Consider the following 54,139-nt stretch of genomic DNA (forward strand, 5'->3'; position numbering starts at 1 on the left):
CTGCGGGCGCGCGGAGCAAGAGAGGGGTTTCTTGCAAGGAGTGTAGACGGGCTTTCCCGCTAAACGTGATTTTAAGCGCAGGAGGGCTAAGACATAGCTATGTTGCCGGTGCTCATCACGATCGATACCGAATATTCAGCTGGCTTGTACGCCCGCGGAAGCGGGCGGGATCGCTTGCGCAATTTCGATGTGGCTATCGCCTGTCGAGGGAAGAATGGCGAAGAGACCGGCATTCATTACCAGATGGATGTGTTCGATCGTCATGGGATCCGGGCGGTGTTCTTTGTCGATCCCATGCCTGCCCTCGTCTGGGGCCAGGATGCTGTCGATCAAGTCGTAAAGCCAATCATGGAGCGCGGACATGAGGTTCAGTTGCACCTCCATACGGAGTGGCTCGCTTTCGCCGAAAACAACCCGTTGGGCGACCGCACGGGACGTAACATGCAGGATTTTACGCGCGAAGAGCAGCGCATATTGCTGGACTATGGCGCGGAAAAGCTGGTCGCGGCAGGGGCTCCGTTCCCGCTGGCGTTTCGCGCCGGTAATTACGGTGCCAATGACGACACTCTGCTCGCGCTTGCGGATTGCGGGATTGTATATGACTCCAGCTTTCCTGCGGGATTGGTGGGTGGCGACTGTGCCGTTGGCTTGCCACCTGGAAATTGCATGCCAGTTTCCCGAGGCCCCGTCGCAGAGCTTCCCATTGCGGCGATAGAGGCGGTTGGCGGCGGTTATCGTCATGGGCAGATAACCGCGCTTTCCGCGTGGGAAATGCAGGCGGCGGTTCGCCATGCCGCGTTGGGGGGCTGGCCAGCTTTCGTGCTGGTGTCCCATAGCTTCGAATTGTTTAATCGTGTTCGAGGCGTGGCCAATGTTGTCGTTCGTCGCCGATTTGAGCGATTCTGTACTTGGCTGGGCGCGTGCGGGATAGCGCGAGGGACGGGTTTCGCAGCGCTCGACCTTGATCCATGTAATGGACCGGAGGCTGGCAAAGCAGCCAAATTGCTACCGCACAATGCGTTGCGCACCATGCACCGTATGGCGGAACAACTCGTATCCAAGGGCCTCTACGGTTGAATTGATGCTGTAGAATTGTGACGCGGCAGGCGTCTTACCCCAGTTTCATGACCCAGCCGTATTTATCTTCGATCGTGCCACGTTGGATGCCCACCAGCCGTTCACGGAACTTCTGAGTCAACTGTCCCGGCCCGCCCGATCCGATGGTTATTTCACCGTCATGGCCAGCGAGCTTGCCAACCGGGGTAACGACGGCTGCTGTGCCGCAGGCGAATGTTTCGAGCAGACGACCAGAGGCGGCGTCTTCGCGCCATTGATCGAGGCTGTAACGTTCCTCATGAACGTCCAGTCCTTCTTCCCGCGCGAGAGTCAGCAGGCTGTTACGAGTGATTCCTGGAAGGATCGTTCCGGTTAGCGGCGGCGTAACGATTCGCCCATCGTCGAAAATGAAGAACAGGTTCATCCCGCCCAGTTCTTCAATCCACTTGTGCTCTTCCGCGTCGAGGAACACGACCTGATCGTGCCCGCGTTCGATCGCTTCGGCCTGGGGGACGAGGCTCGCGGCATAGTTCCCACCGCATTTCGCTGCGCCTGTTCCGCCCGGCGCGGCGCGGGAATAGTCGCGGCTGACCCAGATCGAGACCGCCGGGGCGCCTGATTTGAAGTAATTGCCGGCAGGGCTGGCGATTACGAGATATTTGTATTTCCTGGATGGGCGGACACCGAGGAATGCTTCCGATGCAAACATGAACGGCCGCAGATATAGCGAGCCGCCTTCGAGGCTGGGGAACCACTCGCGGTCGGTTTCGACCAGCAGGCGGACCGATTCGACAAAAACGTCTTCGGGTAATTCCGGCATGGCCAGACGCTTGGCAGATTCGTTAAACCGCGCGGCGTTGGCTTCGGGGCGAAACAGCGCAAGCCCGCCATCGGCCTGCTTGTAGGCCTTCAGCCCTTCAAAGACTTCCTGCGCGTAATGAAGCACGGCGGTCGCCGGGTCGAGGCTGAGCGGTGCGCGCGGACCAATGGCCGCATTGTGCCAGCCCTTGCCCTCTTCCCAGTCAATCGTGACCATATGATCGGAAAACACCGAACCGAAACCGGGATTGGCGAGCGCCGCCACCCGCTGCGCTTCGCCGGTAGGCGCAGGGTGGGGAAGACGTTCGAATGTAATGCCCGGATTGTCGGCCATGGGGACAGCCACCTCTCATACTTTGTAGTGCCGCGCGCGGGTAAGCCGATGTGCGGTTTCGCGCAAGAGGGAAGGCATCAATCAGATCGAGAGGGACGTGGCATTCAGGCAATGAGAAAGGCCGCCCCGGCCCGTACCAGGTGCGGCCTTTCGCATGGTCAGCGGCCAGGAAGTGCCGCCCACGAAGCCTTTATCGCTTTTGAATGCCTAGCGATAATGCTCCGCGCGGAACGTAGCCGACCTCTCTGCTGGACCATGAGACATCGGATCACCTCCTTTCGCGCTGTTTAGCCAAAGTCGCCGTTTTTTGCGGCTGGTCCGGGGTTTCTCCGAACCTGAGGACAATGTGATTCATGACGCGTTGCAACACAAGTCTTGCAATGATTTTTTTTGGCGTCAAAATCGGTATTTCGGGCCGGTTATCCACCGGCCTTTTTTCTTTTCCCTCAAGTTCGCTCCCGCAGGCCGTCAGGCGACGCTTGCGCCCGAACTTGGGCAGCGGGTTAGCGACAGTCTTCGATTACGCGCGAAACCTCGACCCAACTGGGCAGGTAAAGCGTTGGGAGGCCTTGGACTTCCACTGCAAAGCGTCCCTTGGAAAACGCCATCGCATCAAGCAGCGGGTCGCGGGGCGCAAGCGAAGCGGTCACGCGTCCGGCATCCGGTCTTGCGTCAAGCAGGCGGGTAGTCGTCTCGGTAAGGATGCGCATGGGAACTGTTCCCGCAGCGGTCCCCGTACGGGACAGGAGGATGCGGCCGGAACCGCGCTCGCAGGTCATCGTGAATACGCTGGTGCCGCTGCCATAGGTGGCGCGGCTGGCAGCGTAGGACCAATCCCCTGGTGTACGCGGCGCATCCATCCAGTTGCTTGGCGCAGGGGGAGGTAGAGCCGGCTTTGGTGCCGGTTTCGGCGCTACCGGTGCCGGGGGCGGGGCGGGGGGCTGAGGTACACAGGCTGCTAGGGTGAACAGGGAGATGCCGATGAAGGCAGATGCAAGGCGTGTGGCGGCATGTTTGGCTATCATTCCGCAATGATGGCGCGAAGCCGGTGCTGGCTCAAGAGGCATGAAAGGGCTATCGGCTGAGGGCATGGCCGGAAAACAACGCATTGACCAATTGCTCGTCGCGCGCGGGCTCGCTGAAAGCAGGGCTCGTGCACAGGCATTGGTGATGGCTGGGCTGGTCATGATTGGTGACCGCAAGGCTGAAAAACCTGGTCAGCAGGTGGCCGAAGATGTGGAAATCGTGCTCAAGGGTCGCGATCATCCATGGGTTTCTCGTGGCGGAATCAAGCTTGCTCATGCGCTGGAACATTTCCGGCTCGATCCGGCCGGTTTGGTGGCGATGGACATCGGCAGTTCGACAGGAGGCTTCACTGACGTCCTGTTGAACAAGGGTGCGGATCATGTCTTTGCGGTCGATTCCGGCACTAACCAGCTTGCCTGGAAATTGCGTCAGGACCCACGCGTAACGGTTCTGGAACAAACCAGCGCCCGTGTTCTGACACCGGAAATGATCAGTGCCGATTGCGGCTGGGTAGTTTGCGATGCTTCCTTCATTTCCTTGCGTAAGGTATTGGAAGTACCCTTGAAACTGGCTGCTCCGCACTGCCGCCTGGTCGCTTTGATCAAGCCGCAGTTCGAAGTGGGCAAGGGTGAGGTGGGCAAGGGAGGCGTGGTGCGCGATCCTGTATTACATGCTCGGGTGTGTGACGAAGTGCGGCATTGGCTCGAACAGGAGGGCTGGCGCATTGACGGGATCGTCGAAAGTCCGATCACCGGTCCGGAAGGCAACGTCGAATTCCTGATTGCGGCAGAACGTGGTTGACGGTGGAATGGATCTCGCCCGCAATTTTCAGGGCGTCCCGTCTGGGAACAAGGTTAATCAGCGAGTTGCATGCCGGGGCACTAGCCGTCAGTATCACCTGCGAATCATGAGGTTTTGCCGATGAATCTCCTCGCCTCGCGTGGGCAATTGCGGGCGAGTTTCGCTCGCTGGGCGCTATTGCTTGTCCCGGCCGTTCTTCTGGCTGGCTTTCTGTCTGGCGAATTTTCAGGCAGCGGGCCGGACAATCTTTGGTTTGCCTCGCTTGAAAAGCCCGGCATCTATCCTCCGCCGGCGACGTTCGGAATTGTCTGGACGATTCTCTATGCCTTGATGGGGCTGGCTTTTGCGATTGTTTGCTCCTCTTGGGGCGCGCGGGGGCGTGGCGCGGCAATCGGCGCCTTTCTTATCCAGCTCGGATTGAACCTTGCATGGTCCCCCGTTTTCTTCGGCGCGCACCAGATCAGTGCCGCGTTGGTGCTGTTGGTCGTCCTTGATGTGTTCGTGCTGATTACGCTGGCATTGTTCTGGCGAATTCGCTGGTATGCCGGCTTGCTGTTCGTCCCGTATCTGGCCTGGGTATTGTTTGCATCGCTGCTGACCTGGCAGTTCCTCGAACTGAACCCGGGCGCCGATGGCAGGGAAGTTTCCGGCGCAGTGCAGCGGATAGAGCTGTAGCTATCGTTTGCCGCTGCAAAGCGTGAAACGCTGGACAAGCGTGGCAGGGCGCACCAAATAGCGCGCATGCAAAGTGAAAATCCCCTGATCGCCGATTTCGTCAAGCTGATGAACAGCGCTGCCGGCACATTCGCCGGCATGACTCGGGAAGCGCGTGACGGCGCGCGGGAGCGTTTGAAAGAAACCCTGGGCGGGCTCGATTTTGTGAGCCGGGAAGAATTCGATGCCGTCAAGGACATGGCGGCGAAAGCCCGCGAGGAAAACGAGGCGCTGTCGGAACGCCTTGCCGCACTGGAAGCCAAGCTGGCGAAATAGCTTGGGCAGGTTGCGCAAACCGGGATGAGAGGCCACATCCTGGCCTGATGGAAATCCGCACGCCTGCCATAATTTGTGCAACACGCGCACATGGCGAAACGGCGGTTATCGTCCGCCTTCTGACAGAACACTATGGTCTTGTCGCAGGGTATGTCGCTGGCGGCAGGGGAAGAGGCCTGCGGCCTGTCGTCATCCCGGGAAACCTCGTCTCGGCAGAGGTCCGGGCGAAATCCGATAGTCAGTTACCCTTCGTAAAACTGGAGTTGCTGGAGAGTCGGGGGCCGTGGCTGGCCGAGCCGTTGCCTGCGGCCGCGATCACGTGGGCCAGTGCACTGACTGCCAGTACGCTGCCGGAACGCCATTCCTTTCCTGCGCTCTATTCGGCGCTCTCGGCCCTGTTGACTGCGATTTGCCATGCCCCTTCGGCCCGTGGCTGGGCTGAGGCTCTGTTGCGGTACGAGGCACTGTTGCTGCGAGAACTGGGCTACGGTGGCGATGCACCCGGAGCGGACGCGGAATGGACCGATGACCTGTCCGCCTTCGACCGGATGGGTATCTTGATAGAACGATACTGCCTTGCCGACCGGCGCGGAATGATTATGGCGGCCCGCACAATGTTGCGCGACCGGCTCGCCCGGATCGCCGGTTAGGCACAATCAGGAAGGTTTCCCATGAAGATCGCGGTTTTCGCCGGTGACGGTATCGGCCCTGAAATCATGACGCAGGCGCTGCGCGTTCTGGACGCACTCGATCTGCCTGATGTGACGCTGATGGAAGGGTATGTTGGCGGGGCAGGCTATCGCCAACTCGGGCACCCACTTCATGCCGATACAATTGCAATCGCGCATGAGGCGGACGCGATTCTGTTTGGCGCCGTGGGGGATTTCGAATGCGATAATCTCGAACGCCATTTGCGCCCGGAGCAGGCCATTCTGGGCCTGCGCCGCGAATTGACGCTGTTCGCCAACTTGCGCCCTGCGACGATGTTTCCGGGTTTGGAGGAAATGTCCGCGCTGCGCCCTGAAGTCGCCGGTGCGATCGACATGCTGATCGTGCGTGAGTTGAACGGGGATGTCTATTTCGGTGAAAAGGGCTTCCGGACCAATGCTGCAGGTGAGCGCGAAGGTTATGACGTGATGTCATATTCCGAGAGTGAAGTCCGGCGAATTGCCCACGTGGCATTTCGTGCGGCTCAAGGGCGTAAGGGACGACTGTGCTCTGTCGATAAGGCCAACGTGCTGGAAACCTTCCAGCTATGGCGGGATGTGGTGACGGAAGTCGGCGCCGGATATCCCGACGTGGAATTGAGCCATATGTACGTCGATAACGCTGCGATGCAGCTGGTGCGCGATCCGGGACAGTTCGATGTCATCGTTACCGGCAACATGTTCGGAGATATCTTGTCGGATCAGGCGAGCATGTGTGTCGGCTCGATCGGGCTGCTGGCCAGCGCAGCACTGGGTGAGACGCAGACTCAATATGGGACCAAGGGTCTGTTTGAACCGATCCATGGCAGTGCACCTGACATTGCCGGGCAAGGCAAGGCCAATCCGATGGCAATGATTCTCAGCCTCGCGATGATGCTCCGGCACAGTTTTGGCCGTGATGCGGAGGCCGCGCGTATCGAAGCCGCGGTGGCCAGGGCTCTTTCCGACGGCATACGTGGCGGGGATCTGGGGGGAAGCGCCGGAACCGTCGAAGTAGGCGACGCCGTGCTGCAGCGCCTCTAAAAACATGCGCCGGGGAACTTTCTTTCCCGATCGCCCGTTGGTCGGACAGGTGCTCGCAACGAGCGGGCCGTCCTGAAAAAGGAGCGCGATCATGGAATTTATCCTCGGAATTGTTGTCCTGGTTCTTGATATCTGGGCTATCGTCAGTGTGCTGGGCAGCGGGTCTTCCGGAATGTCCAAGCTATTGTGGACAATAGGCATCATCGTATTCCCGGTGGTTGGTTTCATCGTCTGGTATCTGGCCGGGCCGAAGGGCCGGGCTGCCATGGCCTGAGTCAGCCACTTAAAATGCGAATGCAGATCTGCCCCGGTGCAAACCGGGGCAGTTTCGTTTTGGATTGAACGAACTTGCTCCACCGGGCGCGCAGGCCTAAATGCGCGGCCATGAAGAGAGACACTGGCCAGAACCGTTCGATCACGTCCAAGTGGCGGCCCGCTACACGTGCGGTCCGTGCCGGCACCTGGCGGTCGGAGCAGGGCGAAACGAGCGAAGCGTTGTTCCTCACGTCCGGCTATTGCTACGATGATGCGGCGACCCCTGCCGCGCGCTTTGCCGGCGAAGAACCGGGAATGACGTATTCCCGCACGCAAAACCCCACGGTTCAGATGCTGGAAGAACGCATTGCGATGATGGAAGGGGCGGAGGCTTGCCGCGTCCAGGCCTCAGGCATGGCGGCGATGACGGCGGCCATGCTTTGCCAGTTGTCTGCCGGCGATCATATGGTGATTGCACAGGCTGCTTTCGGGCCAACCCGCTGGGTGACGGATAATCTTCTGCCGCGTTTCGGGATCGAGACGACGCCGGTCGATGGCCGCGATCTCGATGCGTGGAAGGCGGCAATCCGGCCCAATACGAAGATGTTCTTCTTCGAAACGCCTGCCAATCCGACCATGGATATCGTCGATATCGAGGCAGTATGCGGGCTCGCGCGCGAGCATGGCATCCGGAGCGTGGTGGATAATGCTTTCGCTACCAGCGCAATGCAGCGCCCGCTGGAATTTGGCGCCGATGTTGTCGCCTATTCGGTCACGAAGCTGATGGACGGGCAGGGCCGGGTTCTTGCCGGGGCAGTGTGCGGTTCGGCGGAATTCATCAATTCCGTGTTGCTGCCATTTCAGCGGAATACGGGGCCGACCCTGTCGCCATTCAACGCCTGGGTGGTGCTCAAGGGGTTGGAAACGCTTGAACTGCGTGCCGAGCGGCAGGCGGACAACGCTTTGGAGGTTGGGCGTTTCCTTGAGAAACGCGTGCCGCGTATCCTGCATCCGGGTTTGGAAAGCCATCCGCAATATGATCTCGTTCAGAAGCAGATGATACGCCCCGGTTCGATCTTTGCGTTTGAGATCGACGGTGGCCGCGCGGCGGCGCACGGGATTCTCGATGCTCTGGAACTGATCGATATCTCGAACAATATCGGTGATTCCAAAACCCTGATGACTCATCCGGCCACGACCACCCATTCGAGCCTGGCGCCGGACGTACGCGCCGCCATGGGGGTGAGCGACGGTATGCTGAGGATCAGTGTCGGGCTGGAAGATCCGCAGGACGTGATCGAGGATCTGGACCAGGCGTTGCGCAAGGCTGGTCTATAGGGCCAGTGGATGTTCGAATCCCGTAAGCCTGTTTCAGGGGCGTGTGGATTTCGCACTTCCGGCTCTTGCACAACGGATGAATCGAGCTAGTCTGAGGCTTGCTATGGAACAGCTATTCCAGCACGCAGCGATCACCGAGGGCGTTACCGTCCGAGTAGCGGTCAACTTTTTGCCAGAACAGTCACATGTCTCGGCGGGCAAATGGTTCTGGGTTTATCATATTCGGATCGAGAACCATTCCAGCGATACGATCCAGTTGCTCACCCGGCATTGGCGAATTACCGATGGCCGGGGCATGGTCAATCATGTCGATGGCGAAGGTGTCGTCGGTGAACAGCCGATCTTGCCGCCAGGTGGCTCGCACGACTATGTTTCGGGGTGTCCGCTCACCACGCCGCACGGGTCGATGGAAGGGCATTACACTTTCCGCAAGGAGAATGGGGGCGCCCTTCGAGTCGCCATTCCGTATTTCCCGCTTGCTGCCCCTGCCACTGCGGATTGACCGGATATATCGGTTGTCCCACGTGACCTTGCGGGGCGGGCCCTGCGCGATTAGACGCAGAAATCCATGAAGCGCACGCACCTGCCTCTCAACGCCCTGCGCGTATTCGACGCCGCGGCCCGGCATTTGTCGTTTACACGCGCGGCAGACGAACTGGCGGTGACGCCGGCGGCAGTCGGCCAACAAATTCGCGCACTTGAAGACGTTCTGGGCGTTGTTCTCTTTCGCCGCACCAGCAAGGGGCTCGAACTCACGGATGAAGCCATGGCCGGGCTCGATGCCTTGCGCGAGGGTTTCCTGCACTTCGAGGAATCGGTCCGGGCGATGCAGGCGGGCCAAGCCAGTCATCATTACACGATCGCTGTTCCGCGTGATTTCTTTGGCGCCTGGCTGGGTGAACGTCTTGCTGCCTTTCGTGCTGACAATCCCGATGTTCACTATGCGTTGGTGGATGGAGAGACGAGCGACTTTACCGAGGCGAATCTCGATCTTGCGGTGCGTTTGGCGGAAGGTCCGGGTGAGCTTGAGGGTATCGTACTCGGCAAGGCGGAGAAATTGCGGGTTGGGGCGGTCGGTCGATCTGGTGAGAAGGATTTGCCGCTGATCCACTGGCAGGGGCAGGGTGAGGGGGCGGAGGAAGATGTCGCACTGAGTGTTCCCGATGCCGGACAGGCCCTGGCTGCCGCAGCGGCAGGGCTTGGAGTGGCCGACGTGCCTGCGCTGCTGGCCGAAAAGTGGATTGCGGAGGGGCGCGTGGAGCCATTGGGAGAACCGGAGCCCTGCCGACGCGCTTATTGGCTGGTCGCGCCGATGCCGCAATGGAGACAAAAGAAGGTCAAGGCTCTGGTTGAGCGTTTGACCGCGGGATAAGCGTTTCAGGCCTTACGAGGCGTTCGCCGCAAAAATTGACTTCAGTCTGTGTTGCCTCGGAGGAGGAGCTGCTCATCCAGCGTTAAGCCTGGATGGATAGACTTCGGGTTTCTGGCAAATGAGGAGGATGATCGATGCGAAAGCTTCGTACAGCCCTTATCGCGGGTGTGCTCACAGTTGCGGCGGCAGGTGCAGCGGTGGCCGCGTCCGAGCATGTTCACGTGATGAAAGTCGACTTGCCCGATGGCGGGGTGGCGCGCATTCACTACACTGGTGATGTGGCGCCCAAGGTGGAATTCGTGCCGGCGAAGGCAGGTGTACCGGCCTTTGCCTTGCCAGTGGCCTTCAGCAGCCTCGACGATGAGGCTTTTTTTGCGCCGTTCGCCCGAATGGACCAGATCATGGCGCAAATGGAGCAGCGACACCGCGCGATGATGCAAATGGTGGCGCAGATGGATTCGCAGGCAAGCAAGGCCCGGGGCAAAGCTGCGGCCAATGGAACTGCGCCGGTTGGGTTCGTGACGACAGGGACTTTGCCTGCCGGAACGACCATGCATTACAGCTTTTATTCGTCGACCAATGGCAAGAACGGCTGCACGCAGACAGTGGAATGGCGTTCTGATGGTTCATCCAAGCAACCGCAGGTAACGCGGGCCAGCAGCGGCGATTGCGACAGTGTGAAACCTTCGACCACACCGAAACCTGCCGCAGCGGCAAAGCCGATGGGCAAGGACGATACCCGGAAATTGCCAGGTAATTCCACCTGACGTCCAATGAAACAGCCAGGCTCCGTCCACAATGTTCGCGCACGGAGCCTGGCTGTTTGGCACTCTATCCCGATGCGGGTTCCCGGATCAGGTCTGCTCGGCTGAATGCGGGATCCGGGTCAGAAACCGGACCAGTCGTAAGCCTTGCCTGGATCCTGTTGAATCACACGCATTGCCTGGGTCATGTAGCGATCCGCTCTTCGCCGGTGCCGGCCCTCTTCCCGGGCTGTCGTGGCACCAAGCGCCATGAGCACCTCCTCACGCGCGTGTTTGAGGCATAGCGGAACGTCCGTTGGTGTAAGCGGTTGCGTCTGCATGTCCGTCCTCTCAATCGAGGAGGGGGCCGGCTGCCGGTTGCGGGCCGGATTGCCGGTATTCCCGCCTCATTTCATGATGGCCACGCCGTTCTGGCAAAGTTTCGGCCATTGATGGTGTATTTGTATCACCTGCCCGCGAGTCGCCGCAAATACGGTGATCACGCCCGGACTGAAACAAAGGGCGGGCCACCGCTCTTAAGCGCGAGCTGTTCGTTGTGTCTGAGTGGAAAGGGGATCTGTCCGGCAATGGCGGATCAAATTTTCCAATGTATTCGGGTGCAACGATTGATCGAAGCGCAAGCCTGCCAAACCGTCATGAGCCCAGCGCACAGCGCCCGTTATTGGATCGAATCCGTCGATTTCCAAGGTGACGAGTTGACCGGTCTCGAATTCCACGGACTGCCCGAGATTGCTGATCCGGCAGCCCTGCAAGGACAGTTCGATCAACAGCCCGCTGATGGCATTGCAGTCGGATCGGGATAGGCTCACCATCCGGCGAACGGCGAACCGTTTGTGCGCGCGGATGTACAATACCGTCATTTGCCCTCCCATCGTGGGAAATATCTCCGAAACTGTGTCTAACCTTATTTTCTTAAGTCTTTCCTGACCGCGGCGATGCCAATTGGTTTTTGTCATTGTACCTTCCCACGCAGCTGGCGCATGGTGAGAGTGGTTGGATCCCGTCGCATGTCGGGTTTGCGCAACGATGGAGATCAATGATGAAACAACCGCTGGCGTTACTTGCTCTTGTCCTCGTCGGTTCATCCCTTGCCGGATGTGTGGCTGGTGGACCTGGACACGGTTTGGCGGGTGAACGCCACCATCCTTACGAAGGCTGGTACGACGACTATTACGGCCCGATCTATGATGGCTACTGGAGCGAGGACGGTTCCTTCTATTTCCGCGTTGATGGCCGCGATGCGCATTATCGCCGTGACGAACAGCAGCATTTCCGGCGTGGGGATCAACCGGAGGATCCTCGTTTCCATCGCCTCCAGGCAGCGAAACGGGCGGTGCCTCATGATGCAAGAATGCCCAATTCCCCGGGCGATGACCGCAAATAGCGGGGCGATTCCGCTCGGAGCATTACGAAAGAAGGCGGCCGAGGGCAGGCCGCCTTCTCCGGACTTTGCCGATATAATGAAGGGGATGGCTCAACCCTTTCCGGCGTGTCCTTCGGGGATGGCTCTGAGTGAACATCCTCTCCTCCAGAGCAGCATCCTTGAACAAAACATGCGAAAGTACGCTGGGTTCCCGGTTGTTCTTGAACCTGCGAGGACCAAACCGTACAAGTGCGTTCGTTTTCTGGGGAGAGGGACGGGACAGCTCCATGTCTATCGATTTTGTTGTCGTCGGCTCAGGTGCGGGTGGGCTGGCCGGAGCGATCGCTGCAAAGCTCAACGGCCTCAACCCGATTATAATTGAAAAGTCGGCCGTATGGGGCGGCACCAGTGCGCTTTCCGGCGGCGGAGTTTGGATTCCCAACAACCCGTTGATGCAGCGTGAAGGCATTGCGGATTCGGAAGAACAGGGGCTGGCCTATTTCGACGCCGTGATAGGGGACGTCGGGCCTGCGAGCAGCCCCGAACGGCGCCAGGCATACCTCAGGGTAGGGCCGGAAATGGTAGTTGGTCTGGAAGAACAGGGTTTCGAGTGGTGTCGTGCGCCGCGCTATCCCGATTACTATCAGGATCAGCCCGGGGCTCACATCGGCCGCACGCTGGAAGCGACGAACTTCGATGCGAAGCGGCTTGGTTCGTGGCTAAAGACAATGCGCCGTGCCGGTTTGCCTGCGATTGCAGTCAACACTGACGTCGCCCCGCAGATTCCAACGTCCTTTCGCTCGCTCAAGTCATTGGGCGGTGTACTGGGTGTCGTTGGCCGGACGCTGGCTTTTCGATTGAGAGGGCAAGTTCCCCTGTCGATGGGCGAGACGTTGGTGGGCCAACTGATGGCCATAGTTCAGAAACTGGAGATCCCGGTCCGGCTCGAAACGCCCTTGCGTTCGCTGGTGCAGGATGCGGAAGGCCGGGTGACTGGCGCTATCGTCGGGCGTGACGACGCAAGGGAGGAAATCCCTGCGCCGCGAGGGGTGCTGCTGGCGGCTGGCGGATTTGCAAAGGATGCCGCGTTTCGCGAACCGTATCAGGGCGTGACGGGCGAATGGAGTCCGGCCAGCCCGGACGATACTGGCGATGCGCACAAGATCGGCGCTGCCATTGGTGCTGAACTGGCACTAATGGATGCGGCCACCTGGTATCCGGTTTCGATCATGCCCAATGGCAGGATCAACGTGGGCATTTGGGAACGGACCCTGCCGGGTGCGATAATCGTCGACCAGTCGGGAAGGCGCTACACCAACGAGGCGGCGTCCTACGTCGATGCCGGCCGCGCAATGCTGGAGCGGGATAAGGAAGTTCCGGCAGTTCCCAGTTGGCTCGTTTTCGACAGCCGCAATCGTAACCGCTATTTCTTCGGACACATTCCTCCTCGCTTGACGAAGCCGCTGGTCAAGAGCGGTTTTTTCGTGCGGGGGCGGACTTTGGAAGAACTGGCTGGGAAGTGCCGGATCGATCCTGCCGGGCTCATGAGCACTGTCGAGCGGGTCAACACGATGGCGGCAAACGGTGTGGATGAGGATTTTAACCGGGGGGAAAGCGTTTACGATCAATATTACGGCGATCCGACCCACAAGCCGAACCCGTCCTTCGGGGCAATCGACAAGGCACCATTTTACGCGGTGCGTTTCTGGCCGGGTGATCTCAGCACCAAGGGTGGGCTGATGGCTGACGAACACGCGCGCGTACTTCACGAGGATGGAAGCGTTATCGAAGGGCTCTATGTGACGGGCAACAGTGCCGCTCCGGTCATGGGGCGGACTTACCCAGGTGCGGGTGCGACCATCGGCCCTTCTATGGTTTTCGCCTGGATTGCCGCGCGAAGTGCCGCCCGAATGTGAAGAGGGGCAAGCAAGGGTTGGGGCAGGCAAAGGAAGCTAACCGATCCTTGACCGAAAGCCTCCATTCCCCTAATGGCGCGCACAACTTGGAGGCGGACATTTCGCCTTCAGGCAATAGAGCTGAACATTGCCGGTAATGTCCTGAGGGCCTTGGGCGTTGAGCCTGAAGGCTTTTTCTATTGGACGGAAGTTTCTTCCGCCTTGGGGCAGCCGTCAAAGTAACCCGGCGATCAGGTCGGGTGGAGCGATTCGGTTCGTGAGGTTCCAGAGTGCCGGGGCATATGCATCAGCTATGCGGGCGGCGGGAGGAACCCGCGTTCTTTTCCTTCACCTTGCCAGTATTGCTATGAACCAGGTGAAGGTATTCAATGCCGACGATCAACCAGCTGGTCCGCAAGGGCCGCGTTCCGCAGAAGGCCAAGAGCAAGGTCCCTGCGATGGAGCAGAACCCGCAGAAGCGTGGCGTCTGCACCCGCGTCTACACCACGACGCCGAAGAAGCCGAACTCCGCTCTGCGCAAGGTGGCCAAGGTTCGCCTGACCAACCAGCGTGAAGTCATTTCCTACATTCCTGGTGAAGGCCACAACCTGCAGGAACACTCGGTTGTGCTGATCCGCGGCGGCCGTGTGCGCGACCTTCCCGGTGTGCGCTATCACGTCCTGCGCGGCGTACTCGATACGCAGGGTGTGAAGGATCGCAAGCAGAGCCGTTCGAAGTACGGCGCCAAGCGTCCGAAGTAAGGCGACGTCCTGCGCTTTGAATCATCGTCCCCATAAGTCGGGAAATGCGTGATTTTCAGTTGCAGGGGTTGTGTTGATTTACTGAGGCCTGATCCGGACATCGCAAAATACCCTGAAGCTGTTTCAGGATTGCGGCACGGGTGGAGGTCTCCGAAAGAAGGAATTCTAACGATGTCACGTCGTCGTCGTCCCGAAAAGCGGGTAATCCTGCCCGATCCCAAGTTTGGTGATCAGGTGCTGTCGAAGTTCATGAACAACCTCATGCTGGACGGTAAGAAGTCCACTGCGGAACGCATAGTCTATGGCGCGCTGGAAACGGTGGAAGCCAAGGCCAAATCCGATCCGATCCAGTTGTTTCATGACGCGCTGAACAATGTGAAGCCGCAGATCGAAGTTCGCAGCCGCCGTGTCGGTGGTGCGACCTACCAGGTGCCGGTCGAGGTTCGTCCTGAACGTGCCCAGGCTCTTGCGATCCGCTGGCTCATCTCGGCCGCACGCGGCCGTGCGGAAACGACCATGGCTGCCCGGTTGTCGGGAGAGCTGATGGATGCGGCGAACAATCGCGGCAACGCGGTCAAGAAGCGGGAAGATACGCACCGCATGGCCGACGCCAACCGTGCGTTCAGCCACTATCGCTGGTAATTGACGCCGGCGGAGGGCGCACGCGTGCGTGCGTCTTTTGCCGGTCATATTCGTTACTATATGGGGCACGGGCCGCCCAAAGCGGCCCAATCTCCGAAAGGCCTTAAGGAACTCATCATGGCACGCAGCCATCCGATCGAACGCTACCGCAATATCGGTATCATGGCGCACATTGACGCCGGCAAAACCACAACCACCGAACGGATCCTTTACTACACCGGCAAGTCCTACAAGATCGGCGAAGTCCATGACGGCGCCGCGACAATGGACTGGATGGAGCAGGAACAGGAACGCGGTATCACCATCACTTCGGCCGCGACCACGACCTTCTGGCAGGCCGAGGACGGGCAGGGCCCCGAACATCGCGTCAACATCATCGACACCCCGGGCCACGTGGACTTCACTATTGAAGTGGAACGTTCGCTGCGCGTGCTCGATGGCGCGGTTGCTGTGTTCGATGGCGTCGCAGGCGTCGAACCGCAGTCCGAAACCGTTTGGCGTCAGGCGGACAAGTACGGCGTGCCTCGCATGTGCTTTATCAACAAGCTGGATCGCACCGGTGCCGACTTCTACTATTGCGTTCAGTCGATCATTGATCGTCTCGGTGCGGTTCCTTTGGTGCTTTATCTGCCGATTGGTGCGGAAAGCGACCTCAAGGGCGTTGTCGACCTCGTCAACAATCGCGGTATCGTGTGGCAGGATGAATCGCTCGGCGCGAAATTCGACTATGTCGATATTCCGGCTGATCTTGCCGACAAAGCTGCCGAATATCGGGAAAGGCTGATTGAAACCGTCGTCGAACAGGACGACGAGGTGATGGAAGCTTATCTCGAAGGCAATGAACCCGATGCCGCAACGCTGAAGAAGCTGATCCGCAAGGGTACGCTTGATCGTGCGTTCGTACCGGTCGTTTGCGGCTCGGCCTTCAAGAACAAGGGCGTGCAGCCGTTGCTCGATGCCGTGGTCGATTACATGCCGTCGCCGATTGACGTTCCGGCGATCAAGGGCGTGCTGCCTGACAGCGACGAAGAGGACAGCCGTCCGTCTTCCGACGACGCACCTTTCGCGGCGCTGGCGTTCAAGATCATGAACGACCCGTTCGTGGGCTCGCTTACCTTCACACGTATCTATTCGGGCAAGCTCGCCAAGGGCTCGGTTCTGAACTCGGTGAAGGACAAGAAAGAGAAGATCGGCCGCATGCTGCTGATGCACTCCAACAACCGTGAAGACATCGATGAAGCCTTCGCTGGCGATATCGTTGCCATCGCAGGTCTGAAGGAAACCACGACCGGCGACACGTTGTGCGATGCATCGAAGCCGATCATCCTCGAACGGATGGAATTCCCCGACCCGGTCATCGAATTGTCGGTAGAACCGAAGACCAAGGCCGACCAGGAGAAGATGGGCGTTGCGCTCAATCGTCTTGCGGCAGAAGATCCGTCCTTCCGCGTTTCGACTGACCATGAATCGGGTCAGACGATCATCAAGGGCATGGGCGAACTTCACCTCGACATTCTGGTCGATCGCATGAAGCGAGAATTCAAGGTCGAAGCCAATGTCGGCGCGCCGCAGGTGGCCTATCGTGAATCGCTCGCCAAGGAAGTTGAAGTCGATTACACCCACAAGAAGCAGTCGGGTGGTTCGGGTCAATTCGGTCGCGTCAAGGTTGTCGTGACACCTGGCGAACGTGGTCAGGGCGTCAATTTCGTCGATGAAATCAAGGGGGGCAACATCCCTCGGGAGTTCATCCCGGCGATTGAGAAGGGCATGCGTGAACAGGCCGAAAGCGGTCATCTCGTGGGCTTCCCGATCATCGATTTCGACATCAAGCTTGTCGATGGTGCTTACCACGACGTCGACTCGTCGGCGATTGCGTTCGAAATTGCCGGTCGCGGCGCCATGCGCGAAGTGGCCAGCAAGGCAGGCATCAAGCTGCTGGAACCGATCATGAAGGTGGAAGTCGTGACTCCCGAGGATTACCTTGGCGACGTTATCGGCGATCTCAACTCGCGCCGTGGCCAGATCCAGGGTACGGACAGCCGGGGCAACGCCCAGGTCGTCGAGGCCAATGTGCCTCTCGCGAACATGTTCGGCTACGTGAACGAGCTGCGTTCCTTCACTCAGGGACGCGCCCAGTACACGATGCAGTTCTCCCATTATGACGAAGTGCCGGCAAATGTCGCTGCTGAGGTCAAGGAGAAGCTTGCCTAAAGGCGAGTGAGCGTCTAGGGGCGGCGCCTGATTCAGCGGGTGCCGCCTTTCTCCCGTGAAAATCTGAGTTCTTAGGAATAGAGGTTAAGAGACAATGGCGAAGGAAAAATTTGAGCGGAACAAGCCGCACTGCAACATCGGCACCATCGGTCACGTCGACCACGGCAAGACCACGCTGACAGCGGCTATCACCAAGGTTCTGGGCGCTCCCGTCGATTTCGCAAACATCGATAAGGCTCCCGAAGAACGTGAACGCGGCATCACCATTTCGACGGCTCACGTTGAATATGAAACTGACGCGCGCCACTATGCGCACGTCGACTGCCCGGGCCACGCTGACTATGTGAAGAACATGATCACCGGCGCTGCGCAGATGGATGGCGCAATTCTGGTTGTGAACGCTGCTGACGGCCCGATGCCGCAGACTCGCGAACACATCCTGCTCGCCCGTCAGGTGGGTGTGCCGGCTCTGGTCGTCTACATGAACAAGGTTGATCAGGTCGACGACGAGGAAATCCTCGAGCTGGTCGAACTGGAAGTTCGTGAACTGCTTTCCAGCTATGACTTCCCGGGTGACGATATTCCGATCATCAAGGGTTCGGCTCTGGCAGCTCTCGAAGGTCGTGACGACGAAATCGGCAAGAACTCGATCCTCGAACTCATGAAGGCTGTGGATGAATACATCCCGCAGCCGGATCGTCCGGTCGACAAGCCGTTCCTGATGCCGATCGAAGACGTGTTCTCGATTTCGGGTCGTGGTACGGTTGTGACTGGCCGCGTCGAAACCGGTGTTGTGAATGTTGGCGACGAAGTTGAAATCGTCGGCATCAAGGACACGCAGAAGACGACGGTTACCGGCGTTGAAATGTTCCGCAAGCTGCTGGATCGTGGTGAAGCCGGTGACAACATCGGTGCGCTGATCCGTGGTATCAGCCGTGAAGACGTTGAGCGTGGCCAGGTTCTCGCGAAGCCGGGTTCGGTTACGCCGCACACTGAATTCGATGCGGAAGTCTACGTGCTGTCGAAGGACGAAGGCGGCCGTCATACGCCATTCTTCGCCAACTATCGTCCGCAGTTCTACTTCCGTACGACTGACGTGACCGGTGAAGTTATCCTCCCCGAGGGTACAGAAATGGTCATGCCGGGCGACAACGTCACGATCGCCGTGAAATTGATTGCTCCGATCGCAATGGATGAAGGTCTTCGTTTCGCTATCCGCGAAGGTGGCCGCACCGTTGGTTCGGGGGTTGTCAGCAAGATCACGAAGTAATATAGGCAGCCGCGCTGGCCGGGTCTTTCGAGATTCGGTCGGCCGGAATTTCAAGGGGGCCGCCCCTTCCCGGAGCACTCCTCAGGAGATCCGGTGAGGCGGGGCGGTCTTCTTTATTTATGAAGGCATCTGGCTTTGGCGGTTGCCTTTTTGGCTCTTTCGCATCGGTAAGTGGACATGGAAGCTCAGAATATCCGCATTCGCCTCAAGGCGTTCGATCATCGCGTGCTCGACCAGGCAACTGGCGAAATTGCGGAAACCGCCCGTCGTACGGGTGCTCTCATTCGGGGTCCCATTCCTCTGCCGACGCGTATCGAGAAGTTCACCGTGAACCGCGGCCCGCACATCGACAAGAAGTCGCGGGAGCAGTTCGAGGTCCGGACTTACAAGCGGTTGCTCGACATCGTGCAGCCGAACGCCCAGACGGTCGATGCCCTAATGAAGCTTGATCTTGCTGCTGGCGTGAATGTTGAGATCAAGCTGGCTTAAGCCGCTGATCAAAAAAGTTTCCGCGCTTTGAAAGCTCTTTTAAGGCGCGATTTCTCTCCGGTTTCGGCCGGTCCGCAGATCGATTGATCTGCAAGGACATAGGGATACCTCCGGTTTTCACCGGGCAAGCGTCCCCCGTCTCGCCAGCCGCTTGCGGCCGGCACGTTTCAGCCCGGACGGGGCTCGCTTCACATTTTGGGCTGAACATGCCTTCGCGGGATGGTCCTGCGTAGGCCTCTGTAGGAGTATGGATCATGCGCACTGGCGTGATCGCTAAAAAAGTCGGGATGACCCGCCTCTTCCAGGAGGATGGCCGTCACGTGCCGGTTACCGTCCTCGCGTTGGAGGATTGCCAGGTTGTGTCTGTTCGCACCGATGAAAAGGACGGGTATACCGCTCTTCAGATCGGTTCGGGCGAGGCCAAGCAGAAGAATGTTGCGAAGCCGCAGCGTGAGCATTTCGCCAAGGCCAATGTTCCGCTCAAGCGCAAGGTCGCCGAATTCCGGGTCGCTGACGATGCGGTTCTTGAAGTCGGTGCGACCATCGCTGCATCGCATTTCGTTTCGGGCCAGTTGGTCGATATTACCGGGCACACGCAGGGCAAGGGCTTTGCTGGTGCCATGAAGCGTTGGGGCTTCGGAGGTTTGCGTGCGACGCACGGTGTGTCGCTCTCGCACCGTTCGCATGGTTCGACCGGTAACCGTCAGGATCCCGGCAAGGTCTTCAAGAACAAGAAGATGGCCGGTCACATGGGTGATCGTCAGCGTACGCAGCAGAACCTCGAGATCGTTCGCACCGATGACGAGCGTGGCCTGATCTTCGTCAAGGGCTCTGTCCCCGGGTCGAAGAATGCATGGCTGCTCGTTCGGGATGCCGTGAAGGTCGCTCGGCATGCTGAAGCTCCTTATCCGGCTGCGCTGAAGAGTGCTGCCAACAGCAACGAACAGAGTGCTGCCGACACGCCGGCCGAAGTGGCTGCCGCTCCGGAAGCAACTGAAGGCCAGGAGGGCTAAGTCGTGAAGGTCAAGGTACAGACCCTGGATGGCGGCAAAGCCTCCGGCGACATCGAATTGAATGACGCGGTGTTTGGCGTAGAGCCACGCACTGACATTCTTCACCGTATTGTCACGTGGCAGCTTGAAAACCGCCGTGGTCCTGCTCGTCCGACGCGTGAGCGTTCCGATGTTGCGCGTACGGGCAAGAAGTGGGGTCGCCAGAAGGGCGGCGGCACGGCTCGTCACGGTGATCGCAAGGCTCCGATCTTTATCGGCGGCGGTAAGGCTCATGGTGCCCGTGCTCGTGATTTCGGTCAGTCGCTGAACAAGAAGCTGCGTGCTCTGGGCCTCAAGATGGCCCTGTCGAGCAAAGCCAAGGATGGTTTGGTCGTAGTCGACAGTCTTGAGCTGAAGGACGCAAAGACGAAGGCTCTTGCTGGGCAGTTCGCTAAGGCAGGCTGGGGCAAGAAGGTTCTGGTCATCGATGGTGAAGCCGTAAACGAAGGTTTCGCCCGCGCCGCCGGTAACCTGCCCAACATCAATGTTCTTCCGGCTGTCGGTGCGAATGTCTACGACATCCTGAAGCATGACACGCTGGTGCTGACCCGCGCGGCGGTCGAAAAACTGGAGGCGCGGTTCAATGGCTAAGAAACAGGAAGTGGATGTACGTCACTACGACGTGATCCTTTCGCCGCACATCACCGAGAAGTCGACGCTGCTGTCCGAGAACAATGCAGTCGTCTTCAAAGTGGCTGAGAGCGCGACCAAGCCGCAGATCAAAGAAGCGGTAGAGGCGCTGTTCGACGTCAAGGTGAAAGGCGTGAATACGATTGTCCAGAAGGGCAAGACGAAGCGCTGGAAGGGCAAGCCCTACAAGCGTTCGGACATGAAGAAGGCGATTGTGACGCTGGCTGAAGGCCAGTCGATCGACGTCACCAGCGGTATCTGAGGCGCGGATCATGGCACTGAAGAACTATAAACCGACGAGCCCCGCGCGCCGCGGACTGGTCCTTGTCGACAAGTCCGGCCTGTGGAAGGGCAAGCCTGTCAAATCGCTGACCGAAGGGAAGCGCAAGACTGGCGGCCGTAACAACAAAGGCCATGTGACTTCGCGTGGCATGGGCGGCGGCCACAAGCAGAAATACCGCTTCATCGACTTCAAGCGTCGGAAGTGGGACGTTCCTGCCAGTGTGGAGCGGATCGAATATGATCCCAACCGCACCGCGTTCATCGCACTGATCAAGTACGAGGATGGCGAATTCGCCTATATTCTCGCACCGCAGCGGCTCGCTGTGGGTGACCAGGTCATTGCTGGCGAGCGCGTTGACGTGAAGCCGGGCAATGCGATGCTCCTGTCGCAAATGCCGGTCGGCACGATTTGTCACAACGTCGAAATGAAGCCTGGCAAGGGTGGGCAGATTGCCCGTTCCGCCGGTGCTTACATCCAAATCGTTGGTCGTGACCGTGGCTTGGTGATCGTTCGCCTGAACTCGGGTGAGCAGCGTTACCTGCGTGGCGATTGCATGGGAACGGTTGGGGCGGTTTCGAACCCCGACAACTCCAACCAGACGCTTGCCAAGGCTGGCCGTCGTCGTTGGATGGGCCGCAAGCCGCTGACTCGTGGTGTTGCGAAGAACCCGGTCGACCACCCGCATGGTGGTGGTGAAGGCCGTACCTCGGGTGGCCGTCACCCGGTCACTCCGTGGGGTAAGCCGACCAAGGGCGCCCGTACCCGCAACAACAAGCAGACGGACAAGATGATTATCCGTTCGCGTCACGCGAAGAAGAAGAGGTAAGCGATAATGGCTCGTTCCGTCTGGAAAGGTCCGTTTGTCGACCTGCACCTGCTGAAAAAAGCAGAAGACGCCCAGGATACGGGTGGCCGTGCTCCGATCAAGACCTGGTCGCGTCGGTCCACCATCCTTCCGCAGTTCGTCGGCCTGACGTTCAGCGTCTACAATGGCCACAAGTTCGTGCCGGTTGCGGTCAACGAAGACATGGTCGGTCACAAGCTTGGGGAATTCGCACCGACGCGTAGTTTCCCCGGCCACGCCGCCGACAAGAAGGGTAAGCGCTGATGAGCAAGCAGAAAGCCCCCCGTCGCGTCGGTGATAACGAGGCACTGGCTGTTGGCACCACGATCCGTGGTTCCGCGCAGAAGCTGAATCTCGTGGCAGGCCTCATTCGTGGCAAGAAGGCTGAGGAAGCATTGAATATCCTCACCTTCTCGAAACGGGCCATGGCCCGTGACGCGCACAAGGTCCTCGCTTCCGCGATCGCGAATGCGGAAAATAATCACAATCTGGATGTCGATTCTCTCGTTGTCGCTGAAGCCAGCGTCGGCAAATCGGTCACCATGAAGCGTTTCCACACGCGGGGCCGTGGCAAATCCACGCGCATCCTCAAGCCGTTCAGCCGGCTGCGTATCGTGGTTCGCGAAGTCGAGGAGGCCTGAGCCATGGGTCAGAAGAGCAATCCGATCGGCCTGCGCCTGCAGATCAACCGTACTTGGGACAGCCGCTGGTATGCGGAAGGTCGTGATTACGGGAAGCTGCTCAAGGAAGATCTCGAAATCCGCAAGTACATTGTCGAGAACGTTCCGCAGGCTGCCATTTCGAAGGTCGTCATCGAACGCCCGGCGAAACTGTGCCGCGTATCCATCTATGCCGCGCGCCCTGGCGTGATCATCGGCAAGAAGGGCGCCGACATTGAAAAGCTGCGCCAGAAGCTGTCGAAAATGACTGACAGCGAAGTGAAGCTGAACATCGTCGAAATCCGCAAGCCGGAAATCGATGCCAAGCTCGTCGCTCAGGGCGTTGCCGATCAGTTGATCCGGCGTGTTGCGTTCCGTCGCGCGATGAAGCGCGCCGTGCAATCCGCTCTGCGGCTTGGCGCGGAAGGGATCAAGATCACCTGCGGTGGCCGTTTGGGCGGGGCGGAAATCGCCCGCGTCGAATGGTATCGTGAAGGTCGCGTGCCGCTCCACACTCTGCGTGCGAATGTGGATTACGCCGAAGCCGAAGCGCTTACCGCATATGGTATCATCGGCATCAAGGTCTGGATCTTCAAGGGTGAGATCCTCGGCCACGATCCGATGGCGCAGGACCGGTTGATGATGGAGGCCCAGACCTCCGGCGTGCGTCCCGCGCGCTGAGGTTTGAGAGAGCTGAGTAAAAGCAATGCTGCAACCGAAAAAAACCAAGTTCCGCAAGGCGTTCAAAGGGCGCATCCATGGTAATGCCAAGGGTGGCACGGCGCTGAATTTTGGCTCTTATGGCCTTAAGGCGCTGGAGCCGGAGCGGATTACCGCACGCCAGATCGAAGCGGCTCGTCGTGCGATCACGCGTCATATCAAGCGTCAGGGTCGTCTTTGGATTCGCGTGTTCCCGGACGTTCCGGTGTCGAAGAAGCCTGCTGAAGTCCGTCAGGGTAAGGGCAAGGGTTCGATCGAATACTGGGCCGCTCGCGTTAAGCCGGGCCGGATCCTGTTCGAATTGGATGGCGTCCCCGGACCGCTGGCTGCTGTGGCGTTCGAACGTGCTGCCATGAAGCTGCCGATCAAGACCAAGGTCGTTGCCCGCCTGGGTGACACCTCGCATCTGGGAGGTGAATGATGGCCAAGACTGAAGATCTCCGCGCCAAGACTGAAGACCAGCTTTCTGCTGATCTGGTCGATTTGAAGCGTGAGCAGTTCAACCTGCGTTTCCAGGCGGCTACCAACCAGATCGAGCGTCCTGCGCGGATCAAGGAAGTGCGTCGCGAAATCGCACGTATCAAGACGCTGCTGGGCGAACGCGCCCGCGCTGAGAAGGCTTAAGGAGCACACGATGCCGAAGCGTATCCTGATCGGGACCGTGGTTTCCGACAAGACCGACAAGACTGTGACAGTGCTTGTCGAGCGTAAGGTGAAGCACCCGCTTTACGGGAAGATCATCCGCCGCTCGAAGAAGTATCATGCTCACGACGAAGACAATGCCTACAAGGCCGGCGAACGCGTGCGGATTGAAGAAACCCGCCCGATTTCGAAGACCAAGACATGGCAGGTGATCGAGCGTGTCCATGCTGGCAAGGGCCAGGCAGTCGAAGCGAACCTCGATGTAGAGGCCGCTGGCAGCAACTGACGTTTTTTGGAACTGCCGGACTGGTTCCGGCAAGCCGAGTGAGAAGGAACCGGATCGATGATCCAGATGCAATCCAATCTCGACGTCGCGGACAACAGCGGCGCGAAGCGCGTCCAGTGCATTAAGGTGCTGGGCGGGTCGAAGCGCCGTACCGCGGGCGTCGGCGACGTGATCGTCGTCTCCGTCAAGGAGGCGCAGCCGCGTGCGCGTGTGAAGAAGGGTGACGTCCACCGCGCGGTGATCGTGCGTACCAAGAAGGACGTTCGCCGTCCTGATGGCAGCGTCATTCGTTTCGATACGAACGCGGCGGTGCTCGTGAACAAGAACGAAGAGCCGATCGGCACTCGTATCTTTGGCCCGGTGGTGCGTGAGCTGCGTGGCCGCGGCTTCATGAAGATCATCTCGCTTGCTCCGGAGGTGCTGTGATGGCTGGCGCGAAGATCAAGCGTGGCGACACTGTCGTCATTCGTTCGGGTAAGGACAAGGGCCGTACCGGCACTGTCATGCAAGTGATGCCCAAGGACGAAAAAGTCGTCGTTCAGGGCATTAACATTGCTGCCCGTCACCGCAAGCCGAGCCAGGCTAACCCTCAGGGCGGTATCGATCGCCGGGAAGCGCCATTGGCGATTTCCAAGGTTGCTTTGGCTGATCCGAAGGATGGCAAGCCGACTCGCGTCCGTTTCGAAACGAAGGACGGCAAGAAGGTTCGCGTTGCCGTGAAGTCCGGGGAGACCATCGATGGCTGAGAACTATACCCCGCGCCTCCGGGCCAAGTACGACTCTGAAATCGCGAAGGCGATGACCGAAAAGTTCGGTTACGTAAATCCGATGCAGGTGCCGAAGCTTGAGAAGATCACACTCAATATGGGTGTGGGCGAAGCCAGTCAGGACAAGAAGAAGGTCCAGACTGCGGCTGAGGAAATGGAGCTGATTGCTGGTCAGAAACCCGTAATCACCAAGGCGAAGAAGTCGATCGCGCAGTTCAAGCTGCGTGAAGGCATGCCGATCGGTTGCAAGGTTACTCTGCGCCGTGAACGCATGTATGAATTTCTCGATCGTCTTGTGACTGTCGCGATGCCGCGTATTCGAGATTTTCGTGGGTTGAACCCGAAGAGCTTCGATGGGCGTGGCAACTATGCGATGGGTGTGAAAGAACAGATCATCTTCCCCGAGATCAGCTACGATCGGATCGAGAAAGTCCGGGGGATGGACATCATCATCACCACCACCGCGGAAACCGACGAAGAAGCGCGCGAATTGTTGCGCCTGTTCGGTTTCCCGTTCCCGGCGGAAGCCGATCAGAAGGAAGCGGCGTGAGCCGCGCCCTGAACCGATAGCGAAAGAGAGCTTAAGTCCATGGCGAAACTGAGTTCCATCAATAAGAACGAACGTCGCAAGCAGCTTGTGAAGAAGTATGCGGCGAAATACGCGAAGCTGAAAGCGATTGCGGACGACAAGTCGGCCGACGAGAGTGAGCGGCTGATGGCGCGTCTCAAGATGGCGGAAATTCCGCGTAACGCAAACCCGACCCGTGTGCGCAATCGCTGCGCAACGACTGGGCGGCCGCGCGGCTATTATCGCAAGTTCGGCCTGTGCAGGATCGAACTGCGGGACCTGGCCAACAAGGGCCTGATCCCGGGCGTGACAAAGTCGAGCTGGTAAGGATCATCACATGGCAATGACCGATCCCCTGGGTGATATGCTCACCCGTATTCGTAATGGCCAGCAGGCAAAGAAGGATTCCGTCTTTTCGCCGGCGTCCAACCTGCGCGCCCGCGTTCTGGAAGTTCTTCAGCGTGAAGGCTACATTCGTGGCTACAGTGAAGACGAAACCGGGAAGCACAAGCAGCTTCGGATTGAACTGAAGTATTTCGAGGGCGAGCCTGCAATCAAGCATGTCGCTCGCGTGTCAAAGCCGGGTCGGCGGATCTATTCGGGCAGCCGTGAACTGCCGACTGTCCGCAACGGCCTTGGCATTACCATCGTCTCGACGCCCCGCGGCGTGCTTTCGGATGCCGAAGCGCGCGCTCAGAACGTCGGCGGCGAAGTGCTGGCGGAGGTGTTCTGATGAGCCGCATTGGGAAGAAGCCGGTGGCGATCCCTAAGGGCGTCACTGCGGAAATCGCTGAAGGCACTCTGACCGTCAAGGGGCCGAAAGGCACCCTGTCGATGGGGCTGACCGAAGACATCAATTACGAGGTAAAGGAAGGCGAGATTTCCGTTCTTCCTGCGAACGATACCAAGCGGGCACGTTCCTTCTGGGGCATGCAGCGTACCTTGGTGTCGAACCTGGTCGAAGGTGTGAGCGAGGGCTTTTCGAAGACCCTGGAAATCACCGGTGTCGGTTATCGTGCATCGGCCCAGGGCGCGAAGCTCAAGTTGCAGCTCGGCTTCAGCCACGACGTCGATCTCGATGTGCCGCAGGGGCTTGACGTAAAGACGCCGGATCAGACCACGGTCGAGATCAGCGGCATCGACAAGCAGCAGGTTGGGCAGTTCGCTGCCGAAATCCGCCGCTGGCGTAAGCCTGAGCCTTATAAGGGCAAGGGTATCAAGTATCGCGGCGAGTATATCTTCCGCAAGGAAGGGAAGAAGAAGTAAGATGGCCAAGCTTTCTCTTTTCGAACGCCGCCGCCGCCGCGTGCGCAGCGCGCTCCGCAGTCGTGCAGGCGGGCGTCCCCGTCTGTCCGTCCATCGCTCGGGCAAGCACATCTACGCGCAGATCATCGATGATACTGCCGGACGTACGCTTGCAGCTGCCTCGACGCTGGGCGGCAAGGGCGGCAATGTCGACGCTGCCGCGAAGGTTGGCGCTGATATCGCAGCGGCCGCCAAGCAGGCGGGCGTGACCACCGTGGTGTTCGACCGCGGCGGTTTCCTGTTCCATGGCCGCGTCAAGGCGCTGGCCGACGCTGCACGCGAAGGCGGGCTGGAGTTCTGATGATGGCTGACGAGAACAACACCGAAAACAGCACCCCGGAAACCCCGGTGGTTGAATCAGCTGCGCCCGAGGCGGCACCGGCATCCGCGCCGCGTGAAGGCCGTGGCCGTGGCCGTGGCCGTGGTGGTGAACGTGACGGCGGCCGTGGCCGTGGTCGGCGTGATGACCGTCGCGGTCGTAACCAGGAAGACGAGGGTGACGAGCTGATCGAAAAGCTGGTTCACATCAATCGCGTCTCCAAGACGGTGAAGGGTGGTAAGCGTTTCGGTTTCGCCGCGCTTGTCGTGGTCGGTGATGGCGCCGGACGCGTCGGTTTCGGACATGGCAAGGCTCGAGAAGTGCCGGAGGCCATCACCAAGGCTACTGCGTCCGCGAAGAAGAAGATGGTTCGCGTTCCGCTCAAGGAAGGCCGCACACTGCATCATGACGGCAAAGGCCGTTATGGCGCTGGCAAGGTCAATGTCCGTTCGGCTCCGGCCGGTACCGGGATCATCGCGGGCGGCCCGATGCGCGCCGTTTTCGAGAGCCTGGGAGTTGCCGACGTTGTGACCAAGTCGGTCGGGACTTCGAACCCTTACAACATGATCCGTGCTACGTTTGACGCTCTGACTCACCAGACTTCGCCGAAGTCAGTTGCCCAGCGTCGCGGCAAGAAGGTTGCTGACCTGCTTGGCCGTGGTGGTGCGAGCGAGGCCGAGGCTGAAGCCGACGCCGCAGCCATCGTGGAGTAAACGAACATGGCTAAGATCAAGATCAAGCAGATTGGCTCCCCGATCCGCCGCCCGGAAAAGCAAAAGCAGATTCTGGTCGGCTTGGGCCTTGGCAAAATGCACAAGGTCGTGGAGGTCGAGGATACTCCGGAGGTCCGTGGTGCGATCGCAAAGCTGCCGCATATGGTGGCAGTGGTAGACTAACCAGACCTCAGGTTGACCTAGGAGGCCCGGTGCAGTACCGGGCCTCTTCTATTTTGGCGCGAACTAAAGCGAAAGCGAGTGCAACGACATGAAACTTAACGATATCCGCGATAACGACGGTGCCCGTAAGGGGCGCATGCGTATTGGCCGTGGCATTGGCTCCGGCAAGGGCAAGACCGGTGGCCGTGGCCAGAAGGGTGCCAAGTCGCGCTCCGGTGTGTCGATCAAGGGCTTCGAAGGCGGTCAGATGCCGCTTCACATGCGGATCCCGAAGCGTGGCTTCAACAATCCGTTTGCCAAGGATTACGCCGAAGTGAATCTCGGTATGATCCAGAAGTTCATTGATGCAGGCAAGCTCGACGCTGGCCAGCTCATCGATCACGCTGCTTTGCAGTCTGCCGGACTTGCTCGTGGCGGTAAGGACGGCGTGCGCTTGCTCGGCAAGGGCGCTATCACGTCCAAGGCTCAGTTCAAGGTCGCCGGGGCATCGAAGGGTGCTGTGGCTGCGGTTGAAAAGGCTGGTGGATCGGTCGAAGTGGCTGCGCCGGCAAAGGCTGAAGCGGCCGAATAATCGGTGATTGCGGCGAGCGGAGTTCTTGCATCTCCGCTCGCTCGCTATATGGGCTGACACTCAGAAGAGGGCGGCTCTATTTCCGTGCTGGCTGCCCAGACAAGGCACATTGAACCCATGGCATCACGCGCCGACAATCTTGCGAGTAACCTTAATCTCGCTAATTTCTCGAAAGCCACCGAGCTCAAGAATCGTATCTGGTTTACGGTCGGTGCGTTGATCGTATTCCGCTTTCTCAGCTTTGTGCCGTTGCCTGGCGTCAATCCGCTGATCCTGCAGGACCTGTACGCGCAGACCCGGGGCGGAATTCTCGACATTTTCAACACTTTCTCGGGCGGTAGCCTTGAGCGTATGAGTCTCATCGCGCTCGGTGTCATGCCCTACATCACTGCTTCGATCGTGGTGCAACTCGCCGCCTCGCTGCATCCTTCGCTCATGGCCTTGAAGAAGGAAGGCGAAAGCGGACGCAAGAAGCTCAATCAATATACGCGTTACGGCGCGGTGTTCCTCACTGTGATCCAGGGGTGGTTCGTCGCTTCCGGGCTTGAGGCTTATGGTGCTCAGAGCGGCCTGCAAGCCGTGGTGAATCCGGGCTACATGTTCCGTATCGGAGCGGTCATCAGTCTCGTCGGTGGGACAATGTTCCTGCTTTGGCTGGGTGAACAGATAACCAGTCGCGGGATCGGGAACGGTGTGTCGCTCATCATCATGGCGGGCATTGTCGCGCAGTTCCCGACTTTTACCGCCAATCTCTTTGAAGGCGGCCGCTCGGGTTCGATCAGCGCGTTCACCATTGTTGCGCTGGTATTGATGATCGTGGGTCTGATCCTGGTCATTTCTTTCATGGAGCGTGCCCAGCGGCGCCTGCTGATCCAGTATCCGAAGCGTGCGAGCCAGCGCGGCATGATGCAGGCGGATCGTTCGCATCTGCCGCTCAAGCTGAACACGTCTGGCGTCATTCCGCCTATTTTCGCCAGTTCGCTGCTGCTCTTGCCGCTGACAATTACGCAATTCGCCGGAAACTCGGTTGATCCCGAGAGCACGATGGGCGGTATTGTCGTGACGATGAACCAATACCTCCAGCACGGCCAGCCAATGTACATGGCGCTCTATGCTGCGGGCATCATCTTCTTTACGTTCTTCTACACCGCAGTGGTTTTCAACCCTGAGGAAACAGCCGAGAACCTGAAGAAGAATGGAGGGTTCATTCCCGGCATTCGTCCAGGCAAGAACACGGCCAATTATCTGGATTACGTGCTGACCCGGATTACCGTGATCGGCGCGATCTATCTGACAGTGGTTTGCGTCGCGCCGGAGTTTTTGTTGGCGGAAACGGGTGTGCGTCTGTTCTTCGGCGGTACCAGCCTGTTGATTGTGGTGAACGTGACGGTTGATACAATCACTCAGATTCAGTCACATCTTCTGGCTCACCAGTATGGTGATCTCATCAAAAAGGCCAAGTTGAAAGGCCGGCTTCGCTAAGCCAGGTTTGAGCGCTCTAACAGGGAGAGCTGCGTGAATATCATTCTTCTCGGACCGCCTGGAGCGGGCAAGGGCACTCAGGCGCAACGGTTGGTCGAGCGGTTCGGCATGCGTCAGCTTTCGACCGGCGACATGCTTCGCGCCGCAGTCAAGGCGGGTACCCCGGTCGGCCTGAAGGCCAAGGCCGTGATGGAGGCTGGCGAACTCGTTTCCGACGAGATCGTGTCGGCTCTGATTTCGGATGAGCTGGCGGCGATGGGTTCGGACGTGGGTGCGATCTTCGATGGTTATCCGCGGACTGAAGCCCAGGCTGTCTCGCTTGAAGCTATTCTCGATAGCCACGGCCGGAAGTTGGATCATGTGATCGAACTGGACGTCGACGAAGACGCGCTGGTGGAACGTATCACTGGCCGGTTTACCTGCGCGAGCTGCGGGAAGGGCTATCATGATCGGTTCGAACGCCCCGAGAAGGAAGGCGTTTGCGACAAGTGCGGCTCGACCGAATTCAAGCGGCGTCCTGATGACAACGAGGAAACCGTCCGGACCCGCATGGCCGAATATCGCGCCAAGACCGCGCCGATCCTGCCGTTCTATGAAAAGAACGGTATTGTCTCGCGCGTTGACGGCATGGCCGATATGGATGCGGTGACGGCTGCGATCGAGGCAATTCTCAATCGGTGATGCGGTGGGGCTTTGACCCCGCCGCCCCAATTTACTATAAGTGCGGTCAGTTAGCGTGAGGTCTTTGACCTTGTACGCATTTGTTCGCCTGCGAAGTCGGATGTTGACGTTTCGCGCGAATCATTTTATGCGCCCCATTCACTCGACAGATCGGATGAGTCCGGCCGGCCGCAAGAAATGCGTGCCATCCGGGCTTTTTGCTATCCCAGCCTTCCGAACTGCCAGTGCAGGCGCGTTGAGATAAGAGACCGCGTTGTTCCCAGTTCGGGGAATTTCGCCGCCTCTTGTGGAGCAGGAGAATTAAGTGGCTCGTATTGCCGGGGTAAACATCCCCACCAACAAGCGCGTGATCATCGCGCTTACCTATATTCACGGTATTGGCCCCAAATCGGCGAAGGATATCGCTGACAAGCTGGGCATTGAACACAGCCGGCGCGTTCAGGACCTGTCCGACGCCGAAGTGCTTCAGATCCGCGAAGCGATTGATGCCGAATATATGGTCGAGGGTGACCTTCGTCGCGAAACTGCGATGAATATCAAGCGTTTGATGGACCTGGCCTGCTATCGCGGGTTGCGTCACCGTAAGGGATTGCCCGTTCGTGGGCAGCGCACGCACACCAATGCCCGTACCCGCAAGGGTAAGGCGAAGCCGATCGCAGGTAAGAAGAAGTAAGCAATCCGGGCAACCGGTGGGCTTTTCTTCCATTCTTTAGGACAGGATACTAACCATGGCACGCGAACCACAGCGCATTCGGCGCCGCGAGCGTAAGAATATCACCAGCGGCGTCGCACACGTGAACGCCAGCTTCAACAACACCATGATCACGATCACGGATGCCCAGGGCAACGCGATCAGCTGGTCCAGCGCCGGCATGATGGGTTTCAAGGGCAGCCGTAAGTCCACGCCGTATGCCGCCCAGGTGGCTGCAGACGACGCCGGCAAGAAGGCGGCGGAGCATGGCGTCCGCACTCTGGAAGTTGAAGTGAAGGGCCCGGGTTCGGGTCGTGAGAGCGCGTTGCGCGCTCTGCAGGCGGTGGGTTTCACCATTACGTCGATCCGCGATGTGACCCCCATCCCGCACAACGGTGTGAGGCCGTCGAAGCGTCGCCGCGTCTGATTTGAACCTGCCTGGCAGCCTGACGAGGCTGCCATCCTTCGGATCGGCCGCGGCGCTCAAAAGGCGTCTAGCGGCCGTTCCCGCCAGATAAGAACCCTAGGGGAATTACATGTCCGTCAATATCAAGAACTGGCAGGAACTGAAGAAGCCCAACAGCCTCGATATCAAGCCTGGCGGTGACGGCAAGCGCAAGGCAACCTTCGTTGCCGAACCTCTGGAGCGCGGCTTTGGCCTGACGCTTGGTAATGCTCTGCGCCGGGTGCTGCTCTCCTCGCTTCAGGGGGCAGCGATCACGTCGATCAAGATCGAGAACGTATTGCACGAGTTCTCTTCGCTTGCGGGCGTACGCGAGGATGTCACCGACATCGTCCTGAACATCAAGCAGGTTGCGCTGAAGATGGAAGGCGAGGGGGCGAAGCGTCTCCAGCTTTCGGTTACCGGTCCGGCTGAAGTGAAGGCCGGCGATATTGCGGTGTCCGGCGACATCGAAGTGATGAACAAGGATCTCGTGATCTGTCACCTCGACGAAGGCGCGACGCTGAACATGGAACTGACCGCCGATACCGGGAAGGGTTACGTGCCCGCGGTTCAGAACCGTCCGGCCGATGCACCGGTAGGTCTGATCCCGGTGGATTCCCTGTACTCGCCGGTTCGCCAGGTGAGCTACAAGGTCGAGAATGCGCGTGTCGGTCAGGAACTCGATTACGACAAGCTCTCGCTGACGGTTGAAACCGACGGAACGGTAACGCCGGAAGATGCGGTGGCTTATTCCGCACGGATCCTGCAGGACCAGCTGGCCCTGTTCGTCCACTTCGAAGACGCCATCCCGCAGGGACCGTCGGCGATGATCGGAGTGGCCGCGCAGCCGGAAGAAAACGATGCCAACCAGCTCAACCGTTACCTGCTCAAGAAGGTGGACGAGCTGGAACTGTCGGTTCGCAGCGCCAATTGCCTCAAGAACGACAATATCATCTATATTGGCGATCTGGTTCAGAAGACCGAGGCGGAAATGCTGCGGACGCCGAACTTCGGCCGCAAGTCGCTTAACGAGATCAAGGAGGTCCTTTCCTCCATGGGTCTGCGGCTTGGCATGGATATCCCGGGCTGGCCGCCTGAGAACATCGAAGAAATGGCCAAGAAGCTGGAACAAGAGCTTCTCGGCTAAATCACACGGGCGATGGCGGCAGGCCCTGGATTGCCGCCAGTACCGGGGTACCTCGTACGGCCCCCTTACGAACGGAGTAAAATGAAATGCGCCACAAGATTTCCGGCCGCAAGTTGCAGCGCAAGTCCGGCCACCGCACCGCTCTCCTGCGCAATCTGGCTGCTTCGCTGATCAAGCACGAGCAGATCCTGACGACCACGCCCAAGGCGAAGGAACTTCGTCCCTATGTCGAAAAGCTGATCACGCTGGCAAAGCATGGGGGCCTTTCCAACCGTCGTCTGGCGCACAGCCGGGTGATGGACGAAGCACAGGAAAAGAAACTCTTCGAAGTGCTGGCTGAGCGTTACAAGGATCGTGAAGGTGGTTACACCCGCGTGATCAAGGCCGGTATCCGTGCCTCTGACGCGGCACCGATTGCTATCATCGAACTGGTCGATCGCGATGTCGACGCAAAGGGTCAGGATAGCGGCCCGGTTGCTGGTGAAGAGGAACTGGCCGACGCCTGATCGGTTCCACACCTGGATAAGCCATTGAAAGGGCGGGCGCAGCCATTAGGGTTGCACCCGCCCTTTCCTTTTGGAGCATGCCATGCGCCGTTTCGCGCGATACATTGCCGGCGCGCCTGCCCTGTGCCTGATGCTGGCTCAGCAGCCTCTGGCTGCACAGAATGCTACCGGAGCAGATACGACCTTGCCGACATCCCAGACCACGCTTGGCTATCCCGAAACCCGCCGTGACGATGTGGTGGAGCAGTTGTTTGGCGAGAAGATCAGCGATCCTTACCGCTGGCTGGAGGACGATGTTCGCAACAATGCCGAGGTGGCGGACTGGGTCGCGCGGGAAAACGCGGTAACGCAGGCCTATCTCGATCGCCTGCCGGATCGTGCATGGTTTTCCTCCAAGATCGGTGAGCTCATGGATTACGAGCGCTTCTCGATCCCCGTTAAAGCGGGCGGGCGCTATTTCTATGAACGCAACGCCGGGCTGCAGAACCAGTCCCAGCTGTTCATGCGCAAGGGATTGAAGGGGAAGCCACAACTGCTGCTCGATCCTGCACAGTGGTCGGACGACGGCACAACTGCGCTGGATGCCTGGAAACCATCACCCGATGGCCGCTATGTGCTCTATAGCATTCAGGATGACGGCAGCGACTGGCGCAGGCTGGCAGTATTGGATGTGCGAAACGGGGAGAATCTTCCCGATACGATCAGGTGGGCGAAGTTTACCAGCCTTGCATGGATCGGGGATGAGGGGTTTCTCTATTCGCGCTTTCCCGAGCCCGAAGAAGGTCAGGATTTTCAGGCGCTCAATTACAATCAGGCGATCTATTTCCATCGTCTCGGCACCGATCAGGGGCAGGACGAACTCGTTTTCGCCACGCCGGATCATCCCGAACGAAGCCACTATGCCGAGGTGACGTACGATGGCCGCTGGGCGGTTATTACCAGCGCGGTGGGGACGGATGCGCGATATGAAATCCACGTCATCGACCTGGCGAAACGCGGCAAGAGTGGCTGGTTTGCCCGGCCTCTTATTACCGGATTCGACAATGCGTGGAATCTTATCGAGGGCGTGGGCGGGGTGCTCTGGTTCACAACCAACGAGGATGCACCGCGTTTCCGCGTGGTAGCGATCGATCTCGATGCACTGTCGCCACGCTGGTATGAAGTGGTGCGGCAGAGTGACGAGACGATCAACGCGGCATCGCTGGTGGGCGACAGGCTGGTGATTTCCTACCTGAAAGATGCCGCTTCGCGAGCGTTGATCTTTGAACTGGGGAGCGGCCAGGTCGATGAAGTGCTTCTCAACGGCCTGGGAACAGCGAGCGGATTTACCGGCAAACCTGGCGATCCCGAAACGTTTTACAGTTTCGCCAGCTTCAATCGCCCGGCCGGCATTTACCGGATGGACCTGTCGACCAAGGCCATGCAGCCTTTCGCTTTGCCGGAGCTGACATTCGATCCTGAGGCCTATCTGGTTGAACAGCGTTTCTACACGTCGAAGGATGGCACGAAGGTGCCGATGTTCATTGTCCGCAAGCGCAGTGTCGCCGGAGCCAACCGGGCGGTTCCGACATTGCTTTACGGCTATGGCGGATTCGATATCTCCCTGACGCCGGGCTTCTCCGCCGTGCGCATGGCCTGGCTCGAGGCCGGAGGCGCTTTTGCGTTGGCGAATATCCGGGGCGGGGGCGAATATGGGAAGGACTGGCACGACGCTGGACGGTTAGGCAACAAGCAGAACGTGTTCGACGATTTCATTGCTGCGGGGGAATATCTCAAGCGTGAGGGGATCACGCCTGCCAATGGCCTCGCCATAGAGGGCCGATCCAATGGGGGGCTGTTGATGGGGGCCGTCACGAACCAGCGGCCCGACTTGTTCGATGCCGTCCATGCCGCAGTCGGCGTGATGGATATGTTGCGGTTCGACCGTTGGACTGCCGGCCGCTATTGGGTCGATGATTATGGCCACCCGGACAGGGAAGAGGATTTCCGGGTGCTGCGTTCTTATTCGCCGTACCACAACATCCATTCGGGTGCGGACTATCCGGCGATCCTCGTAACCACGGCTGACACGGATGATCGGGTGGTGCCGGGGCACAGCTTCAAATACGCCGCTGCTTTGCAGGCGGCTGATATTGGCAGCAAGCCGCATCTTATCAGGATCGAAACCGGGGCAGGGCATGGATCCGGCAAGCCGACGGATAAGCAGATTGCCGAAGGTGCGGATGTCCTCGCCTTTCTTGCGAATTGGACGGGTTTGCATGCACCGGCCCACCCTGCGGTAGGTCGTTCAGAAAAATAACTCTATTCCTGAATGATTGCTGTCACGGGAGTTCAGCATCCCATCACGGGCGAATCGCTAAAACCATTCTCATAGCCGGGCAATCCCGTCCCGGCGGAAGTGAGGATGAGAGTGATGAAGATTCTATCCAAAGCCCTGGTCGGGACCGTCGCCGCAGGTGCGATGGCGGTAACTTCGGCCTCTCCCGCGTTTGCTCGCGATAACGATGGTATCGGAGCGGGTGAAGTGATCGCCGGTGCATTGATTATCGGCGGTATTGCCGCGATTGCGGCCGCTGCGTCCGATAATGACCGTGACCATTATCGCGACCGCTATGGTTATGACGGCTACAGCCGTTACGGTTATCGTGATCGGGACGATTATATGCGCCGCGGAAATCCGCGCCAGGCTGTCGAAATGTGTGTCCGTACAGCGGAGCGCCAGGCGAGCCGGTACAGCTATGGCCGTGCGAATGTCACCGATATTCGGGACATAGATCGCAAGTCCAATGGCTATACGGTGAAGGGCCGCATCGCGGTGTCCGATAAGGGCAGCCGCTGGCATTCTTCCCGCCGCGGATATGACACCGGCAACTTTACCTGCAAGGTGCGCTATGGCCGGGTTGTCGATCTGGACTTCAAGAATATTCGCGGTCTTTGAGTAAACTTATGAAAACGCGGTGCCGGGTTTGAAAGAAATCCGGCACCGCACTTTGGCGGTTCAGCCCGCCGCAAGTATCACACGTCTAGTCGTCGGTAATAGAATATGCGGGTATGCCGCATTGCGTGAAAGGGGTTCCACAATGACCCGTTCTGTTTCGAAGGTTGCTGCTGCTGTCGCACTGGCCGCATGCACTTCCATGACTGCCGTACCTGCCATGGCAGCGCCGTTGCCGGCACCGACCCAATCGCATGGCGCTATCGCCAGTACTGCCGGTGGCTGGACGTCCGAGGACGATACCGTGCAGGCACGGCGATGGGATCGTTATGGCCGGTATCCCTATTACGGGCGCTACCATCGCCATCGCGGCGGAGTGGATGCGGGCGATGTGCTGGCCGGCGTGCTTGTCCTTGGTGGTATCGCAGCCATTGCCAGTGCTGCCAGCAATGCGAACAAGAATCGCGATTATCGCGAGCGGGACTATCGCACCGAAGATTATCGCTATCGCAACGATGACTATCGCGATCAGGACTACAACTATCGTGATAGCGGCCCTGATGGCTATGCTTCAGGCCGTGGCCTCGATCGTGCGGTCGATATGTGCGTTGCCGAGATCGAGCGCGGAGACCGGGTGGACAGCGTCGAAGGCGTTGATCGTTCGGCGAGCGGTTGGCGCGTCGAAGGGTATCTTCGCGACGGGCGCAACTTCAGCTGTGCGATCGATTCCGACGGACGCGTGCGCGGTATCGAATACGGCCGCCGGTAATCCAAATTCATCACTCTGCCGCAGTATCGTGCCTGGGCTCGATACTGCGGCATGAGGTACCTTTCCCGCCTCCGGGCGGGCCAGAATTTCAGATATGAATTGGCTTGCCCCGCACCGACATGGCGGCTTCCTTCAACGCTTCCGAATGGGTCGGGTGAGCGTGGCAGGTATAGGCGATGTCTTCCGACAAAGCGCCGAACTCCATGGCCTGTGCAGCCTGGGCGATCATCGTGCCGGCAACTGAAGCAATGATCCACACGCCCAGAACGCGATCGTCTTTCGCATCGGCGATCACCTTGACGAAGCCATCCGGCTCGCCATTGGTCTTGGCGCGGCTGTTCGCCATCATGGGGAACTTGCCGATCTTCACATCATGGCCTGCGTCCTTGGCTGCTTCTTCGGTCATGCCGACGCCTGCGAATTCCGGAGTGGTGTAAACCACGCTGGGAATCACGGCATGGTTCACGATGCCAACCAGCCCGGCAATGTTTTCAGCCACGGCAATGCCTTCGTCTTCCGCCTTGTGCGCCAGCATCGGGCCGGGGATCACATCGCCGACTGCCCAAACGCCATCGACTTTGGTGCGAAAATCGTGATCTGTTTCGATCTGGCCCCGCTGGTTGGTATCGAGCCCGGCCGCAGCAAGGTTCAGTCCGTCCGTGTTGGGGCGGCGGCCAATAGCGACAAGCACGCAATCGGCTTCCAGCGTTTCGGAATCGCCGCCAGCAGCCGGCTCAAGCGTAAGGGTGGCTTTCTTGCCTTTGACAGTGGCGCCAGTGACCTTGGTGCCGAGCTTGAGGTCCATGCCCTGCTTCTTGAAGATCTTGGCGGCTTCCTTGCGCACGTCACCGTCCATGCCGGGGAGCAGTTTATCGAGGAATTCGACCACAGTGACGTCTGCACCAAGCCGCCGCCAGACCGAACCGAGTTCCAGCCCGATCACGCCGCCGCCGATAACCACCATTTTCTTGGGGACGGCAGGCAGTGCCAGTGCACCGGTGGAGTCCACGATCACGCCCTTGTCGTTATCGACTTCGACGCCGGGCAGCGGGGTAACGGAAGACCCGGTCGCGATCACCACATTGCGTGCGGTGTAGGACTTGCCTTCCACTTCGACAGTGTGTGCGTCCTTGAATGAACCTGTGCCTTTCAGCCATTCGACCTTGTTCTTCTTGAACAGGAATTCGATGCCGCCCGTCAGGCCCTTGACCGCTGCTGCCTTCTCCCCCTGGAGAGCGGAAACGTCGATCTCGACCTTGCCGGTTTTCACGCCGAACTTCGCCAGCGTGCCATCATGCGCTTCCTCGAACAGCTCGGAACCGTGCAGGAGAGCCTTGGACGGTATGCAGCCGACATTGAGACAGGTGCCGCCAAGCGTTCCGCGGCTTTCCACGCAAGCCGTTTTCAGGCCGAGCTGGGCCGCACGGATTGCCGCGACATAACCGCCGGGCCCGGCACCGATGACAAGAACGTCGTAGTCGAATTCAGCCATTTTCAACTCCGTGAAGCGCGCCCCGCGCTGGAAATTGGGACGAGCGGACGTAGTTCAGACCCTCAGCACCGTTCCCGCAAAGGAACGGTAAAAGGGATCACAAATCGATCAGCAGGCGCGTCGGATCCTCGATCGCTTCCTTGATGATCTTCAATGCCGTAACTGCCTCACGTCCGTCGATAAGCCGATGGTCGTAGGACAGGGCGATATACATCATCGGGCGAATGACGATCTCACCATCGACCACGACCGGACGATCTTCAATGCGGTGGAGCCCGAGCACTGCCGACTGGGGCGGGTTGATGATCGGAGTCGACATGAGCGAGCCGAACACGCCGCCGTTGGAAATCGTGAAAGTGCCGCCTTTCATGTCATCCATGGTCAGCGTGCCGTCCTTGGCTTTCTTGCCATAGTCGGCGATCGCCTTCTCGATACCGGCGAACGAGAGCTTGTCGCAATCGCGGACCACCGGCACGACCAACCCGTTGGGGGCGCTGACCGCGACCGAGATGTCGACGAAATCGTGATAGAGGATCTCATCCCCGTCGATCTGCGCGTTGACGGCGGGAACGTCCTTCAATGCAAGGCAGGCCGCCTTGGCGAAGAAGCCCATGAAGCCGAGGCGCACATCGTGCTTCTTCGCGAACAGATCCTTGTATTTGTTCCGCGCTTCAATCACCGCCGACATATCGACATCGTTGAAAGTGGTCAGCAGGGCTGCCGTATCCTGCGCACTTTTCAACCGCTTCGCGATGGTCTGGCGCAGGCGGGTCATCTTTACCCGTTCCACATTGCGACCGCCACCAACCGCAGGGGCTGCGGCTGCGTCAGATGCGGCAGGCGAGGGTGCCGAGCCCGAATCCCGCGAGCCTGCATCCTTGGACTTCGCAGCGGCGAGGACGTCTTCCTTGGTCAGACGGCCATCTTTGCCCGTGCCCTTGATTGTCGAAGGATCGACACCGTGTTCCAGAACCGCGCGCCGCACCGCCGGAGACAGGGTCTGGGAAGCATCGTGAGCCGCTTCCTTAGCAGCTGCCGGGGCCGGAGCAGGGCTTTCCTTGGCGGAAGGAGCGGGGGTAGCCGTGGCACCGGCACCGCCTTCGTTCAGCAGGGCGATGACCGCGCCCACTTCCACGGTATCACCGACCGCAACGACCTGTTCGGCCAGTACGCCATCGGAAGGGGCAGGGACTTCCACTGCCACCTTGTCCGTTTCGAGACTGACGATGGGCTCGTCCGCTTTCACGGCTTCGCCTGGCTGCTTGAGCCATTCACCAACGGTCGCTTCGGTAACCGATTCGCCCAGAGTGGGGACTTTGACTTCGATCGACATGCTTCGCGTTCCCTGTCCGGTCAGGACTTCGACTTGCCGCCGGACTTACCGCCGGTGGCAGGATGATAGTTGGTGAGCGGGCCGAGCGGCGGCTGTTCACCGCCGGGCAGGCCAAGTGCCCCGTTGACCAACGCCTGCTGTTGCAGATTGTGCCGCATGGCGAGGCCGGTGGCGGGTGAGGCCGCCGCATCGCGCCCGACGTAAGAGGGGCGCATGCCCTTCTTGCCGGCGATGGTCAGCGCTTCTTCGATCTGGCTTTCGACGAAGAACCAGGCACCGTTGTTCTTCGGTTCTTCCTGACACCAGATGACCTCTTCGAGATTGGTCATCCGGGCAAGACGCGCAGCCAGAGGTTCGCCGGGGAAGGGATAGATCTGCTCGATCCTGATGATCGAGACATCGTCCAGCTTTTCCTCGTCGCGTTTCTCGATCAGATCGTACGCCACCTTGCCGGAGCACAGGACCGCACGGCGGATCTTTGCATCCGGAATCTCGGTCGTGTCACTGACGATCCGCCGGAAATGGCTATCGCCGGTGAATTCGTCCGCCGCGCTTTTCGCCATCGGATGCCGCAGCAACGATTTCGGCGCCATGATGACCAACGGCTTGCGGAACGGCCGCAACATCTGCCGCCGCAAGACGTGGAAGTAATTCGCCGGAACCGTGATGTTGCAGACCTGGATATTGTCGTTGGCGCAGAGCTGCAGAAAGCGTTCGAGCCTCGCCGAACTGTGTTCCGGACCCTGGCCTTCGTAACCGTGCGGCAACAGCAGGACGAGCCCGTTGGCGCGCAGCCACTTTACCTCGCCCGCGGCAATGTACTGGTCGATGACGATCTGTGCGCCGTTGGCGAAATCGCCGAATTGCGCTTCCCACAGGACGAGCGTCTTCGGGTCTGCCGAAGCGAAGCCGTATTCGAAGCCAAGCACGCCATATTCCGACAGCGTGCTGTCATAGACCTCGAACTTGCCGTGCGGCAGCGTGGTCAGCGGAATATATTTGTGTTCGTCCTTCTGGTCGATCCAGATGGCATGGCGCTGACTGAACGTGCCCCGGCCGGAATCCTGCCCGGAAAGGCGAACGCCGAAACCTTCCATCATCAGGCTGCCGAAAGCGAGCGCTTCGGCAGTTGCCCAGTCGAACCCTTCGCCGTCAGTGAACATCTTGCGCTTGGCATCGATCACACGGGTCAAGGTCTTGTGAATTTCAAGCTCGCCGGGAACGCTGGTCAGCGTACGGCCCAAGCTTTCGAACAATTTCGGTTCGATCGCGGTCGGCGTATTGCGGCGCGCGGTTTCCGGATCGGCAGGCTTGTAAAGACCGGCCCAGCGCCCGCCGAACCAGTCAGCCTCGTTGGGCTTGTAGGATTTGCCCGCTTCGAATTCCTCGTCGAGCAAGTCGACGAATTCGCGCGTCGTCTCCTCCAGGAAGGAATCGTCGATGATGCCTTCCGCCTTCAGCCGTTCCGCATAGATCGCGCTGACCGGCGGATGCTGCCGGATGCGCGCATACATCAAGGGCTGGGTGAAGCTGGGCTCGTCGCCTTCGTTGTGACCGAAACGGCGATAGCACCACATGTCGATCACGATATCGCGTTTGAATGCTGTGCGATAATCCATCGCCAGCTTGCAGGCGAAAGTGACCGCTTCCGGATCGTCGCCGTTCACATGCAGGATCGGAGCCTGAATGCCTTTCGCAACGTCCGAAGGATAGGGCGAGTTGCGCGCGAACTTCGGGCTGGTGGTGAAACCGATCTGGTTGTTGATGATGAAGTGCAGACAGCCGCCGGTCGAATAGCCACCGACACCGGACAGGCCGAAACATTCCCACACGATGCCCTGGCCTGCGAAAGCCGCGTCGCCGTGGATCAGCACAGGCAATACCTGCTCGTGCTTGTCGAGATCTTCCCGGAAAGCCTGCTGGGCGCGGACCTTGCCGAGGACGACCGCATCCACCGTTTCGAGGTGGCTGGGGTTGGGGACCAGCGACATGTGCACCTTGATTCCGTCGAATTCACGGTCGGTGCTGGTGCCGAGGTGGTATTTCACGTCGCCTGAGCCGGCCACATCGTCCGGGTTGGCCGAGCCGCCGGAAAATTCGTGGAAGATGACCTTGTAGGGCTTGCCCATGACGTTGGCGAGCACGTTCAGGCGGCCGCGGTGGGCCATGCCGTAGACGATTTCGCGCACGCCATACTGGCCGCCGTACTTGATGACGGCTTCCAGGGCGGGGATCATGGATTCGCCGCCATCGAGGCCGAAACGCTTGGTTCCGACGTACTTCTTGCCGAGGAACTTTTCGTACTGCTCCCCGCGGATCACGGCCGAAAGGATCGCTTTCTTGCCATTTTCCGTGAATTCGATTTCCTTGTCCGCGCCTTCCATGCGTTCCTGGAGGAAGCGGCGTTCCTCCACGTCGGCAATGTGCATGTATTCAAGGCCGACCTTGCCGCAGTAATTGGCGCGCAGGATCTCGACCAGTTCACGCGGAGTGGTCCATTCGAGCCCGAGATTGCCGCCGACATAGACCGGCGTATCGAGCGCGGCGCCGCCGAGCCCGTGATATTCCGGGGTCAGGTCCGCGGGAAGGTCGCGCGTGGCGAGGCCCAGCGGATCGAGATCGGCCGCGAGATGGCCACGCACGCGATAGGTGCGGATGAGCAGCATTGCACGGATGGAATCGCTGGCCGCCCGTTCGACGGCGCCTTCGTCCATCTGCTTGCCGGCTTTGGCGGCAGCTTCCTTGACCGCCACTTGCATGGCAGTGGGATCGAGCGCCTGTGTCAGGTCGTCTTCTGACGCGCCGCCGACCAGCGGCCAGCGCGTATTCTGCCATGACGGCCCTTGCTGGGGGCCATCAGGCATAAAATCGTGCAGTTCGTTGCCCATGATAGGGGTCACCTCTGGTTGCCCGGCCGTTCATCGGCCTCGCAATGGCAATGTCCCAACCGCGTATATGCTCCCTGGGGAGGTGGGAGGCAGGTCCCCGGTTGAGCGGGGACCTGCATAGGATCAGGCGTATTCCTTAAGAAGCCCGTCCAGCGTCTCGCCAAGCAGAGAAGGCGAGGGGGAGACGCGGATACCGGCATCTTCCATTGCAGCGATCTTGTCTTCGGCGCCGCCCTGGCCGCCGGAGACGATGGCGCCAGCGTGGCCCATGCGACGTCCCGGAGGAGCGGTACGGCCCGCGATGAAGCCGACCATCGGCTTCTTGCGGCCACGCTTGGCTTCGTCCTTGATGAACTGAGCGGCTTCTTCTTCGGCGCTGCCGCCGATTTCACCGATCATGATGATCGACTTGGTTTCGTCGTCGGCCAGGAACAGTTCGAGGACGTCGATGAAGTTGGTGCCGTTGACCGGGTCACCGCCGATGCCGACCGCAGTGGTCTGGCCAAGGCCGATGTTGGTGGTCTGGAACACGGCTTCATAAGTCAGCGTGCCCGAACGGCTGACGACGCCGACGGAACCCTTCTTGAAGATGGAGCCCGGCATGATGCCGATCTTGCATTCACCCGGCGTGAGAACGCCGGGGCAATTCGGGCCGATCAGGCGCGACTTGGAACCCTGCAGGGCACGCTTCACGCGCACCATGTCGAGCACCGGAATGCCCTCGGTGATGGCGACGATCAGTTCCATTTCCGCGTCGATCGCTTCGAGGATCGAGTCAGCAGCGAACGGCGGCGGAACGTAGATGCACGAAGCCGTTGCGCCGGTTGCGGCCTTGGCTTCGGCCACGGTGTTGAAGTTGGGCAGGCCGATGTGAGTCGTGCCGCCTTTGCCGGGGGTCACGCCGCCGACCATCTGGGTGCCGTAGGCCAGAGCCTGTTCGGTGTGGAAAGTACCGGTTGCGCCGGTCATCCCCTGGGTGATGACCTTGGTGTTCTTGTCAACGAGAATGGACATGAGAAACTCCTGAGGAAGAGGGCGATCAGCCGAGGTTGCCGTCGATGCCCTTGCAGGCTTCGAGCAGTTCCTTGACTGCATCGATCGAGACCTGGAGGTTGGACTTGGCTTCGTCGTCGAGAGCGATCTCAACGACTTCCTCGATGCCATCGGCGCCGATCACGGCGGGAACGCCGACATAGAGACCGTCAACGCCATACTGGCCCGTGAGATGCGCGGCGCAAGGCAGGATGCGCTTCTGGTCGCCGAGATAGGCTTCCGCCATGGCGATGGCCGAAGCGGCCGGAGCGTAGAAGGCCGAACCGGTCTTGAGCAGGCCGACGATTTCGCCGCCGCCCGAACGGGTGCGCTGCACGATCGCGTCGATGCGTTCCTTGGTCGATTTGCCCATCTTGATGAGATCGTCGACGGGAATGCCCGAAACGGTGGTGTAGCTCGTTACCGGGACCATCGTGTCGCCGTGGCCGCCGAGCACGAATGCATTCACGTCGCGTACCGAGGTGTTGAATTCCCAGGCGAGGAAAGTCGCGAAGCGGGCCGAGTCGAGCACGCCGGCCATGCCGACGACCTTGTTGTGCGGCAGGCCCGAATATTCGCGCAATGCCCAGACCATCGCGTCGAGCGGGTTGGTGATGCAGATGACGAAAGCGTCAGGGGCATTTTCCTTGATGCCCTGGCCGACCGACTGCATGACCTTGAGGTTGATACCGAGCAGATCGTCGCGGCTCATGCCCGGCTTGCGCGGCACGCCGGCAGTGACGATGATGACATCTGCGCCTGCGATGTCCTTGTAATCGTTGGTGCCGGTGATCTTGGCGTCGAAGCCCTGGACCGGACCGCACTGGGAAAGGTCAAGCGCCTTGCCCTGGGGGATGCCTTCCGCGATGTCGAACAGGACGACATCGCCGAGTTCCTTCTGAGCGGCGAGATGGGCTAGAGTGCCGCCGATGTTCCCGGCGCCAATGAGGGCAATCTTCTTGCGAGCCATAATGAGTGGAATTCCTTCCCTGTTGAGGGGCATTTCAGGCATTTTGGGCAAGCCGCGCCAACAGGGCGGCGGCGCCCGGCTAACCGGTTTGCCCTAGGCTCGTGACACTGCCATTGCAACCGCGAAAAGGCCCTTGAGGGCAACTATCTTTGATAATGGTTTGCAGGAGCAATAATGTGCGTTTCGCTCTGCTCAAACGCATTGCGATTCTGGTGCCTGTGCTCGAAATGCGTCGGACGCGGATTGGTTCCTGTTGTAAGGCCTGACTTCTCGCCCCGATGGGCAAGTTCAGTCAAAATTCAACTCGCTTGCAATTTATGTTGCTGCGTGTCGCGTTCGCGGGCGAGCAGCATGGCGGCCAGATAGTCGGGCACGGCACGGCTGAAATAGTATCCCTGGCCGAGATTGCACCCTGCGTTCCGCACTGCCTGGACCTGTTCGACCGTTTCCAGCCCTTCCGCCACGATGTCCATTTCCAGCGTGGAACCCATTTCGGCCACGGCGCGGATGATCGCTTCCGTCTTGCGGCCAATGTTGGGGCCGGAGACGAAGCTGCGGTCGACCTTGATCTTCTTGAACGGGAACTTGTTGATGTAGCCGAGCGAAGAGAAGCCGGTGCCGAAATCGTCGAGAGCGAAACGCACGCCCATGGCGGAAAGTTCTTCGATGAAGTGGGCGGTGTTTTCGTTGTCTTCGAGGAACAGGCTCTCGGTCACTTCCAGTTCCAGCCGGGCAGGGTCGAGACCGGCCTCGCGCAGGGCGCTCTGAATGCCGAGTGCTGCGCCCGGTGCCTTGATCTGCATCGGAGACAGGTTGACCGCCACCGTGACGTCTTCCGGCCACTGGGCGCAGGCCTTGGCCGCCTGGACCGCGATCCAGTTGCCCAGAGTGATGATGACTCCGGTTTCTTCCGCCACCGGGATGAATTCGTCCGGTCGCAGTTCGCCCTTCTCGGGATGGAACCACCGCACCAGTGCTTCGAATGTGCGGATGCGGCCCGTTTCCAGATCGACGATCGGCTGGAAGAAGATCGACAATTCGTCCTGCTGGATCGCGGCGCGCAGTTCGGCCTCGATCTCTTTGCGGCGGACGAGGTTGCGGGTCATCGACGGGTCGAAGAAGCTCGCCTGATGCCCACCGGCGACCTTGGCATGATAGAGCGCGAGATCGGCGCTCTGCATCAGTGTGGCGATATCGTGACCGTCATCGGGCAGCAGGGCCACACCCAGCGATCCGCCGAGTTCCAGCCGTTCGCCATCCACTCTGAAGGGGCGATGGAGTTCGTCGAGGATATATCCGGCGAGATGTTCGGCATCTGCCCGATTGGCCAGTTCGCATGCGACGATGAATTCATCGCCGCCGAAACGCGCAAGCGTGGCCCCGTCAGGGGCCTGTGTCGACAACCTCTGGGCGACTTCGGCGAGAACCTTGTCGCCGACGGAATGGCCGAGCGTGTCGTTGACTTCCTTGAACCGGTCGAGATCGATCCACAGCAGCATCAGCTTGCGATTGTGGGGCAGGGCCAGGTATTTCTCGGTCAGTTCGTGGTTAAGCCCCGCCCGGTTGGCGAGGCCGGTGACGACATCGGTCCGGGCCAGGACCTGCATGCGATCCGCCAGCTTGGTGCTGTTTTCGGCTTCGAGGATCGATTTGCGCAGGGTGGCGAAGACGTTGAGCGTGATCGACGTCATCGCGGGCAGAAGCAGGATGACCGTGATGCCGAGCGCGATATAGGCCAGCGATCCGTTCGCGATCAGGGCGGCGATGACGGGCACGATCGACAGGAAAAGCTGGCCGATGGCAATGGCGGGCCGCCCGGCATTGCGCGCGGCGATGCCGGTGCCGTAACATAGCGCCACCGCCACTGTCATGACCTGGACATGGCCGCCCACATCCAGCCAGATGCTGAGCGCGGCGATCATGCCGAGCATGATGGAGTAACTAAAAGCGCCGACTTCGTAGGTTATTTCCCATTTGCGGGCGTCTTCCGGTGCGATATCGCGCTGTCCGATCCAGTAACCCAGTGCAATTCTGATCACGGCGACAACAGTCAGAATGACGGCTGCCTGCGTAAGCACGATATTGTTGCTGAGATAGGCGGCGATGGCGCTGGAGACGACGCCGTTGATAGCGCCGATGGCCAGACTGGTGGGCTGGGTATAAAGCGTTTCGAGCAGCAGCGCGCGCACGCGGTCATCCACGGCGTCATCGCCGGTGACCAATCGTGTCATCATATTGCGCAACCGTGTTATTGGCTTGCTCCTGTTCGCCCCTGCGCGGAAGGCTTAGCCAAAAAGCGTGACCGAGTGGTTAAGAGGCTGCTTACCAATGATACGGCGCTGCCCTAGGGTCAATCGGCTGACAAGACGCATTCAGGCACGAGTGCTTTCTGTCTCGCTGCTCAGTTCCCGGGCCATGCGCTTGTCCAGCCTGCGGCAGATCTCCAGCCACCAGTCATAGGATTTCCGGTCACCGGCGAAGAAGGCGGCTTTCGCCTGCGCGCGGGCTTCCTGGGGCGCGCTCAGCCCATATTCGGAGAAATGGCGGAGTGCGGCATAGAGCATCAGATCGCTGGTAGCGGTATCGACATCGTTTGCAGGACGACGGGATTTCGGACACTTCATGACCCGCGCCACCGGCGAATTGGTGGCGTTTCGAGCGGCTGCGAAATGAATTGTCATCGAAAGGCCTCGTTGCGCAGTGTCCGGAGGCGTTCGTCTAATCAGGCCGGGCTAAGCCTTCGTTCGCGGTCATGGTTACCGCGTTGTTAGTGATTTGCCGAAGGGTGCAGAATTTCGGGATGCAATGAGGGAACCGCGTTCTGCAATCGTTTGGCGTATCGCCCGGTGCAAAGCGGCTCTCAGCGAGGGGCGGCGATCCACTCGCCGGTGCGCGCGTATTCCGCTTTCACGCTGCCCGTCTGCGGCAATCTGGTGCCGTCATATAAGGCATCGCCGCCGCGTGCTTCGATGGCCGGGGTGTAGTCGGGCCGGGGCGGGGTAGACGCGCTCGCGCGTTGCAGGCCGTCCGAGTAGGCCTTCGCCAGCGCCACGGGATCGAGTGCTGCAACGGGATCGGTGACAGTGCGGGCGTGGGGCGAGGCAGCGGGCTCGTTACCGGCATATGCGCTGCGAAAGGCGGACAAACGCCCGGCCGCGCCGCGCCAGCCATAGAAGATGTGCGCCCCGATCGTGGTCAGACGATCCAGGCCCTTGGCCCAGTAAGGATTGACCTGAATGGTATGATAATGCGTCGCCAGCCCGACAGGAGCATAGACCGCGCCATTCAGGGCGGCCTGCGCCACCGCACGGGCGCGGTTCCAGCCGAAGCGCGATGGTGTGCGTGACAGCGAACCGTCGCAGGTGAAAGTGAACTGGCAACCCGTCTTGCGCTCTGACCCCTGGAAGACGACGCCGCAAACGGTGTTCGGGTAAGTCGGATGCGCGACCCGGTTGAGCACGACCTGCGCGACGGCGCGTTGCCCGGCATCGGATTCACTGGCCGCTTCATAGTAGATCGCCATGGTCAGGCACTGCAAGGCGCGGGCTTCATCCCCGGCAGTGCCGGATGCCACCAGCGGGCGGGCGGCAGAAATGACAGCGCGTGACGCACCCGGAGCGGGATCTTCGTTATCCCAATGCGCGCCGGTATCCAGATCGCCGTTTCCGGCGGCAGCCGCCGGGGTCAGGTCGTCATCGGCGAGGTAGTAAAAGGCGGAACCGGGAAAGCTCTCGCCAGCGGTTTCGAAACCCATGGACGTGGCGTCGGCCGCATGGTCGCGAACCATTACCGGCCTACGCCATTCCCCCGGCGCGGCAAATGCGGGCACGGCCACGGCCACTGCCAGCACGGCGAGCCGCCGCCCGCGATGCTTCATCCGCCACCGCGCCGAAAGCGGCCGCGAACGGCGGCTGAACCGGGCGCTGAAATCGCCTGGCCGGTCCTCGACGGGAAAACGGGTGGAAATCAAAAGAGGCTGCCCTTCCGGTGGGGTGCGAAAATCGCGCTTCGGCGCGTAGCTGCAATTCCGGAAACGCGCAGCCGTGTTCTGGCCGCCGTCCCGAAGCGATACAGTAGCGGAGCAAAGGTTAACGAATGAAGGGCGTGTCCCGCGCGATGGCGGTCTGATCGCGATGCGTGCGGTGCTTGCCATGCGTAGCATCGCCGCATAAAGGGCGCGCACGTCATGGGTTGTCCGGGCGGGCCGTTGGCCCTGTCCGGGCCTAAGAGGGAAGCCGGAGTCAAACCGGCGCTGCCCCCGCAACTGTGACCGGGGAGCGTTCCTTCCGATATGCCACTGGCCTGGGGCTTTTGCCTCTCAATGGCCGGGAAGGCGGGTGGGGCGCGACGATCCGGGAGCCAGGAGACCTGCCCGTGTCAGTCGTTCAGCCGAGGGGCGGGGTGTACCTTGGGCAGCGTCGGGGCGGCTATTCGCAGGGCGCCTCTCGCCACGAACGGCACATCGTTCGTCGCGGGAGGTTTTATGTATAAATATCTGTTTCTCTTGGGGTCTTCACTGGCCGTGGCGCAGCCTGCCATGGCTGAGGATGGTGAGATCACCGTTACCGCCACAGGTCTGGCGCAACCGGTCGAGCACACGGGGCAGGCCGTCACCGTCATCACGCGTGACGAGATCGAGCGCGTTCAGGGTGCCGATGTCACGCGCGTGATTCAGCGCCTTCCGGGCACGACTTTCACGCGTACCGGCCCGATGGGCAGCCTGACATTGCTGGGCGTGCGCGGCGCTCCGGCCGGGCAGACGCTGGTGCTGATCGACGGGGTGCGGGCGAACGACCCGGCCAACGCCAACGCCGAATTCGACCTGTCGCAGTTGAACACGGCAACGATCGACAGCATCGAATTGCTGCGCGGCCCGAACTCGGTTGTCTGGGGCAGTCAGGCAATGGGCGGGGTGATGAACATCGTCACCCGGATTGAAAACGGCTATTCCGCCAGTGTCGAATATGGCGGGGACGACCGGGTAACCGCCTCTGCCGCTGCCGGAATGACGAATGAAAAGCTGGAGGCGGCGCTGTCCGCCGGCTTCGTCGATGCGGGTGGCTATTCATCCGCGGCTTCCGGCACCGAGAAGGACGGGTACAGGCAGTACAACCTCGCCGGTCGCGCACGTTATCATGTGACCGAGACGCTCTCGCTCACGGCCAATGCGCGTTACACGCACGGGAAAGTCGATCTCGACGGTTATCCGCCGCCCAATTACACTTTCGCCGATGCGGACGTGACGGAAAAGCTGCGCGCCTGGTCGGGCCGCGTCGGCGCGCTTTACGATGTCGGCATTCTGAAACTGAACGCGGGCTTCTCCATCTCCGACACGGAGCGGGTGGGAGACGATCCCTCCTATCCTTACAGCATCGACGGCCGCTCCGAACGGGCGGAGCTGTTCGGACGGGTCGCCTTGCCGGGCCAGCTCGCACTTGATTTCGGCGGCGATTACGAATGGAGCCGGTTCAGCAACGCGCCGGACGCCGGAAAGGCGCACAACGGCAGCGTTCATGCCCTGCTGGGTTATTATGGGGATCGTCTGATCGTGACTGCCGGTATGCGGTACGACGATCATTCCGATTTCGGCGGGGAATGGACGTTCGGTGCCAATGGCGCCTACGAAATCGCGCCCGGCTGGCGTTTGCGCGCCGCCTATGGCGAAGGGTTCAAGGCGCCGACACTGTACCAGTTGCTGTCGCAATACGGGAACCCCGACCTGCTGCCGGAACGCAGCAAGGGGTACGAGGTCGGCGTGAGCCATGGGGAGCGGGGCGATCCGGTCTATCTCTCTCTGACGGCCTATCGCCGGGATTCGAAGAACCTGATCGACTTCTTCAGTTGCTGGTCGGGTACGGCTCCGCTCTGCGCCACGCGCCCGTCCGGTTTTTACTACAATGTCGGCAAGGGGCGGGCGCAAGGCATCGAGGCGGAAGTGGGCCTGCAATGGGCACCCGGCCTCTCCAGCCAGTTCGCCTACAGCTATACCGACACGGAAAACCGCACGCCGGGAGACGTGTATCGCGGCGCCGATTTCGCCCGCCGTCCGGCGCACATGGTTTCCGCTTCGCTCGATTGGGAAAGCACCATGGGACTGGCACTGGGGTTCGATGTGCGCGTGGTCGGCGATGCCTTCGACGATCGCGCCAATGCGACAAAGCTCGACAGTTACGCGCTGGGCGATATCCGGGCGAGCTACCGGGTCAATGACATGATCGAGCTGTTTGGCCGCGTCGAAAATGTCTGGGACCAGGATTATGCGATTGCCGCGGGCTATGGCACACAAGGCCGGGCCGCCTATTTCGGCGTTCGGTTGAGGAAATAGCATTGACTGGAAACCGCCCGGCAGAGCCGTTCCCGCACACGCGGGGGATGCGCTTGATCCGGGCGGTGTTCCATGGTGGGCTGGCCTGCGCGGCGGCCCTGACCATGGGAGGATGCACCGGGGCACCGGACACGGCGAAACGGGACCATCCGGCCATCGTTTCGCTGAACCCCTGTGTCGATGCGATCCTGGCCGAAGTGGCCGATCCCGAACAGATTCTGGCGATTTCGCATTACAGCCGCGATCCGCGCGCCAGTTCGATGCCGCTTGCAGTGGCGCGCCAGTTCCGCGCTACCGGTGGTACTGTGGAAGAGGTCATGGCGCTGAAGCCCGATGTGGTGATGGCGGGCACGTTCATGCCCCCGGCCACTCGGGACGGGTTTCAGCGGATGGGGATCAAGGTCGAAGCGTTCGCCATCGAACACAATGTGGGTGATAGTCTGGCCCGCGTTCGCCGTATTGCCCGGCTGGCGGGCCACCCCGAACGGGGGGAGGCTCTGGTCGCCCGGATAGAACGAGCACTGGATGCCGCAGCACCGTCGCCCGGCCATCGCCCGATTGCAACTGTCGTGTGGCAATCCGGCGGTATCGTGCCGGGGCACGATGCGCTGGTCAGCGATCTGATGCGGCGCACGGGCTTTGTCAGCCAGTCCGCCGAACGGGGGCTGGGGCAGGCCGATTACCTGCCATTGGAAGAGATGCTGTCCGATCCGCCGGAACTGATCCTGACGGCAGGGACGCCGGGCGACGGGGAAGACCGGATGCTTGCGCATCCCGCACTGGATGCCTTGACCGGAACGCAGAGGGCGCGGTTCGATCCCGGTCTGCTCTATTGCGGCGGGCCGACCATTATCCGCGCCGTTGCAAGACTGTCGGAAGTGCGGCGCGAACGGGATGCCGCAACCGCGCAATCTCCGACCCGGAAAGGGCCGGTCGCATGAAGCATCGGGCGACATGGCTGTTCGCGATTCTGCTGGTCATCGCCTTGCCGCTGTCGCTGCTGGCAGGGCGGATATGGCTTGACCCCTGGAGCACGCCCAATGCCGCAGTGATCCTGATGGAACTGCGATTGCCGCGCGGTATCCTTGCGATCGTAGTCGGGGCCGGGCTGGGCGCGGCGGGTGCGGCTATGCAGGGCTATTTGCGCAATCCGCTGGCCGATCCCGGCCTGTTCGGCATTGCACCGGGGGCGGCGCTGGGGGCTGTGCTGGCCTTGTTTCTCGGCCTTGCCACGGCGTGGCTGTTGCCACTGTTCGCTCTTGCGGGTGCGGCAGGGGCCATGGCGCTGCTGGCCTTGATTGCCGGGCGGACAGGCGGGATTGCCCTGTTTACTCTGGCGGGGATGATGCTGGCCAGTCTGGCCGGGGCATTGACTTCGCTGCTCATCAGTTTCGCGCCGAATGCGTTCGCGGTTTCCGAAATCGTCACCTGGCTGATGGGGGCGTTGACCGACCGGGGGTGGCATGAAGTCTGGCTGGCCGCGCCGCTCACTCTGGCGGGGATCGTGTGCCTGACAAGGGCAGGCAGGGGGCTGGATGCCTTGACGCTGGGTGAGGCGGCGGCCCGTTCGCTGGGAATCCAGCCAGTACAATTGCAGGCATGGCTGATCGCGGGGGTCGGGCTGACAGTCGGTTCGGGAGTGGCAGTGGCGGGGGTCGTCGGCTTCGTCGGATTGATCGTGCCGCATCTCGTCCGTCCGCTTACCGACCGGCGGCCATCTTCGCTGCTGGTGCCCAGTGCGCTGGCTGGTGCCCTGCTGGTGCTTGTCGCGGATGCGCTTTGCCGCATTCTGCCGCTGGTTACCGAATTGCGGCTGGGCATCGCCCTGAGCCTGCTTGGCGCACCGTTCTTCCTGGCCTTGCTGTTGCGCATGCGGCGGGGGATGGCGTGATGCTGGAAGCGCGCGACATCGCAGTTACCCTTGGCCACCATCCGGCATTGCACGGGCTTTCGGTCGCGCTCGAACCCGGAACGGTCACGGCCATATGCGGGCCCAACGGTGCCGGTAAATCGACCCTTCTTTCCACGCTGGCGGGATTGCTGCGGCCCGACAGCGGGCAGGTGCTGCTGGATGGAGGCGCGCTGTCCGGTCTCGTGCCGCGAGTGCGGGCGAAGGCCATCGGCTATCTTCCGCAATCCGCCGAAGTCGCATGGGACGTATCGGTGGACAGCCTCGTCGCTCTGGGGCGTCTGCCGCATGGCGATGCGGCAGGAGCGGGGGCTGCCGCGATTGAGGCGACCATCGCGGCGCTCGATCTTCAGCCTTTGGCCCAGCGCCCTGTGTCGCAGCTGTCAGGCGGGGAAAAGGCGCGGGCGTTGCTGGCGCGGGTGCTGGCGGGCCAGCCCCGCTGGATATTGGCCGACGAACCGCTTGCCGCGCTCGACCTCGCGCATCAGCTCGCATTGCTGGCCCGGCTGGGTGAAGCGGCGCAGCGTGGGGCTGGCGTTGTTCTGGTGCTGCACGATCTCGCTCTGGCAATGAATCATGCGGACCGGGTGCTGGTTCTGGAACAGGGGCGGCTGGCAGCCGACGGGCCGCCGCAAGAGGCGCTGTCGGAAGCCGTCATCGCGCGGGTGTGGGGCGTCGCGGCCCGCTGGCTGGGCGAACCGGGCGCGCGGGCTTTGGCCACGCGCTAGGCCCGGTTCTCCGGCGGGGCCGCTGTGCGTCTTATTCGCCGCTGTCCGGGCCGAGGCCGCGTGCTTCCACCATGGCGTCGATCTGCGGATCGCGCCCGGCATAGGCGCGATACATTTCGGCATAGTCCATCGTGTTGCCGCGGCTGAG

The 54,139-nt window shown here is 60.3% G+C and carries 64 protein-coding genes and 1 riboswitch (1 of these 65 running past the window's edge); of the genes, 51 read left to right on the forward strand and 13 right to left on the reverse strand.

What is annotated here, in order from left to right; translation table 11 throughout:
* Window positions 1-99: 99 nt before the first annotated feature.
* A complete protein-coding gene (locus MB02_RS15230; protein ID WP_067539595.1) occupies window positions 100-1,077 on the forward strand; it encodes a polysaccharide deacetylase family protein in 978 nt (325 codons plus the stop codon).
* A gap of 34 nt (window positions 1,078-1,111) precedes the next feature.
* On the opposite strand, the gene MB02_RS15235 is transcribed toward MB02_RS15230, so the two are convergent.
* Both MB02_RS15235 and MB02_RS15240 read right to left on the reverse strand, forming a co-directional pair.
* On the reverse strand, window positions 1,112-2,209 hold the full coding sequence (locus tag MB02_RS15235) for a branched-chain amino acid aminotransferase (protein ID WP_067539598.1): 1,098 nt from the start codon (window positions 2,207-2,209) through the stop codon (window positions 1,112-1,114).
* A gap of 503 nt (window positions 2,210-2,712) precedes the next feature.
* Window positions 2,713-3,069, reverse strand: coding sequence for a hypothetical protein (locus MB02_RS15240; protein WP_235829543.1), 357 nt, complete (start codon window positions 3,067-3,069; stop codon window positions 2,713-2,715).
* 229 nt (window positions 3,070-3,298) lie between these two features.
* Here MB02_RS15240 and MB02_RS15245 point away from each other — a divergent pair, with 229 nt between their 5' ends.
* The 10 genes from MB02_RS15245 to MB02_RS15290 all read left to right on the forward strand — a co-directional run bounded on the left by MB02_RS15245 (window position 3,299) and on the right by MB02_RS15290 (window position 10,488).
* Window positions 3,299-4,036 carry a TlyA family RNA methyltransferase gene (locus tag MB02_RS15245; RefSeq protein WP_082826243.1) on the forward strand — a complete coding sequence of 246 codons (738 nt, stop codon included), beginning with the start codon at window positions 3,299-3,301 and terminating at the stop codon, window positions 4,034-4,036.
* Window positions 4,037-4,156: 120 nt separating this feature from the next.
* Complete coding sequence (locus MB02_RS15250) at window positions 4,157-4,711, forward strand: TspO/MBR family protein (protein WP_067539606.1); 555 nt, start codon at window positions 4,157-4,159, stop codon at window positions 4,709-4,711.
* A gap of 66 nt (window positions 4,712-4,777) precedes the next feature.
* Window positions 4,778-5,026, forward strand: coding sequence for an accessory factor UbiK family protein (locus MB02_RS15255; RefSeq protein WP_067539608.1), 249 nt, complete (start codon window positions 4,778-4,780; stop codon window positions 5,024-5,026).
* A 47-nt stretch (window positions 5,027-5,073) separates the two neighbouring features.
* The gene (recO, locus tag MB02_RS15260; protein WP_067539609.1) at window positions 5,074-5,676 is read left to right on the forward strand and encodes a DNA repair protein RecO; all 603 of its coding nucleotides are present in this window, start codon (window positions 5,074-5,076) and stop codon (window positions 5,674-5,676) included.
* A gap of 21 nt (window positions 5,677-5,697) precedes the next feature.
* The gene (gene leuB, locus MB02_RS15265; RefSeq protein ID WP_067539610.1) at window positions 5,698-6,756 is read left to right on the forward strand and encodes a 3-isopropylmalate dehydrogenase; all 1,059 of its coding nucleotides are present in this window, start codon (window positions 5,698-5,700) and stop codon (window positions 6,754-6,756) included.
* Window positions 6,757-6,847: 91 nt separating this feature from the next.
* On the forward strand, window positions 6,848-7,030 hold the full coding sequence (locus tag MB02_RS15270) for a PLD nuclease N-terminal domain-containing protein (RefSeq protein ID WP_067539613.1): 183 nt from the start codon (window positions 6,848-6,850) through the stop codon (window positions 7,028-7,030).
* 110 nt (window positions 7,031-7,140) lie between these two features.
* Entirely contained in the window at window positions 7,141-8,349 is a 1,209-nt protein-coding gene (locus MB02_RS15275; protein ID WP_067539615.1) for a trans-sulfuration enzyme family protein, read from the forward strand.
* A 103-nt stretch (window positions 8,350-8,452) separates the two neighbouring features.
* Entirely contained in the window at window positions 8,453-8,851 is a 399-nt protein-coding gene (gene apaG / locus MB02_RS15280) for a Co2+/Mg2+ efflux protein ApaG (RefSeq protein ID WP_067539616.1), read from the forward strand.
* A gap of 66 nt (window positions 8,852-8,917) precedes the next feature.
* A complete protein-coding gene (locus MB02_RS15285) occupies window positions 8,918-9,721 on the forward strand; it encodes a LysR family transcriptional regulator (RefSeq protein WP_067539621.1) in 804 nt (267 codons plus the stop codon).
* 134 nt (window positions 9,722-9,855) lie between these two features.
* Window positions 9,856-10,488 carry a hypothetical protein gene (locus MB02_RS15290; RefSeq protein ID WP_067539623.1) on the forward strand — a complete coding sequence of 211 codons (633 nt, stop codon included), beginning with the start codon at window positions 9,856-9,858 and terminating at the stop codon, window positions 10,486-10,488.
* 119 nt (window positions 10,489-10,607) lie between these two features.
* Here MB02_RS15290 and MB02_RS18090 read toward each other — a convergent pair whose 3' ends face one another.
* Window positions 10,608-10,736: a hypothetical protein gene (locus tag MB02_RS18090; RefSeq protein WP_268872979.1), complete on the reverse strand. Its 129-nt coding sequence runs from the start codon at window positions 10,734-10,736 to the stop codon at window positions 10,608-10,610.
* Window positions 10,737-11,000: 264 nt separating this feature from the next.
* The gene (locus MB02_RS17525; protein ID WP_170304755.1) at window positions 11,001-11,441 is read right to left on the reverse strand and encodes a PilZ domain-containing protein; all 441 of its coding nucleotides are present in this window, start codon (window positions 11,439-11,441) and stop codon (window positions 11,001-11,003) included.
* Between the two features lie 80 nt (window positions 11,442-11,521).
* Here MB02_RS17525 and MB02_RS15300 point away from each other — a divergent pair, with 80 nt between their 5' ends.
* From MB02_RS15300 to MB02_RS15475, 36 genes are all read left to right on the forward strand, one after another.
* Window positions 11,522-11,869 (forward strand): hypothetical protein, encoded by a 348-nt coding sequence (locus MB02_RS15300; protein ID WP_170304756.1) that lies wholly within the window; start codon window positions 11,522-11,524, stop codon window positions 11,867-11,869.
* Window positions 11,870-12,135: 266 nt separating this feature from the next.
* Window positions 12,136-13,764 (forward strand): FAD-binding protein, encoded by a 1,629-nt coding sequence (locus MB02_RS15305; protein ID WP_067539632.1) that lies wholly within the window; start codon window positions 12,136-12,138, stop codon window positions 13,762-13,764.
* 368 nt (window positions 13,765-14,132) lie between these two features.
* Window positions 14,133-14,504: a 30S ribosomal protein S12 gene (gene rpsL / locus MB02_RS15310; RefSeq protein WP_006831873.1), complete on the forward strand. Its 372-nt coding sequence runs from the start codon at window positions 14,133-14,135 to the stop codon at window positions 14,502-14,504.
* Between the two features lie 171 nt (window positions 14,505-14,675).
* Window positions 14,676-15,146, forward strand: a complete 471-nt coding sequence (gene rpsG, locus MB02_RS15315; RefSeq protein WP_067539635.1) for a 30S ribosomal protein S7 — start codon at window positions 14,676-14,678, stop codon at window positions 15,144-15,146.
* A gap of 117 nt (window positions 15,147-15,263) precedes the next feature.
* Entirely contained in the window at window positions 15,264-17,357 is a 2,094-nt protein-coding gene (gene fusA, locus MB02_RS15320; RefSeq protein WP_067539851.1) for an elongation factor G, read from the forward strand.
* A gap of 94 nt (window positions 17,358-17,451) precedes the next feature.
* Complete coding sequence (gene tuf, locus MB02_RS15325) at window positions 17,452-18,627, forward strand: elongation factor Tu (protein ID WP_067539638.1); 1,176 nt, start codon at window positions 17,452-17,454, stop codon at window positions 18,625-18,627.
* A gap of 177 nt (window positions 18,628-18,804) precedes the next feature.
* Complete coding sequence (gene rpsJ, locus MB02_RS15330; RefSeq protein ID WP_040715017.1) at window positions 18,805-19,116, forward strand: 30S ribosomal protein S10; 312 nt, start codon at window positions 18,805-18,807, stop codon at window positions 19,114-19,116.
* A gap of 254 nt (window positions 19,117-19,370) precedes the next feature.
* Window positions 19,371-20,129 (forward strand): 50S ribosomal protein L3, encoded by a 759-nt coding sequence (rplC, locus tag MB02_RS15335; RefSeq protein ID WP_067539640.1) that lies wholly within the window; start codon window positions 19,371-19,373, stop codon window positions 20,127-20,129.
* A 3-nt stretch (window positions 20,130-20,132) separates the two neighbouring features.
* Window positions 20,133-20,759 (forward strand): 50S ribosomal protein L4, encoded by a 627-nt coding sequence (rplD, locus tag MB02_RS15340; protein WP_067539642.1) that lies wholly within the window; start codon window positions 20,133-20,135, stop codon window positions 20,757-20,759.
* Window positions 20,752-21,060, forward strand: a complete 309-nt coding sequence (locus tag MB02_RS15345) for a 50S ribosomal protein L23 (RefSeq protein ID WP_067539645.1) — start codon at window positions 20,752-20,754, stop codon at window positions 21,058-21,060. Before rplD ends, MB02_RS15345 begins: the two co-directional genes overlap by 8 nt.
* 10 nt (window positions 21,061-21,070) lie before the next feature.
* On the forward strand, window positions 21,071-21,907 hold the full coding sequence (gene rplB, locus MB02_RS15350) for a 50S ribosomal protein L2 (protein WP_067539648.1): 837 nt from the start codon (window positions 21,071-21,073) through the stop codon (window positions 21,905-21,907).
* A gap of 6 nt (window positions 21,908-21,913) precedes the next feature.
* Window positions 21,914-22,189: a 30S ribosomal protein S19 gene (gene rpsS, locus MB02_RS15355; RefSeq protein WP_067539651.1), complete on the forward strand. Its 276-nt coding sequence runs from the start codon at window positions 21,914-21,916 to the stop codon at window positions 22,187-22,189.
* Entirely contained in the window at window positions 22,189-22,566 is a 378-nt protein-coding gene (gene rplV / locus MB02_RS15360) for a 50S ribosomal protein L22 (protein WP_067539657.1), read from the forward strand. The genes rpsS and rplV overlap by 1 nt, the downstream gene beginning before the upstream one ends.
* Before the next feature lie 3 nt (window positions 22,567-22,569).
* The gene (rpsC, locus tag MB02_RS15365; protein ID WP_067539663.1) at window positions 22,570-23,265 is read left to right on the forward strand and encodes a 30S ribosomal protein S3; all 696 of its coding nucleotides are present in this window, start codon (window positions 22,570-22,572) and stop codon (window positions 23,263-23,265) included.
* A gap of 25 nt (window positions 23,266-23,290) precedes the next feature.
* On the forward strand, window positions 23,291-23,725 hold the full coding sequence (gene rplP / locus MB02_RS15370; protein ID WP_067539666.1) for a 50S ribosomal protein L16: 435 nt from the start codon (window positions 23,291-23,293) through the stop codon (window positions 23,723-23,725).
* Window positions 23,722-23,928 carry a 50S ribosomal protein L29 gene (rpmC, locus tag MB02_RS15375; RefSeq protein WP_067539669.1) on the forward strand — a complete coding sequence of 69 codons (207 nt, stop codon included), beginning with the start codon at window positions 23,722-23,724 and terminating at the stop codon, window positions 23,926-23,928. Before rplP ends, rpmC begins: the two co-directional genes overlap by 4 nt.
* A 10-nt stretch (window positions 23,929-23,938) precedes the next feature.
* A complete protein-coding gene (gene rpsQ, locus MB02_RS15380; RefSeq protein ID WP_067539672.1) occupies window positions 23,939-24,232 on the forward strand; it encodes a 30S ribosomal protein S17 in 294 nt (97 codons plus the stop codon).
* A gap of 57 nt (window positions 24,233-24,289) precedes the next feature.
* Complete coding sequence (gene rplN, locus MB02_RS15385) at window positions 24,290-24,658, forward strand: 50S ribosomal protein L14 (protein WP_067539675.1); 369 nt, start codon at window positions 24,290-24,292, stop codon at window positions 24,656-24,658.
* Window positions 24,658-24,978, forward strand: coding sequence for a 50S ribosomal protein L24 (gene rplX / locus MB02_RS15390; RefSeq protein ID WP_067539678.1), 321 nt, complete (start codon window positions 24,658-24,660; stop codon window positions 24,976-24,978). Before rplN ends, rplX begins: the two co-directional genes overlap by 1 nt.
* Window positions 24,971-25,549 (forward strand): 50S ribosomal protein L5, encoded by a 579-nt coding sequence (gene rplE / locus MB02_RS15395; RefSeq protein ID WP_067539681.1) that lies wholly within the window; start codon window positions 24,971-24,973, stop codon window positions 25,547-25,549. The genes rplX and rplE overlap by 8 nt, the downstream gene beginning before the upstream one ends.
* A gap of 39 nt (window positions 25,550-25,588) precedes the next feature.
* Window positions 25,589-25,894 (forward strand): 30S ribosomal protein S14, encoded by a 306-nt coding sequence (gene rpsN, locus MB02_RS15400; RefSeq protein ID WP_067539684.1) that lies wholly within the window; start codon window positions 25,589-25,591, stop codon window positions 25,892-25,894.
* Window positions 25,895-25,904: 10 nt separating this feature from the next.
* Window positions 25,905-26,300, forward strand: a complete 396-nt coding sequence (gene rpsH / locus MB02_RS15405; protein WP_067539687.1) for a 30S ribosomal protein S8 — start codon at window positions 25,905-25,907, stop codon at window positions 26,298-26,300.
* On the forward strand, window positions 26,300-26,833 hold the full coding sequence (gene rplF / locus MB02_RS15410) for a 50S ribosomal protein L6 (RefSeq protein ID WP_067539688.1): 534 nt from the start codon (window positions 26,300-26,302) through the stop codon (window positions 26,831-26,833). Before rpsH ends, rplF begins: the two co-directional genes overlap by 1 nt.
* Before the next feature lies 1 nt (window position 26,834).
* Window positions 26,835-27,173, forward strand: coding sequence for a 50S ribosomal protein L18 (rplR, locus tag MB02_RS15415; RefSeq protein WP_067539689.1), 339 nt, complete (start codon window positions 26,835-26,837; stop codon window positions 27,171-27,173).
* Between the two features lie 2 nt (window positions 27,174-27,175).
* Window positions 27,176-27,904, forward strand: a complete 729-nt coding sequence (rpsE, locus tag MB02_RS15420; protein ID WP_082826253.1) for a 30S ribosomal protein S5 — start codon at window positions 27,176-27,178, stop codon at window positions 27,902-27,904.
* A 6-nt stretch (window positions 27,905-27,910) separates the two neighbouring features.
* Window positions 27,911-28,087, forward strand: coding sequence for a 50S ribosomal protein L30 (gene rpmD, locus MB02_RS15425; protein ID WP_067539694.1), 177 nt, complete (start codon window positions 27,911-27,913; stop codon window positions 28,085-28,087).
* An 88-nt stretch (window positions 28,088-28,175) separates the two neighbouring features.
* On the forward strand, window positions 28,176-28,658 hold the full coding sequence (gene rplO / locus MB02_RS15430; protein WP_067539696.1) for a 50S ribosomal protein L15: 483 nt from the start codon (window positions 28,176-28,178) through the stop codon (window positions 28,656-28,658).
* Between the two features lie 117 nt (window positions 28,659-28,775).
* Window positions 28,776-30,140, forward strand: coding sequence for a preprotein translocase subunit SecY (secY, locus tag MB02_RS15435; RefSeq protein ID WP_067539699.1), 1,365 nt, complete (start codon window positions 28,776-28,778; stop codon window positions 30,138-30,140).
* A gap of 33 nt (window positions 30,141-30,173) precedes the next feature.
* Window positions 30,174-30,821, forward strand: a complete 648-nt coding sequence (locus tag MB02_RS15440) for an adenylate kinase (RefSeq protein ID WP_067539701.1) — start codon at window positions 30,174-30,176, stop codon at window positions 30,819-30,821.
* A gap of 304 nt (window positions 30,822-31,125) precedes the next feature.
* Window positions 31,126-31,494: a 30S ribosomal protein S13 gene (rpsM, locus tag MB02_RS15445; protein ID WP_067539705.1), complete on the forward strand. Its 369-nt coding sequence runs from the start codon at window positions 31,126-31,128 to the stop codon at window positions 31,492-31,494.
* Window positions 31,495-31,549: 55 nt separating this feature from the next.
* Entirely contained in the window at window positions 31,550-31,939 is a 390-nt protein-coding gene (gene rpsK / locus MB02_RS15450) for a 30S ribosomal protein S11 (protein ID WP_021689122.1), read from the forward strand.
* A gap of 109 nt (window positions 31,940-32,048) precedes the next feature.
* On the forward strand, window positions 32,049-33,104 hold the full coding sequence (locus MB02_RS15455) for a DNA-directed RNA polymerase subunit alpha (RefSeq protein ID WP_067539708.1): 1,056 nt from the start codon (window positions 32,049-32,051) through the stop codon (window positions 33,102-33,104).
* Between the two features lie 86 nt (window positions 33,105-33,190).
* Window positions 33,191-33,610: a 50S ribosomal protein L17 gene (rplQ, locus tag MB02_RS15460; RefSeq protein ID WP_067539710.1), complete on the forward strand. Its 420-nt coding sequence runs from the start codon at window positions 33,191-33,193 to the stop codon at window positions 33,608-33,610.
* Between the two features lie 82 nt (window positions 33,611-33,692).
* Window positions 33,693-35,909, forward strand: coding sequence for a prolyl oligopeptidase family serine peptidase (locus tag MB02_RS15465; RefSeq protein ID WP_067539712.1), 2,217 nt, complete (start codon window positions 33,693-33,695; stop codon window positions 35,907-35,909).
* Between the two features lie 114 nt (window positions 35,910-36,023).
* The gene (locus MB02_RS15470; RefSeq protein WP_067539715.1) at window positions 36,024-36,548 is read left to right on the forward strand and encodes a hypothetical protein; all 525 of its coding nucleotides are present in this window, start codon (window positions 36,024-36,026) and stop codon (window positions 36,546-36,548) included.
* A 142-nt stretch (window positions 36,549-36,690) separates the two neighbouring features.
* Window positions 36,691-37,314: a hypothetical protein gene (locus MB02_RS15475; RefSeq protein ID WP_082826245.1), complete on the forward strand. Its 624-nt coding sequence runs from the start codon at window positions 36,691-36,693 to the stop codon at window positions 37,312-37,314.
* Window positions 37,315-37,402: 88 nt separating this feature from the next.
* Here MB02_RS15475 and lpdA read toward each other — a convergent pair whose 3' ends face one another.
* From lpdA to MB02_RS15515, 8 genes are all read right to left on the reverse strand, one after another.
* Complete coding sequence (gene lpdA / locus MB02_RS15480; RefSeq protein ID WP_067539718.1) at window positions 37,403-38,806, reverse strand: dihydrolipoyl dehydrogenase; 1,404 nt, start codon at window positions 38,804-38,806, stop codon at window positions 37,403-37,405.
* A 97-nt stretch (window positions 38,807-38,903) separates the two neighbouring features.
* Window positions 38,904-40,139 (reverse strand): 2-oxoglutarate dehydrogenase complex dihydrolipoyllysine-residue succinyltransferase, encoded by a 1,236-nt coding sequence (gene odhB, locus MB02_RS15485; protein WP_067539721.1) that lies wholly within the window; start codon window positions 40,137-40,139, stop codon window positions 38,904-38,906.
* Between the two features lie 20 nt (window positions 40,140-40,159).
* Window positions 40,160-43,027 (reverse strand): 2-oxoglutarate dehydrogenase E1 component, encoded by a 2,868-nt coding sequence (locus MB02_RS15490; protein WP_082826254.1) that lies wholly within the window; start codon window positions 43,025-43,027, stop codon window positions 40,160-40,162.
* Between the two features lie 123 nt (window positions 43,028-43,150).
* Window positions 43,151-44,041 (reverse strand): succinate--CoA ligase subunit alpha, encoded by an 891-nt coding sequence (sucD, locus tag MB02_RS15495; RefSeq protein WP_067539733.1) that lies wholly within the window; start codon window positions 44,039-44,041, stop codon window positions 43,151-43,153.
* 25 nt (window positions 44,042-44,066) lie between these two features.
* Window positions 44,067-45,029: a malate dehydrogenase gene (mdh, locus tag MB02_RS15500; protein WP_067539735.1), complete on the reverse strand. Its 963-nt coding sequence runs from the start codon at window positions 45,027-45,029 to the stop codon at window positions 44,067-44,069.
* A 299-nt stretch (window positions 45,030-45,328) separates the two neighbouring features.
* On the reverse strand, window positions 45,329-47,263 hold the full coding sequence (locus tag MB02_RS15505; protein ID WP_235829544.1) for a putative bifunctional diguanylate cyclase/phosphodiesterase: 1,935 nt from the start codon (window positions 47,261-47,263) through the stop codon (window positions 45,329-45,331).
* 138 nt (window positions 47,264-47,401) lie between these two features.
* Window positions 47,402-47,710 (reverse strand): hypothetical protein, encoded by a 309-nt coding sequence (locus MB02_RS15510; RefSeq protein ID WP_067539737.1) that lies wholly within the window; start codon window positions 47,708-47,710, stop codon window positions 47,402-47,404.
* Window positions 47,711-47,889: 179 nt separating this feature from the next.
* Window positions 47,890-49,182 carry a cell wall hydrolase gene (locus tag MB02_RS15515; RefSeq protein WP_082826255.1) on the reverse strand — a complete coding sequence of 431 codons (1,293 nt, stop codon included), beginning with the start codon at window positions 49,180-49,182 and terminating at the stop codon, window positions 47,890-47,892.
* Window positions 49,183-49,209: 27 nt separating this feature from the next.
* A riboswitch (cobalamin riboswitch) is annotated at window positions 49,210-49,419 on the forward strand.
* A 93-nt stretch (window positions 49,420-49,512) separates the two neighbouring features.
* Between MB02_RS15515 and MB02_RS15520 the strand changes: the two genes are divergently transcribed.
* From MB02_RS15520 to MB02_RS15535, 4 genes are read left to right on the forward strand one after another with little or no spacing between them, the layout of a single operon-like run.
* A complete protein-coding gene (locus MB02_RS15520) occupies window positions 49,513-51,354 on the forward strand; it encodes a TonB-dependent receptor plug domain-containing protein (protein WP_067539740.1) in 1,842 nt (613 codons plus the stop codon).
* 2 nt (window positions 51,355-51,356) lie between these two features.
* Complete coding sequence (locus tag MB02_RS15525) at window positions 51,357-52,295, forward strand: ABC transporter substrate-binding protein (RefSeq protein ID WP_067539743.1); 939 nt, start codon at window positions 51,357-51,359, stop codon at window positions 52,293-52,295.
* A complete protein-coding gene (locus MB02_RS15530) occupies window positions 52,292-53,245 on the forward strand; it encodes a FecCD family ABC transporter permease (RefSeq protein WP_067539746.1) in 954 nt (317 codons plus the stop codon). Before MB02_RS15525 ends, MB02_RS15530 begins: the two co-directional genes overlap by 4 nt.
* Window positions 53,245-53,991, forward strand: a complete 747-nt coding sequence (locus MB02_RS15535; RefSeq protein WP_067539748.1) for an ABC transporter ATP-binding protein — start codon at window positions 53,245-53,247, stop codon at window positions 53,989-53,991. The genes MB02_RS15530 and MB02_RS15535 overlap by 1 nt, the downstream gene beginning before the upstream one ends.
* A 31-nt stretch (window positions 53,992-54,022) precedes the next feature.
* Here the strand turns inward: MB02_RS15535 and MB02_RS15540 are convergent, their stop codons facing one another.
* Window positions 54,023-54,139, reverse strand: partial view of a M3 family metallopeptidase gene (locus MB02_RS15540; RefSeq protein WP_235829545.1) — the 3' end only. It continues 2,061 nt past the right edge of the window; 117 of the gene's 2,178 nt are visible here — the last part of the coding sequence; its start codon lies off the right edge, out of view; its stop codon occupies window positions 54,023-54,025.

Origin of the sequence: Croceicoccus estronivorus, from assembly GCF_001625325.1 — a bacterium.
Taxonomy (GTDB): domain Bacteria; phylum Pseudomonadota; class Alphaproteobacteria; order Sphingomonadales; family Sphingomonadaceae; genus Caenibius; species Caenibius estronivorus.

What these genes read in the sequence shown, in the direction of transcription:
- mdh (WP_067539735.1), bottom strand. Translation starts at nt 45,029, where the DNA reads ATGGCTCGCAAGAAGATTGCCCTCATTGGCGCCGGGAACATCGGCGGC.
- MB02_RS15520 (WP_067539740.1), top strand. Translation starts at nt 49,513, where the DNA reads ATGTATAAATATCTGTTTCTCTTGGGGTCTTCACTGGCCGTGGCGCAG.
- MB02_RS15490 (WP_082826254.1), bottom strand. Translation starts at nt 43,027, where the DNA reads ATGGGCAACGAACTGCACGATTTTATGCCTGATGGCCCCCAGCAAGGG.
- rpsL (WP_006831873.1), top strand. Translation starts at nt 14,133, where the DNA reads ATGCCGACGATCAACCAGCTGGTCCGCAAGGGCCGCGTTCCGCAGAAG.
- MB02_RS15255 (WP_067539608.1), top strand. Translation starts at nt 4,778, where the DNA reads ATGCAAAGTGAAAATCCCCTGATCGCCGATTTCGTCAAGCTGATGAAC.
- apaG (WP_067539616.1), top strand. Translation starts at nt 8,453, where the DNA reads ATGGAACAGCTATTCCAGCACGCAGCGATCACCGAGGGCGTTACCGTC.
- sucD (WP_067539733.1), bottom strand. Translation starts at nt 44,041, where the DNA reads ATGTCCATTCTCGTTGACAAGAACACCAAGGTCATCACCCAGGGGATG.
- MB02_RS15230 (WP_067539595.1), top strand. Translation starts at nt 100, where the DNA reads ATGTTGCCGGTGCTCATCACGATCGATACCGAATATTCAGCTGGCTTG.
- MB02_RS15245 (WP_082826243.1), top strand. Translation starts at nt 3,299, where the DNA reads ATGGCCGGAAAACAACGCATTGACCAATTGCTCGTCGCGCGCGGGCTC.
- tuf (WP_067539638.1), top strand. Translation starts at nt 17,452, where the DNA reads ATGGCGAAGGAAAAATTTGAGCGGAACAAGCCGCACTGCAACATCGGC.
- MB02_RS15305 (WP_067539632.1), top strand. Translation starts at nt 12,136, where the DNA reads ATGTCTATCGATTTTGTTGTCGTCGGCTCAGGTGCGGGTGGGCTGGCC.
- rpsH (WP_067539687.1), top strand. Translation starts at nt 25,905, where the DNA reads ATGGCAATGACCGATCCCCTGGGTGATATGCTCACCCGTATTCGTAAT.
- odhB (WP_067539721.1), bottom strand. Translation starts at nt 40,139, where the DNA reads ATGTCGATCGAAGTCAAAGTCCCCACTCTGGGCGAATCGGTTACCGAA.
- rplF (WP_067539688.1), top strand. Translation starts at nt 26,300, where the DNA reads ATGAGCCGCATTGGGAAGAAGCCGGTGGCGATCCCTAAGGGCGTCACT.
- MB02_RS15530 (WP_067539746.1), top strand. Translation starts at nt 52,292, where the DNA reads ATGAAGCATCGGGCGACATGGCTGTTCGCGATTCTGCTGGTCATCGCC.
- MB02_RS15345 (WP_067539645.1), top strand. Translation starts at nt 20,752, where the DNA reads ATGGCTAAGAAACAGGAAGTGGATGTACGTCACTACGACGTGATCCTT.
- MB02_RS15285 (WP_067539621.1), top strand. Translation starts at nt 8,918, where the DNA reads ATGAAGCGCACGCACCTGCCTCTCAACGCCCTGCGCGTATTCGACGCC.
- rplE (WP_067539681.1), top strand. Translation starts at nt 24,971, where the DNA reads ATGGCTGAGAACTATACCCCGCGCCTCCGGGCCAAGTACGACTCTGAA.
- rpsG (WP_067539635.1), top strand. Translation starts at nt 14,676, where the DNA reads ATGTCACGTCGTCGTCGTCCCGAAAAGCGGGTAATCCTGCCCGATCCC.
- fusA (WP_067539851.1), top strand. Translation starts at nt 15,264, where the DNA reads ATGGCACGCAGCCATCCGATCGAACGCTACCGCAATATCGGTATCATG.
- rplN (WP_067539675.1), top strand. Translation starts at nt 24,290, where the DNA reads ATGATCCAGATGCAATCCAATCTCGACGTCGCGGACAACAGCGGCGCG.
- MB02_RS18090 (WP_268872979.1), bottom strand. Translation starts at nt 10,736, where the DNA reads ATGGCGCTTGGTGCCACGACAGCCCGGGAAGAGGGCCGGCACCGGCGA.
- MB02_RS15455 (WP_067539708.1), top strand. Translation starts at nt 32,049, where the DNA reads ATGTCCGTCAATATCAAGAACTGGCAGGAACTGAAGAAGCCCAACAGC.
- rpsQ (WP_067539672.1), top strand. Translation starts at nt 23,939, where the DNA reads ATGCCGAAGCGTATCCTGATCGGGACCGTGGTTTCCGACAAGACCGAC.
- recO (WP_067539609.1), top strand. Translation starts at nt 5,074, where the DNA reads ATGGAAATCCGCACGCCTGCCATAATTTGTGCAACACGCGCACATGGC.
- rpsC (WP_067539663.1), top strand. Translation starts at nt 22,570, where the DNA reads ATGGGTCAGAAGAGCAATCCGATCGGCCTGCGCCTGCAGATCAACCGT.
- MB02_RS15290 (WP_067539623.1), top strand. Translation starts at nt 9,856, where the DNA reads ATGCGAAAGCTTCGTACAGCCCTTATCGCGGGTGTGCTCACAGTTGCG.
- rplQ (WP_067539710.1), top strand. Translation starts at nt 33,191, where the DNA reads ATGCGCCACAAGATTTCCGGCCGCAAGTTGCAGCGCAAGTCCGGCCAC.
- rplX (WP_067539678.1), top strand. Translation starts at nt 24,658, where the DNA reads ATGGCTGGCGCGAAGATCAAGCGTGGCGACACTGTCGTCATTCGTTCG.
- MB02_RS15470 (WP_067539715.1), top strand. Translation starts at nt 36,024, where the DNA reads ATGAAGATTCTATCCAAAGCCCTGGTCGGGACCGTCGCCGCAGGTGCG.
- rpsJ (WP_040715017.1), top strand. Translation starts at nt 18,805, where the DNA reads ATGGAAGCTCAGAATATCCGCATTCGCCTCAAGGCGTTCGATCATCGC.
- rplC (WP_067539640.1), top strand. Translation starts at nt 19,371, where the DNA reads ATGCGCACTGGCGTGATCGCTAAAAAAGTCGGGATGACCCGCCTCTTC.
- MB02_RS15515 (WP_082826255.1), bottom strand. Translation starts at nt 49,182, where the DNA reads ATGGCAAGCACCGCACGCATCGCGATCAGACCGCCATCGCGCGGGACA.
- rpsS (WP_067539651.1), top strand. Translation starts at nt 21,914, where the DNA reads ATGGCTCGTTCCGTCTGGAAAGGTCCGTTTGTCGACCTGCACCTGCTG.
- rplB (WP_067539648.1), top strand. Translation starts at nt 21,071, where the DNA reads ATGGCACTGAAGAACTATAAACCGACGAGCCCCGCGCGCCGCGGACTG.
- MB02_RS15300 (WP_170304756.1), top strand. Translation starts at nt 11,522, where the DNA reads ATGATGAAACAACCGCTGGCGTTACTTGCTCTTGTCCTCGTCGGTTCA.
- MB02_RS15535 (WP_067539748.1), top strand. Translation starts at nt 53,245, where the DNA reads ATGCTGGAAGCGCGCGACATCGCAGTTACCCTTGGCCACCATCCGGCA.
- rplV (WP_067539657.1), top strand. Translation starts at nt 22,189, where the DNA reads ATGAGCAAGCAGAAAGCCCCCCGTCGCGTCGGTGATAACGAGGCACTG.
- leuB (WP_067539610.1), top strand. Translation starts at nt 5,698, where the DNA reads ATGAAGATCGCGGTTTTCGCCGGTGACGGTATCGGCCCTGAAATCATG.
- MB02_RS15270 (WP_067539613.1), top strand. Translation starts at nt 6,848, where the DNA reads ATGGAATTTATCCTCGGAATTGTTGTCCTGGTTCTTGATATCTGGGCT.
- secY (WP_067539699.1), top strand. Translation starts at nt 28,776, where the DNA reads ATGGCATCACGCGCCGACAATCTTGCGAGTAACCTTAATCTCGCTAAT.
- MB02_RS15505 (WP_235829544.1), bottom strand. Translation starts at nt 47,263, where the DNA reads ATGATGACACGATTGGTCACCGGCGATGACGCCGTGGATGACCGCGTG.
- rpmD (WP_067539694.1), top strand. Translation starts at nt 27,911, where the DNA reads ATGGCTAAGATCAAGATCAAGCAGATTGGCTCCCCGATCCGCCGCCCG.
- MB02_RS15250 (WP_067539606.1), top strand. Translation starts at nt 4,157, where the DNA reads ATGAATCTCCTCGCCTCGCGTGGGCAATTGCGGGCGAGTTTCGCTCGC.
- MB02_RS15235 (WP_067539598.1), bottom strand. Translation starts at nt 2,209, where the DNA reads ATGGCCGACAATCCGGGCATTACATTCGAACGTCTTCCCCACCCTGCG.
- MB02_RS15465 (WP_067539712.1), top strand. Translation starts at nt 33,693, where the DNA reads ATGCGCCGTTTCGCGCGATACATTGCCGGCGCGCCTGCCCTGTGCCTG.
- rpsN (WP_067539684.1), top strand. Translation starts at nt 25,589, where the DNA reads ATGGCGAAACTGAGTTCCATCAATAAGAACGAACGTCGCAAGCAGCTT.
- MB02_RS15475 (WP_082826245.1), top strand. Translation starts at nt 36,691, where the DNA reads ATGACCCGTTCTGTTTCGAAGGTTGCTGCTGCTGTCGCACTGGCCGCA.
- rplP (WP_067539666.1), top strand. Translation starts at nt 23,291, where the DNA reads ATGCTGCAACCGAAAAAAACCAAGTTCCGCAAGGCGTTCAAAGGGCGC.
- rplO (WP_067539696.1), top strand. Translation starts at nt 28,176, where the DNA reads ATGAAACTTAACGATATCCGCGATAACGACGGTGCCCGTAAGGGGCGC.
- lpdA (WP_067539718.1), bottom strand. Translation starts at nt 38,806, where the DNA reads ATGGCTGAATTCGACTACGACGTTCTTGTCATCGGTGCCGGGCCCGGC.
- MB02_RS17525 (WP_170304755.1), bottom strand. Translation starts at nt 11,441, where the DNA reads ATGACAAAAACCAATTGGCATCGCCGCGGTCAGGAAAGACTTAAGAAA.
- MB02_RS15240 (WP_235829543.1), bottom strand. Translation starts at nt 3,069, where the DNA reads ATGGATGCGCCGCGTACACCAGGGGATTGGTCCTACGCTGCCAGCCGC.
- rpsE (WP_082826253.1), top strand. Translation starts at nt 27,176, where the DNA reads ATGGCTGACGAGAACAACACCGAAAACAGCACCCCGGAAACCCCGGTG.
- rplR (WP_067539689.1), top strand. Translation starts at nt 26,835, where the DNA reads ATGGCCAAGCTTTCTCTTTTCGAACGCCGCCGCCGCCGCGTGCGCAGC.
- rpsK (WP_021689122.1), top strand. Translation starts at nt 31,550, where the DNA reads ATGGCACGCGAACCACAGCGCATTCGGCGCCGCGAGCGTAAGAATATC.
- MB02_RS15510 (WP_067539737.1), bottom strand. Translation starts at nt 47,710, where the DNA reads ATGACAATTCATTTCGCAGCCGCTCGAAACGCCACCAATTCGCCGGTG.
- rpmC (WP_067539669.1), top strand. Translation starts at nt 23,722, where the DNA reads ATGATGGCCAAGACTGAAGATCTCCGCGCCAAGACTGAAGACCAGCTT.
- MB02_RS15275 (WP_067539615.1), top strand. Translation starts at nt 7,141, where the DNA reads ATGAAGAGAGACACTGGCCAGAACCGTTCGATCACGTCCAAGTGGCGG.